We start from the raw sequence: 57,671 nt of genomic DNA, 5'->3' as shown, positions 1-57,671 counted from the left end.
AGTAAAACGAGTGCCTTCTACAAAGTTAACCACACTTACTGGCATCTCTTTAAATTTTTCGCAGGCTTTACGTGTGGTTTCTAAATCTTTGCCACGCAGCTTTGGATTCTTTTTTAATTGGCTTTTACTCGTGCGAGTCATAAACGGAAAATCAAGCGCCCACCAACACAAACCTAAAATAGGCACGTAAATAAGCTCTTTTTTCAAAAAGAAGTTTAAAAATGGAATTTTACGATTAAACACACGCTGTAATACTAAAATATCGACCCAGCTTTGGTGATTTGCAATTACTAGATACCAATCTTTTAGTTTAAGGTCTTCAAGGCCAGTTACATTTAGTCTAGTTGGCGTGAATAACGCTTGATTTAAGCTATTAAAGGTAACCCAAATAGTTGCAAATTGCTTAGCTGCCCAGCTCATAAGCTTTTGTAGAGGCTTAATAGGGATAAGCTTTATAAGCCCACAAACAAAAATAGGCACAAACCAAAAAAGTGTGTTTATTGTGTAAAAAATAATACTAAATACACTGCGAATAACTGACATTACTTCCATTCCTTTAAACATTGCGCAGCCACTAATACTGCGCATTCAGTTGCTTACAAATTAATCTTCAAAATAGGTATAGCCTTCAAGGCCTGCATTAAGCTCAGCTAAATAACCTTCTTTACACTGCGTCGATACATCAAGTTTATTAACTTGGTACGCAAAGTTGTCAGCTAAAATGGCGCTATCATAGTCAACAAACTTTAATACATCCTTAACGCTATCACCTTTTATAGCATTGGTTAACACGTAGCCATCGTCGTTAAGCTCTACGTGCACCGAATCAGTGTCACCAAATAGGTTATGTAAATCACCTAAAATCTCTTGATACGCGCCTACCATAAACATAGCGATGTGGTATTGCTCGCCATGCTTATATTCTGGTATTGGTAGGCTGGTTTCGATACCAGCGCCTTCAACGTATTCACGAATCTGCCCGTCAGAATCGCAGGTAATATCTTGAATAATTGCGCGCTGAGTAAGTGGCTGAGTTAAGTTTTCGATTGGCATAACAGGAAACAACTGCTGAATACCCCATACATCAGGCAACGACTGAAATAATGAAAAGTTAACAAAGAGTTTATCAGCAAGCTTTTCGTTTAAATCGTCGAGCACTTCACGGTGCGCGCGCGCGTTATTACTAAGTGATGCCCGCACACGATGTAAAATAGTAAAGTAAAGCTGCTCTATTTTCGCCCACTCTAGCATGCTTACTAAGCCATGCACGTACTGATCGTGCGCTTCGCTAAATAAGTGCATAGCGTCGTGATAAATCTCCAGTGCCATACGCGGGTTCAAACGCTGTAAACACTGCCACATTTCATCAAGCACTAATGCGCTATTTTCAAGCGGTGGCTCTGGATTTAAATGATTAGGCGCTTTTTCTACGTCAATTACATCGGTAATTAATACCGCATGGTGAGCAGTTAAAGCACGCCCCGACTCGGTGATAATGGCCGGATGCGTAAGGTTATGCTGATCGCACACTTCTGCAAATGCATTCACTACGTTACGCGCATACTCTTCTACGGTGTAATTCATTGAACACGCACTACGCGAGCCAGAGCCCTCGTAATCAACGCCTAAGCCGCCGCCCACATCAACGGTATTTAACGGTACGTTTAATTGTGTAAGCTCAGCAAAGTGGCGTGCACATTCACGTAAAGCACGGTGAATATCACGAATATTGGCAATTTGAGAACCAATATGAAAATGCACCATTTGCATTAAGTGCAGCTTATTATGCTTTTTAAGCACTTCAACAGCACTTAGTACTTGGCCTGCTGTTAAACCAAACTTGCCTTTTTCGCCGCCCGTGTTTTGCCACTTGCCTTTGCCTACTGAGTTTAGGCGAATGCGAATACCAATAGCCGGTTCAATGCCTAGGTTGTCTATTTCTTCAAGTAGTGTGGTCAGTTCTGAAAGCTTTTCTACCACAATTTTTACGCTGTGACCCATTGCTTGACCAATACACGCTAGGCGTAAAAACTCACTGTCTTTATAGCCGTTACACACTATTGTGATTGGCTCTTTTGCTACACCCAAAATAGCCATAAGTTCTGGCTTTGAGCCTGCTTCTAGGCCAACAAGCCCGCTTGGATGCGCTAATAGTTTACTTACTACAGAACGTTGCTGATTTACTTTAATTGGGTAAACACAGGTGTATTTACCGTTATATTCACGATTTGCTCGCGCTTGCGTAAACGCGTTAGTAAGGGTGTCTACACGATTTTTTAAAATATCGGTAAAGCGTACTAAAACCGGCAGCGTTAAACCTTGCTGCTTAAACTGCTCAGTTAATTGCGTTAAAGAAATGGCCGGTTTTGTTTGGTCGCCATCTGGGTAAGCCACCAGTTCGCCTTGTGCGTTAATATCAAAATAACCATCACTCCAATGAGCAACGTTATAAGTGGCGCGTGCTGTTTCTAAACCCCAGGTCATGGCAACTCTTCTTTAGTCAATTAGGTATAAAGGCGCATTTTAATACGTCACTATCCACTAGGCTAACAAAAATTGAACTTTCACTCACTCCTAACTAACTTTATTCGTCAAATCAGTTAAAATGTCATTGAGCAAAAAGCCAAGCACTGGCAGAATTGCCCCTTTTTCATACTCAACCTAAAAAGTGTAATAGTAACTATGGCAAATTTAGATCAAAGTAAGTGGTTTACTGAAATTAGCGACCGCGATGGCAGCGCATTTTCATTACGTATTAATAAAAAGTTAGATGAAAAACAGTCTCCTTTTCAAAAGGTAGAAATGTTTGAAACCACAGACTTTGGTAATTTAATGATCATCGACGGGTGTACTATGGTAACAACCCGCGAAAACTTCTTTTATCATGAGATGATCAGCCACCCTGCACTTTTAGCGCATCCAAACCCTAAAAACGTCGTTATTATTGGCGGCGGCGACTGCGGTACTTTACGCGAAGTATTAAAACACCCAGGCGTAGAAACTGTAACGCAAATAGATATCGACGAAGTAGTAACGCAAATGTCGTTAAAATACTTCCCAGAGCTTTGTGAATCTAATAACGACGCCCGTGCAACTGTTATGTTTGACGACGGTATTAAATACATGCGCGAAGCCGCTGGCGAATCTATCGACGTAGTGATTGTTGATGGCACAGATCCGGTAGGTCCAGGTGAGGGTTTATTTAACCATGCGTTTTACACAAGCTGTTTAGATGCACTGCGCCCAGGTGGTATTTTAGTACAACAAAGTGAATCACCACTTATGCACATGCCATTATTAGTTGAAATGCGCGAAGCAATGTTAAGCGTAGGCTTTAACGATTTACAAACATTACCATTTCCACAACCAATTTACCCAAGCGGTTTATGGTCAGTAACACTTGCACGTAAATCAGAGACATTTAACGGTTTCAGAGAAGACGGCGCAGCACAAATAGCTGAGCAAAGTGAATACTACAACAGCGGTATTCATCATGGTGCACTCGCTACACCTAACTACATGAAACGCGCTTTTGATAAAAAATAATCTATACCAATTTTATTAAACTAAAAAGGGAGCATTTAAATGCTCCCTTTTTTATACTTTTAAAAACGCCATTGCGCATTTAGCATTATTTGCTGCTGCGAGATTCGTTCATTAAATCCAATTGGCTCTCTATTTTTTGCAACACTTTTAAGTGCAGAACCTTCAACCCCTATTTGTAGTTTATTAGTAAGCTGGTAGCGCCATGTTGCTGTTAAGCCTTCCCCATTACTTGCATTAGGGTCAAACGCAGTGGTGTCGTTGTCAGTAACTTTAAAATAATCATAACGTACAGAAACTCGATGCTTGCCTTCTTTATGGCTCAGCATTAAATAATGGCTATAAAAAGCATTATCAATTAATGCGTTACTGCCCATTTCAGTTTTACCATTAAGTACCTGTGCTATTAAACGTGTTTTACTATTAAACTTATAAAGCCAAGCGGCGCTTGTAAAGCGAGTATCCCAAGCATACTGCCCTGTACTAATATTAAGTGTGGTTGGGTCGCCATTATTGTTGTAATAATAAATTCGAAATTGTGATTTTTTTAAGTAATCCCAATGTACGCCAGCGTAATAGCCAAAACGCCCATCTACTTCTTCAAACGGTAAAACCTGATTAGCCTGCCAACGTAATTCGTATGCATTTAATGCCGCTATAGGCGCAAATTTAATACTTTCGTTAAATGTAGTTTGCCTATCGTGTAATGCAAAACCACGCCACGCAAGTAAAGTACCGGCAGGATCATTGCCTTTAAATGTAGCACCTACAAAACTAAAGCTATGAGCGCTGTTGAAACGTTTTGCTGGGCGCTTAATAGTTACCTCTGCGCCAACAGTGCGTACTTCCTCGCCTATCCAGCTATTAATAGCTGAGTTTGTATAGTTATAAGGAGACGTCCACCCTATATCAGGATTTTCAAGCGACATAAGTGGGTAAAAGCCCCCCACGCGCATGTGCCATTTATAGTTGCTGTTAGATAGCGGCTGATACTTTATATAAGCCTGTGTAAAACCAAGGCCAACATCAGGATCTTGATTCGCATTTAACACCCCATGAGCCGACCAACTAGATGCTAAATCAACATTAAAATCTAAAATACCTTGGGATAAAATAAGTTCGTCGCTTTTAGTATCGTGCCGATATAGCCCAAGGCCGCCCTCTTGGAAGCTACGTATATCGTCCCCCTGCACGGCTCTAATTTGTATCAAGCCTTTTACTTGTGCATACAATGCATTACTAAAACATAAAGCACCGGCTAAAAATGCCAGCCTCATTAAGCGATTAATAGTCATCAAATTCATCCGTAGCAAAATCAATTTGCTCCGCAATTTCCTGCTTTACTTTATAAGTGATAGGGTTAGTAGCCACAGTAATAGTTTGAGATTCAACCTTACTAATATCACTAAACCCAGAATGCCAAACACTTAACGTGTATTCGCCTGCATTGGCATTTAAATCAACATTCCCGTTTTCATCAGTGATTGCAAAAATAGTGCTATCTACCACCACAATATAACCTAACATCCAATCATGAATATTACAGCCAAGCTCAACAACACCCGTTTGATCAAAAGTAATGGGCGCTTTTGGGTGCTCCTTATATAGCTTTAATTCGAACGTTTTGGCTTTAGAAAATGAATAAACATGATGCATGATTGAGTCCGCATTCGGAAACTCTACCTTTGCATTTTGTGGGACAACTAAAATACGCGGCTTAAATTCTCGATTTTTCTGGGTCATCGCATAAGGTGCTTCTGGAGGAATAACGCTAGAGGGGTCTCCTGCAGTTAGCCATACAACAGCATTAGGTAATGGGTCATTATTAGCATTTTTAATTGTAATATTTGCTGCAAAAACTCCAGTACTAACACTTAGTAAAAATACATAAAGTAAGCTTTTTATCATTTTCTTGTCGCTATTATCAATTTGTTTACATTATAGACCGATTAAGCCACCAAATTCTTTCTATTTTTTAAAACATTGAATACGTATGTAAGCAGTCGTATTAATCATCAACAGTCATTATCCTTAAATGTCACCACCGACTCATCTAAGGACACACCATGAGAATACCAGCACTTGTGCTTTTAGCCTTTGCTAGTAATAGCTACGGACAAACCGTAGAGCTAAAATCGCCAGACACACAAATAACAGTAAGCATCTCTGACGAAAACAACACGCCAAGCTACGCAATAAAATTTAAAAACAAAGCGGTTATAAACAAATCTTTACTGGGGTTTGAATTTAAAACACAAGCAGCTTTTAGCGACGGCTTTAAAATTAAAAGCATTGAACAACAATGCGTTAACTCGCAGTGGCAACAACCTTGGGGCGAACGCCAAAACGTTGTTGACGAATATAACGAAGTAGCCGTTACCTTTACAAAAAATGAGCCAAATAAAGGTACCTACACAATTCGATTTAAAGCATTTGATAGTGGTGTAGGTTTTCGATACGAAGTGCCACAACAAGCCGGCTTCGAACATACAGAAATAACCAAAGAGCTGACTGAATTTGCTATAAACAATAGCCATGATGCAACAGCATGGTGGATACCTGCTCGTGGCTGGAACCGCTACGAATATGTTTACAACACCACCCCACTTAACGAAGCTCCACTAGCTCACACACCATTTACGTTTAAAACAAGTGACGGTACTCATATTAGTATTCATGAAGCCGCACTTGTTGATTACGCAGGCATGGTGCTTAATCAACGCCGCTCTGGTACGTTTACTGCAGATTTAACGCCGTGGTCAGATGGTGTCGCCGTTAAAAAACAAGGTGCTTTTAAAACACCATGGCGCACCATTCAAATAGCCGACAGCGCTGTTGGCTTAGTTAATTCAGATATAATACTAAACCTAAACGAGCCTAATAAACTCGGTGACGTGTCGTGGGTTAAGCCTGGCAAATACGTGGGTATTTGGTGGGGTATGCATATAAACACGCAAACTTGGGGTAGCGGTAAAAAACACGGCGCCACTACGCAAACCACAAAATACTATATGGATTTTGCAGCGCAGTATGGTTTTGATGGCGTACTCGTTGAAGGCTGGAATATTGGTTGGGATGGCGATTGGTATTTTAATGGCGATGTATTTAACTTTACCAAACCGTACGACGACTTTGATATAGCAGCACTGACTCAATACGGCAAAGAAAAAGGCGTACAGCTCATTGGCCATCACGAAACATCAGGCAATGTAAGCAACTACCGTGACCAAATGGAAGATGCTTTTGCCCTTTACGAAAAATCAAACGTAAGCCAAGTAAAAACAGGTTATGTAGCCGATGGCGGAAATATAAAACGTATAGACAAAAACGGTATTGCTCGCCACGAATGGCATGACGGCCAGTTTATGGTTAACGAATACCTTTATAACGTAAAACTTGCAGCTAAACATAAAATTAGCATTAATACTCACGAGCCAATTAAAGATACAGGCCTGCGCCGTACTTATCCAAACTGGATTGCGCGCGAAGGCGCACGCGGACAAGAATACAATGCATGGGGTTCACCTCCTAATCCACCAGAGCATGTACCAATGCTTGCTTTTACCCGCATGCTTGCAGGACCAATGGACTTTACGCCAGGTATTTTTGATATGAGCTTTAATGGTTTAGGAGGCGATACAAACCGCCCACAAACTACACTTGCCAAACAACTTGCACTTTATGTTGTTTTGTATAGCCCAATTCAAATGGCTGCCGACTTACCTAAAAACTATTTGGCTAAGCCCGATGCGTTTCAATTCATTCAAGACGTACCAACAGATTGGCAGCAAAGTATTGCTATTGATGGTGAAGTAGGCGACTTTATTGTATTCGCTCGTAAAGAACGTAAAAGCACTAAATACTCAGGAAACGATTGGTACCTAGGTGCTGTTACTGACGAAAAAGCCAGAACAATTGAGGTAAAACTCGACTTTTTAGAGCAAGGCAAAAAGTTTGAAGCACAAATTTATAAAGATGGTAAAAGCGCAGAGTGGAAAAACAATCCGTACGATCTAGCTATCGAAAAACGTGTTGTAACTGCAAGCGATAAACTAACGCTTAAATTAGCCACTAGTGGCGGTACAGCTATTCGTTTTAAAGCACTTTAAAATAGAAATTAAAGGCCGCAGTAAAATATAGCGGCCTTTAATTTAGTTCTCTAAATTGCAACTAACTTCATCTTCGCGTCTGACAGCAGACAAGGCTGAAGCTACAATACCAGTGGGGACAGCTACGAGTCCAAGCCCAATCATTAAGATGAAAAAAGTAAAAAAACGTCCCCCAATAGTTATAGGGTAGATATCGCCATATCCAACTGTAGTTAATGTGGCAACTGACCACCAAAGGCTATCAAAAATTGATTTAAAAACCTCTGGCTGCGCAGTGTGCTCAAAATGATAAATACCTACAGCTGAAAGATATAATAAAACCAAACTCATCCCTGTAAAAATAACTAACTCTTCTTTTGCTAAGTAAATAGCCCTCGCAAATCGAAGTAAAGCAGTGTTATATCTTACTACCTTCAATACTCGAACTAATCTTAATAGCCTAATTAAGCGTAATGTCCTTAAATCTACAGCAAATGCTAGATAAAAAGGTAAAATAGCAACAAGATCCACAACTCCATAGAAGCTAAAAACAAAGTTTAGCCTGCGTTGCGATAAGGCAACCCTTGTTAAATATTCAAGAGTAAAAATTACAGCAATTAACAGTTCGGAGTACTTTAAAAATACTTTTGTTTCACTACTTAAGTCTGGTAATGTTTCAACTGAGAAACACAATACAGAAAATAAAATTAACCCGGAAATGACCCATACGAATATTGGTCTATCTAAAAATATTTTATCATCTTCCTTAACAACCACATTTATTCCTTGATATTAAAATTCAATAGTCTAAAAGCGCCTTTAGGTATTTTTTAAATTAATTCAAGACCTTTATTGGCAAATATACTTGTGCACTTAAACCGCCTTCTGGGCGGTTTTCTAGCTTTACTTTACCGTCGTGCATATCAACAATGCGTTTAATAATAGCAAGGCCTAAACCACTGCCTTCACTTCCGCGAGCTGCATCGCCTTGTTTAAAGGGCTCAAACACAGACTCTAGTTCGTTTTCAGGAATGCCGGGGCCATTATCGTTTACAGCGATAACTACATACTTTTTGTTTGAATTAAAGTAGCTAAGTACTTCAATATCGCCCTCAGAATAACGCAGTGCATTACCAATCATATTGGTAATTACACGCTTAATAGCCACAGAGCTTAACGGTATATTGCCTATATTTGGATTACTTTTAAACGTAATAGTACGTTGATGCTGAAGCTCAGAATTGACAACCTCGGCAACTAAAGCATTGATATCTTCGCAACTTAGTTCTTCACGTTTATGGTGGCGTAGATACTCAATAAACTGATCAATAATCCCGTTCATGTCTTCTATATCGTAAATAATACCTTCACGAAGATAATCATCTTCATCAACCATCATTTCGGTGGCTAAACGAATACGCGTAAGCGGCGTACGTAAATCATGAGATACACCGGCCATTAGTAAACGGCGGTCGTTTTCAAGTGCGGCAATTCCGCGCGACATTTGGTTAAACGCGCGCGTTACTTCTATTACTTCTGTTGAGCCTTGTTCTTCTAACTTGGTAGAAAAGTCGCCTTTACCCACTTTCACTGCAGCTTGTTGCAGTGCTTTTAATGGTCTATTAAGGTGTCTTGCAAACAACCACCCACCCAGCACACTTAAAAAGCCAATACTTGATAAGTAAAAAGTTAAAAACTCTAAGTTGTTCTCTTTAAAGCCTTTAAGCGGTACTTTTACCCAATAACCTGGCGCTTGCGGTGCTTCAACCCAATAAATCAACGGATCAGTTTGGCTAATACGTACACGAGAATAACCACCAAGTTGCTCAGTCATGCTGCGCGATAGCATAGAATATTCGCGGCTTTGCCCAAGCCCTTGGCGCATTGCTTCGCGCTGCGTCATGACTTCAATGCCGGTAATTTCAAAAAACTTTGCAGATACTTCGTCGTTTATTTCAACGCCATCTTCCCAGTCAATGAATACTGTTTTAATTTGCTTAGCAAGCATCAAGTTAACTTGCTCAATGGTTGGTTTTACAACATAAAAACTAACCGTAACATAAGACACTATTTGATTTATGAGCAGCAGAGCCGCCACTAAAAAAACAGTTTGTCCAAAAGCACTGCGCGGAAACATGCCCATAAATATTACTTTTCACCGTCGGGAACAAACACATACCCCAAACCCCAAACGGTTTGAATATATCGTGGATTGGCAGCATCTACTTCGATCATGCGGCGAAGTCTCGACACTTGCACATCAATGCTTCGCTCAAGCGCACTGTAATCGCGGCCACGCGCTAAGTTCATTAGCTTATCGCGGCTAAGTGGCTCACGTGGATGCGAAACAAGCGCTTTAAGCACTGCAAACTCACCACTGGTAAGCGATATTGTTTTATCCCCTTCACTCATTTCGCGCGTTGCTAAATTAAGCGTAAATTTACCAAAAGCGATTAAGTTTTCTTCAGCAGCAGGTGCGCCTGGCACTTCTTTTGCGCGGCGACGTAAAATGGCCTTTATGCGAGCAAGTAGCTCTCGTGGATTAAATGGTTTTGGAATGTAATCGTCAGCGCCAAGTTCAAGGCCAATAATGCGATCTACTTCGTCGCCCTTTGCAGTAAGCATAACAATAGGAATTTCATTTTCTTTTTGGCGTAGACGGCGGCAAATAGATAAGCCATCCTCGCCTGGGAGCATTAAATCGAGAACCATTAAGTGAAAGTTTTCTCGCTCTAGGAGTCTATCCATTTGCTCCGAGTTTCCTGCGGTTCTAACAATAAAGCCTTGCTCTACTAAATAACGTTCAAGCAAACTGCGTAAGCGCATATCGTCATCAACAACTAATACTTTTGTGGTTTCGTGTCCCATAATCTCTTTCTTATTTTTATATCCAATTACTAGTTAATATAAATGAAAAACTTAATAATCAAAAACTAATTACTTGCTTAGATTGTTACTGAACATTTCAAAGCTTACTTACTCGTACTTTATTACATTTTACGCTCGACAAGTTTTGGCAAATTTAATAACGTGCACACCATTAGAGCTAATAAAGAATTCACCATGAAAACAAATTTAGTTACCCGCGAAGGTTACTTACAATTACAACAAGAACACGACCAACTATGGAACGTTAAACGCCCAGAAGTAACAAAAATAGTAAGCTGGGCAGCCAGCCTCGGAGATCGCTCTGAGAACGCAGACTATCAGTACAACAAGCGTTTGCTACGCCAAATTGACCGTCGTGTACGCTATTTACGCAAACGCATACCTGATTTAAAAATCATCGACTACTCTCCCGTTCAAGATGGAAAAGTGTTTTTTGGTGCATGGGTCGAAATTGAAAACGAAGAAGGTGAAACTAAAAAATTCAGAATTGTCGGACCTGATGAAATTTACGACCGAAAAGACTACATATCGATAGACTCACCTATGGCGCGGGCGCTGATTAAAAAACAAGTAGATGACGATTTTGAGGTACCTACTCCTCAGGGTAAAAAACAGTGGTATGTAAACAGTATCGATTACCAAAAAAAGAAATAAAAAGTTTTGATTCAGATCATGTTAACTTTTGATTGTGTAAATTAAACCAATAAGCTATAACTGAATTATTCAAGTTGATTTGTTTAATTTGAAAGCAGTTAATTAAGGTCGTGGTTATGTCAAACATAGTACAGCGCATATTAAATAATGCCGTATTGTTTGCACTTTTAATGAGTGTAAGTTTGACGCTGCATGCCAGTAACACTGAAGTAAACCTTGATAACGCTAAACTATCTAATCACTTTATTGCTTGTGACATTCCTGACCAAGCAAACCTCGATTTTGACGTAGACTCTCACGTTAATACTATTACCTTTAGGTCGCCTCAACCACTTCCTAATGTCGTAGATTCTTTTTATAAGAGCACCAACCTAAACAGACCTTTTAGCACTGCGTACCAACGCGGACCACCTAGCTATTTAATTTAATTCATTATTTTACAACTTAATTAAATTTTATAACTACTAAGGTGACTACTATGTCTAACTTTAAAGAATTACGTACTCAAAATGTTTCTCACGGCGTTATTGCAAGCACATTTGCAGATGACCAACCATTGATTGATTTATCATCTCCAGCGCTAAAAATGGTAAATAACTTTACTCAAAAAACGCCTATTCGTGCAGAGCATACAACAACGATTACAGATGCACTTAAACAAGTTAGTGCACAACAATCTGATTTTGTCTTAGTAACCGACGAGAACCAAAAATTGATTGGTCTTGTTTCTAGCGCCGATTTACAAAGCTCTAAAATTACTATTATTGCAGAGCGTTTAAATACCCCACGAAGTGAAGTAAGCTTGCGCGATATTATGACGCCAATTAGCCGACTTACAGGTGTAAGCATGCAAAGTTTAAGCTATGCATGTATTGGTGATGCGCTGCAAACAATGGAGCATCAAGGTGTAATGTTTTTATTAGTAACAACAGCAAGTAGCGAAATTTGTGGTTTAATTTCAGCTCGCCAAATAGCTAAAACATTACATATTCCACTACATATTAGCCCTATTGCTCACTCTTTCAGTGAAGTATTAGAAAACATTGAGCATCCTCACTAGGGCGCTCTTTTAGTTGAATTGATTTACTCCCCTCCCAACCATCTTAAAGCAAGTGAAATAGCTTGCTTTAAGAGCTTTTTATTACTACCTCCTGTGATATTATTCAAGCAATTAACGGCGCCAGTAACACGCTTCTGGTCTTATTTTATTGTATAAAAAGGTTTTTGCATGAGCGATATCTCTGCACGTTTAGCCGGTGAGTTAAACGCACAGCAGCAACAGGTTGTTGCAGCTACAAAATTACTTGATGAAGGCGCAACTGTTCCTTTTATTGCCCGCTACAGAAAAGAAGTTACCGGCGGCCTAGACGACACCCAATTACGCCTTTTAGAGCAGCGTTTATCGTATTTACGTGAACTAGAAGAGCGCCGTAGTTTTATTTTATCGACCATCGAATCGCAAAATAAATTAACGCCAGAGCTAAGTGCAGATATAACTAATGCACAAAGTAAAACTGAACTTGAAGATTTATACCTACCTTACAAAGCTAAGCGCCGTACTAAAGGCCAAATAGCAATTGAAGCAGGTTTAGAGCCACTTGCAGATGCACTATTTAAAGATGCTAACCTTGACCCAGAGCAACAAGCAGATCAATTTGTAAGTGCTGAAAAAGGCTTTGCAGATACAAAAGCTGTACTCGAAGGCGCTAAATTTATCTTGATGGAGCGCTTTGCTGAAGACGCAAAATTACTTGCTAAATTTAGAAGCCACATAAGCCAAAACGGCGCAATTGAAAGCACTGTAATTAAAGGCCAAGAGCAAGCGGGTGCAAAATACCGTGACTACTTTGAGCATCAAGAACTTCTCAAAAAAGTACCTTCTCACCGCGCGCTTGCTATGCTTAGAGCCCGAAATGAAGGTGTACTTCAGTTAAATGTTAATCCAGAGCCTAGCGCTGAAAATTCAGCGCAACTATGTGCCAACATGATTGCTGACCATTACCGTTTAGATATTAAATATAAAGTGGCAAGTCCTTGGTTATTAAACGTTGTGCAATGGGCGTGGAAAATTAAGTTAGGATTACACCTAGAGAATGAATTTTTTGCAGCAATGCGCGAAAAAGCAGAAGCTGGTGCAATCGACGTATTTGCTAAAAACTTAAAAGATTTATTAATGGCAGCACCTGCAGGCCCTCGTACTACTTTAGGTCTTGATCCAGGCCTTCGTACTGGCTGTAAGATTGCCGTTGTTGATAGCACAGGTAAATTACTAGCTACACAAACTATTTTCCCTCATGCACCACAAAATCATTGGGATAAATCAGTGCGTACGTTAGAGCAACTTTGTCGTCAGCATAAAGTTGAGCTAATTGCGATTGGTAACGGTACTGCATCACGCGAATCAGATAAGTTGGTTGCTGAGCTTATGAAAGCAAACAGCGAACTTAAGCTTAGTAAAATTATGGTTAGCGAAGCGGGTGCATCGGTTTACTCAGCTTCTGAATTTGCAGCTAATGAATTCCCAGATTTAGATGTTTCTATACGAGGGGCTGTCTCTATCGCGCGCCGCCTTCAAGATCCTCTTGCTGAACTTGTTAAAATTGAGCCAAAATCAATTGGTGTTGGCCAATACCAACACGATGTATCGCAAAGCCAATTAGGCCAAAGTCTTATTTCAGTTGTTGAAGACTGTGTAAACTCAGTAGGCGTAGATTTAAACATGGCATCGGTACCGCTACTTACACGCGTATCTGGTTTGAACAAAACATTAGCGCAAAATATCGTTAATTATCGCGATGCTAACGGCACATTTACTAAACGTAGTGAGCTTAAAAAGGTTGAGCGTTTAGGGCCAAAAGCATTTGAACAAGCGGCTGGTTTTTTACGTATTAACAATGGTAGCGATCCTCTAGATAACTCATCAGTTCACCCTGAAGCTTACCCTGTTGTTAAACGTATTTGTGAACGCAATAGCGTAGATGTCAGTAACCTAATTGGTAACAGCGACTTTTTAACTAAACTTGCTGCTAACGATTACACTGACGAAAAGTTTGGCTTACCAACCGTTACCGACATTATTACTGAGCTTGATAAACCAGGTCGAGATCCTCGCCCTGAATTTAAAACAGCTGAGTTTAAAGCCGGTGTTGAAAAAATTAGTGACCTAAAACCAGGTATGATTTTAGAAGGCGTGGTTTCAAACGTTGCTAATTTTGGTGCGTTTGTTGATGTAGGTGTTCACCAAGATGGTTTAGTGCATATTTCAGCAATCACGAATAAATTTATATCAGATCCGCGTGAAGTTGTTAAAGCTGGTGATATTGTAAAGGTTAAAGTTGTTGAAGTAGACGCTGCACGTAAACGTATAAGCTTTACTATGCGCTTAGATGACGACATTGACACAAGTAATAAGTCAGCAGCGCCAGCTACGCAAAAACCACAAGCACGTGCTAATAATTCGCAACCTCGCGCTGCAAAGCCTAAACGTGACAACGGTAATGCGTTAATGGGTAATGCATTTGCCGATGCGTTCGCTAATGCTAAAGTGAAAAAATAATAGTTGTACAGCTAAGCTAAAACGAAAAAAACCGCGTAAGCGGTTTTTTTGTGGTTATGTTTTGCTAAATTATTAACTTAACGCTGAAAAACTACTTTGGCTCGCTGGCGATGTAGCCATTTGATAAAAGTTAGCAATACGCCCCGCCCGTGCCTCAACATCGGCATCACGTGTTTGCTCATCACTTTTAGCTGTTTTTGTATCGTTGCTTTCATCGCTAGAGAATGAAGCTTCAAGCTTACTTTTTGCGTCTTCGTCGTCTTCTTTTTCAGGTTGTGCAAGCTCAGCTTGAGCCGCTGCTAGCTTTTGCGTAGCATCTGCGGCAATAGAGCGATCAGCTCCCGAAGGCTCTGCAGGCGCTAATGCGGCAGCGCGTACCGTTTGCATTTTGTCTATAGTCGCTTGCGGGTCACCCGGAATTTCTGACACATCTATTTGTACTTCTCCGCCAACTGCGTAGTTAGTACCATCTGGGCCACGTTGATACTCATAGCTTGGCGAGCCAGCATGTTGCCCACCTACAGAAGCGTGCGCTTGCTCGTGTATTCGTACTTCAGTATCTCGTGCTTTTAGCTCTGTAATTTGTTGTTGTTCTTGTTCTAATTGCAGCTCTTCTTGCTCAGATTCTTTTTTCTCAATTGCTTCACTTTCTTCCTCAGAGCCCTCAGGGTTTTCTGAGTTTCCATCGCGCTGCTGAACTGACTTTTCGTCTGCTATTTTTCCCGTTGCGTTATACGTCGCACCATCGCTACTGCCTGGTAATTTTGCTTTTTCAGAATCACTTTGCGCTTTGGTTTCTGTATTGCTTGCGCTACTAGATGCGGGAGCAGGAATAACTTCGCGTAGTTGGTTGTCACGCCGTGCAGTTTCCGTATAAACATTTGCAGTGTTTATATTGATAGAAGGAAATGGCGTGACAATATTCATAATACTAAACTTTAATATCGATTAACGTGCCAAGTACATCATCGGCCGTTTGAATTGATTGCGTATTTGCCTTGGCATTAAACTCTTCAACTTTTAAGTTAACAAGTGCTTCATCAACACGAGCAGGCTGTGCTACAGGTGCAGTAATAGCTTCTTCAGGGCGTGCTGCTGTAAGCTGACGTTGCTGCGCTAATTGCGCGTCATCTTGCTGTTCTATACTGGCACGGTTAATCTCAGCACTGGCTTTTTCAATACCTTGGCTAGCTCGATTAAACCCTTCTACACCACTATTAAATACAGATCCGATTGGCATATTAAAACCTCCACCAAATAAACATTGTTTAATTATCGCTCAGGTTCTGCTCAAAATAAAGCTTTAAACAGCGCTATTCTTAGCTCTATTTTAAAGCATTGATTTAACGACAGATAAAAACTCACTTTTATGAGAAATAAACGGCGCGTGCGACGCTTTATCTAGCACTTCGTATTCAAACTCAGTATTTAGTACTGACATTTCACTAATTGCTTTATAAGGCACTAAGGCATCAAGTCGGCCAAATACTCCTTTGATAGGTACTGGGCAATGAGCAAATAAATCACGTAAATCGTCGTTTTGTAAAATATCTAAACCAGCGCTCAGGGCGTCGCTTTGTGGTGCGCTGTACTGATTTAGTAATTGTTTAAGCAGCTTTATATCATCACGCGCCGACTCGCTACCCATCGCTTGAATAGCTAAGAAGCGCTCTATTGTTTTTTCTCGATGATTAACTAACTGCTCTTTAAACTGCGCCAATACATTCGCTTTTATTCCGGGCCAATTATCTGCCTCCGCAAAAAAAGGAGTCGATGCAATTAAAATAACTTTTGATACTTTTTCAGGCCAATGCTTAGCAATATAAAGTGCAAATAATCCACCTAACGACCACCCCATTAAAATGGTCTTCGGCTTTAACTGCTTACTTAAAGTTTCTGCTGCATCATGCAAAGTATAAGGGCTTGGGCAAACATGGCTATTACCAAACCCAGGTAGGTCAAGGCTACGTACACTTCCTGAATATAAAAACTCAAGTTCTGGCTGTACTAACTGCCATACGCCCTGATTCATTCCCCAACCATGTAATAACACTAACTCATTTTGCATATTTGCCTAACCTTTACCAAACTTAGGCTCATCATAACGTTTAAAAAGGCGATTGCAATGCAAGGAGCGAGTCAGTGAAACAAGCCATTTTAAATTGGTTATTTCCCTCTTATTGCGTGCAATGTCAAAATACGATTACGACCTCTTTAGGGCTTTGTGATTATTGCCTTGAAGATTTACCATTGTTTGACTTTAGTAAGCATAAGAATTTACTGTATCGACCCGATATTGTTGAGATGTTTCCTAATTGCGAGTTTGATAAATTATTTGCCTGTGCTTTTTATCAACCTCCCTTTGAACATTGGCTTAAAAGGCTAAAATTTAATAATCAAATTCATTATAAAAAGGCATTGCAGCAAGTTATACAAAAACAATTAACGCAGTTTTTTGAGCAAAGCCCTACTTTGCCAGATACCTTTATTATTTTACCTCTTCATAAAAGCCGATTCATTACTCGCGGGTTTAATCAGGTAAGCCAAGTTTGGCAACCATGTTTAACTAATTACGCATCAGTGAGTAACGTACTTATTCGCAATAAAAACACACAAGCTCAGTCGGAGCTATCTAAAGCAAAGCGTATTAAAAACTTAAAAAATGCCTTTATTTGTACACAGGATATGGGCGGTAAAACAGTCGCTATTGTTGATGATGTGATGACGACAGGGGCAACATTAAACGCAGCTACTAGTGCACTAAAACAAGCAGGCGCTAAACAAGTGTGGGCTTTTACAACTTGCTTAACGCCTATTTAATTATTAAAAAGTATTATACCAATCCGCAATAATACTTAATCATTTTACGGGGCTAAACGTGTCGCTACCTGAGTTAAAAAATTTTCATTTACGACTGCATGGATGCAGAAGGTAGAGCAATGCAGGAGCAATTGCCGAGAACAACTAAATAGCGAATTTTTTGCCTAGCTATCAACACGTTTTTCCATCCTCAAAATAGATCACTTAATTTAAGCGAATTGGTATTATTCGCCATTTGCACGAAACGTATGGCCAAAAAATAAAGCGTTGCTTAGTAGTCGACTAGTCCCATACCAGTAACCTCTAAATACAGGGTCGTCGGTCATGCCTATTACTGTACCTCGTCCGTATGAGTGAGCAATTAAGCCTGCGCCGCCAGCAACTTGCTCAACATTAACGGCATCGGTAAAGCCTGCCAATAATGGATTTTTAGTGTAGGTAAGTACATTTACGAACGGAGCATCGGAAGCTTCTAGCAACCAAGTACTGTTTTTGAATACGGGCAATGTATTACGCTTAAGTGAAAATGTAAGCGGATGAGTTAAGTCTACATTAGTATTAAAAATAGCACCTGCAATGCGTTGACGTCCTGCTAAATGATCTTTATCGCCATAACTTAAACCTGTCGTTTTAAATGCACTTGCTACATCTTGTCGTGATAGATAGCTTGCTTTGAGTAATTGCTGATCAGCTAAAAATTTAGCGCCGCCTTTGTGACCCCAAATAACGCCGCCTTTTCTTACCCAGCTTTTAATAGCCACTTTGTCGGCATCAGATAAGCTATTGTAATTGCCATGAGCAAGCACAATATGGCTGTATTCACTTAACTCGAGTGAACTAAAGCGGTTCATTTCAACAATTGTTGGTGCAACACCTACAAATCGATCTAGGTAATACCACACTTCACCGACTTCGTACTGGCTTGCGCCTTGCCCGCCAATAAGCAGTACTTTTGGAGCACTAACAACCGCCATTGATCGCGACCCTAAATCGGCTCCTTTGCTTGTTAAACCTGATGTAATAGGTTTGATTGCAATACCAAACTCATTTTGTGCTTTATTTAGCAAGGTAATCCAATCTGTATTTGTTTGTAGTCCAGCCGGTATAATAATACTTCCAGGTTTAAAATTAATTTCTCCTGATGTTGATTTAGCCGTTAATGCTTTTAGCGCTACACGTGCTTTTATACCTTGCTGTAATAAGCTATTTAACATTTTAGGTGCTAAATAATCATCCCACGAAAAACCAAATGCGTAACCTTCGGTGAGTGAAGAAAATGATGGGGTTGCTACTTTTTCCCATGCTTTATCAGCAACTTTTAATCCCCAACTACTTTTAACTTTAGAAAATGGCAAATTAAACGCATGCGCTAATGTCCAGCCAGATACATCGTAAAAAGTATTATCGGCAAAGTTTTTTTGCTCACTAAAAATCGCTTTTACTAAACGATATTGTGGTTGTGCTAATGGTACAAAATAGCTATGTGTACTGAAATTCTTACCATCTGCTTTTAATGATTTAGTAAGTGGGTAAGCGTTAATTTGATGCTGCTTTAACAATTCTAAAAAGTGCATAATACGGGTGTTGTCGCTTGCACCTTCAACAACATAACCTTCAAAGCTTTCATCGCTGGCTAAATCTGTAGCTTGATTGTAAAACTTAGCCTGGTAATCAAGTAATGCTTGGCGGTTATCAACTGCTGCCTTAAAGGTAGATAAACTCGTTAACAGTTGATTTTTAATAGTGAAAGGAAAGCTCAAAGGTCCATTTATGGTGTCTTGAATATGTCCGCGAGAACTTGCTTGTTCAAATAAAATGCCTATGCCGCCATTTACATCGGGATAGGTTGAACCTTTACCGTAATAGAAGTCATCAAAGCTTTCTTCAGTAAAATAAAGTGCGTTGTTTTCATCTAACGTTTTTGCGTGATAGTTAGCAATCGCTTTAGTTAACGTTACATTTTCATCAGGTGTTATTGGGTGTTTACGGCTTGGAATACCTGGTTGAAAAAAGTAACTGCTATTAGGCCCCATTTCATGAAAATCGGTTAAGACATTTGGTTTCCACTGATGAAATTTAGCAATACGCGCGCGCGATTCAGGATGCTGTAGTAATAACCAGTCACGATTTAAATCAAACCAGTAGTGATTGGTACGACTACTTGGCCAGTTTTCAACATGTTCACGGGTTTTAGGGTCACTTGATAAGTTCATGCCTCGGTTACTGTTTGCCCAATTAGCAAAACGAGCAAGCCCGTCAGGATTAAGTGAAGGGTCGAGTAAAATAACCGTGTTATTTAATAGCTCATCTATTTCAGTACCTTGTGCAGCAGCTAAGTAATATGCCACCAGCAAAGATGAGTTACTACCTGATGACTCATTACCATGCACACTGTATCCCATCCATACAACAGCAGGGTCGCCTTGTGCTTTACCACTGTTATTACTTAAGCGTGCTAAGTGAGCTTGGCGTGTCTGCTCTATGCTTGATAACTTATCAGCAGCAGTAATTGTTAGCATTACTAACGGGCGTTGTTCATGCGTGCGGCCAATCACCTCAAAATTTATACGGTCGCTTTTATCAGCAAGTATTTCCATATAACGTACGAGCTGATCGTGTCTCACGTGCCACTCTCCTACTTCGTAACCGAGTACTTGCTCAGGAGTAGGAATTGAAGGGTCAAATTTTACATCTTGTTCAAAATAATACGAAAGTGGCTTAGCTACACTTGAAAAGCTAAGCAACACCACCATTAATGTTAATACCAAACGCATATAAATCACTCAAAAAATGTTCGTTGTTTGCACGCTACCATTGCTTAAAATAGATGCCAACTTTTTACGCTCAACACTAGCCGCAACACGATGAGCGGAGTATGATACGCAGTATCCGAGTAATTTAGTCAAGTATAGATGGTTTTATGATTTCTATTTCCGAAACAGCGCAAGCGCATTTTGCTAAACTATTAGCAGATCAATCACAACAAACCAATATTCGTGTGTTTGTTGTAAACCCTGGTTCATCACAAGCGGAATGTGGTGTGTCTTATTGTCCAGAAGACGCTGTAGAAGCGAGCGATATTCGCCTAAACTTTAACGGTTTTGATGCCGTTGTAGATGCTGAAAGTGCTCCATTTTTAGAAGAAGCTGAAATCGATTTTGTTACCGACAAAATGGGTACTCAGTTAACGCTAAAAGCACCAAATGCAAAGGCGCGTAAAATAGGTAACGATGCATCGTTAAACGAACGTGTACAGCACATGCTAGAAACCGAAGTAAATCCACAACTTGCTAACCACGGTGGTCAAGTAAGCCTTGTTGAAATTACAGCTGCAGGTATAGCTATACTTCAGTTTGGTGGTGGTTGTAACGGTTGTTCTATGATCGATGTAACGCTAAAAGAAGGCATTGAAAAAGAAATGATAGCTAAGTTTGAAGAAATCACCGGTGTTGCTGATATAACAGAGCACGAAGCGGGCGATCACTCTTACTATTAGGCCCTCTAAATGCTAAAGCAGCTTATTTATCGCTTAGGGAGCAACCCTAAGCTGAGCTTAAAGCGCTTTTTTCGCGGCTTAGCACTGTTTGTGCTAGCCGTGATATTCGTATCTATTGGGTATTACACTCACTACAGCTTACAAATAATTGGCGTTATAATTCTACTCCCCGCATTATTTTTTGCCGGTTGGGGCTACTGCGGTATTTTTGCTAATCGTTTTTCACAAGTTTTAAAAGATATGGGCCCTAAACACCACGACCCCGATCTCTGGAAATAAACCATTTATTTAGTTTAATCTAATAGCTGATTATTTATTTTTAAGTGGTGATATTTAATTATTAATGTAACCCCGCGCATTAACATAAAACAGCTCATAGCCAGCCATAACCCGTTATTTTGCAAGTCTATAAACACCCAAAACACACCAAAAAAGCCAACTCCAGCTGAAAGTATCATACTGTTACGCATGTTCTTTGCTCGCGTAAGCCCTACAAAAACACCATCAAACAAAAAGCAACTCATGGCCAAAATAGGCAACACTATTAGCCATGGTAAATAGTGTGTTGCCTCTTGAATAACCTCTGGCACATTGGTTAAAAGCTTGATTATACCGCTGCCGAATAATGCAAAAAAAGCGCTATATAAGACGCCAAAAAGCATGCCCCAAAATACACTTACTTTAACCCAAAGCTCTATATTTTTAACGCTTCCTTGGCCTTTAGCTTGCCCTACTTTTGCCTCAGACGCGTAAGCAACGCCATCAAGAGCAAAACTCACCAACATTAGAAAGTTAAGTAAAACAGCATTAGCAGCTAATGTGGTTTCGCCTATACGCGCTGCGTAAAACGTCATAAAACTAAAGCATAATTGCAGTATTAAAGAGCGAATAAATATATCTCTATTCAAACTCAATAATTCAGCCATTTTGCTAATACTCAACCAATTCGGTACATTTAGATCAATGTCTTGTTTTTTAGCTAGTTTAACCACTAAAAACAGTGCAAATACTAAAGCCGTATAATCAGCAATAAGTGAAGCCCACGCAGCGCCTGCAACTGCCCAATCTAAATAAACAACAAAATAAATATCGAGTACTATATTAACGATATTAGTGACGAGTAATAAATAAAATGGACCTCGACCATAATGCACACCAAGCATCCACCCCAGTAACACTAAATTACATAATGCTGCTGGAGCACTAAAAATACGAATGCTAAAATACTGATACGCTTGGGTAAGTACGTCGCTATTGGCGGCGGAGAGGTAAGCTATAGCGTGCTTTATTAATGGGGATAACACAATTAATAGCACGGCCACTGCGCTTGCAAGCAATAGGCTTCGTTTAAGTAAAGCGGCAAGTTGGGTTAAATCGTTTTTTCCGTATGCTTGTGCCACGAGTCCCGTGGTGCTCATTCTTAAAAAACCAGCAAGCCAAAATAAAATAGATATAACTGCAGAGCCAAGGGCAATACCCGCTAAGTAATGAGCGCTTCCTAAGTGCCCAATTACAGCAGTATCAACAATTCCTAACAACGGCACTGTGATATTTGATAGTATCATCGGACCCGCTAACAACAGCAAGCTTTTATGGTGTGCCTTATTATGTATAAGAAATTGTTTCATTTAGTATTATTTATCCTCATTAGTATATCTGTGCGGGCTCAAGCAGCCGTTATTTTACAGTATCATCATGTTAGTGAAACCCTACCCGCTGTAACAAGCGTTAGCGCCAATACATTCACTAAACATTTGAGCTATTTAAAAGAGCACAACTTTAACGTTATTCCTCTTAATGACTTAATAAACGCACTTCAGCAAGGTGAAACCTTACCTGATAAAACTGTCGCCATCACCTTTGATGATGGTTATAACAATAACTATGAACAAGCCGCGCCTATTTTAGAAAAGTTTGGCTACCCGTACACTATCTTTGTAAATCCTAAATTAATAGACGAGGGCATGAGCTACGTAATGGGGTGGGATAAGCTCAAAGAATTATCTAAAAAAGGGGCATTAATAGCCAATCATAGCGGACAACATGATTACTTACACCTTAAGCTTGAAAACGAAACCGATGCACAATGGCAATCACGTATTAAGCAAGATATTATTAGCTCTCAAAAGCGTATAAAAGAAGAAATAGGCCACGACTATAAATACTTAGCATACCCGTATGGTGAGTTTAATAACGAGCTGCAAGCACTTGTGACAGAGCTTGGTTTTGTGGGTATTGGTCAGCACTCCGGCGCTGTAAATAAAGACTCTAATTTTAGCCGCTTACCACGTTTTCCTGCATCAGGCTTTTACAGCAAACTAGAAACTCTTATTACTAAGCTTAACTCACGCGCGTTTAATATCACCAATTTAACTTATCAAGATAGCGTTACACAACAAAACCCACCCACGCTCACAATTGAATTTAAAATGGGTGACTTTCATAAAAGCCAATTTGCCTGTTACGTATCAAGCGTAGGCCAAGCAGATTTAAAGTGGGTAAATAAAAATACAGTCGAAATAACCTCACCAAAGGTGCTTAATAAAGGGCGATCTCGTTTTAATTGTACGGCCCCTTCTATTTCTAGCCCTGGTGATTATTTTTGGTTTTCGCAGCCTTGGGTAATTGAAGCGCCTAAACCTTAACTGCCTGATGTAATAGTCGCTGGGTTATTTTATCCAGCGCAACTATCTCGTCCGCTGCATTTAACTCAGCGGCAGCCTTAGGCATACCCCATACCACCGATGAGTACTCATCTTGAGCCAAGGTATACGCACCGTTTTGTTTTAGTGCAAGTAACCCTTTTGCGCCATCACTCCCCATCCCTGTTAGTATGGCTGCAACTACGTTTTTAGCTCCTGTCTCAACTAATGAGTTAAACAGCACATCTACCGCAGGTTTATGTCTGTTGACCGGCTCGCCATCATCAAGCTGGCAATACAAGCTAACACCTCGCTTTTTAATACTTAAATGAAAACCACCTGGTGCTATATAAGCCCAGCCAGTGCTAAGCTTATCGCCATGTTCAGCCTCTTTCACATTTATCGTGCATGTACGATTCATTCGCTCAGCAAATGAGGCGCTAAACACAGGAGGAATATGCTGAGTAATTACAATGGGCGGGCAATTTTGTGGCATTTTAATAAGTACTTCTTTGATAGCCTCAGTACCACCCGTTGAAGCACCTATCGCAATTACTTTATTAAGTGAAAATTGAGAATGGGTATTAATAGGCTCATTTGTGACGACCGTTTTTTTATAGCTTCTTACTCTTGCTCCAGCAGCTATTCGCACCTTTTGTTGAACAAGTGATGCATATTGGCTCAATTGCTCTCTTACGTTATTAGTAGGCTTAGCTATAAAATCAACAGCCCCTAATTCGAGTGCCTCGAGTGTAATAGGAGAGCCTTTTTGGGTCAGTGTTGAAATCATCACTACTGGCATTGGTCTTAATCGCATTAAGTTTTTTAAAAAACTAATGCCATCCATTTTTGGCATTTCTACGTCGAGCGTTAATATATCAGGATTTAACTTTTTTATCATTTCGCGAGCTTCGTAGGGATCCTCAGCGCTCCCCACTACCGTAATATCTTTAGCTTGCTGTAATATTTCAGTGAGTAAACGCCTAATTAAGGGGGAGTCGTCAATTATTAATACTTTAATCATGCATACTCCTAAAACAGCTCTATATCAGTTACTACTTCTTGCTTTTTAAGGTTTTGTAAGTAACGGACTTCGCGTTTTTCAATCGTATTATTATGTAGGTTTTTAAGTTTTTTCATATGAACTTTACCGGTGTTCGGATGAAAAAATATTTTTCGTGGCCATGGTCCACCCATATCGTGGGCAACTAGATTTAATGCCTCTTCTTTAATATACGCCGCTGCAAAACTAATATTACCCAGCCCTATATCAGTCATCGCACTAATAATTTTCCCCCCACCAAAAAGTTTTACTTTTAGGTTACGGCGAGACGCACCATTTTTTAAAACTTCGTTTATAAGATACTCCATAGCCCAATTGCCATACCGACAACTTAAACTATGCGCATTCTTAAGTTCTACTCCCTTTTGAATTGGTAACATAAAGTGATTCATGCCCCCAATCCCTAGTACTTCATCGTAAACACAAGCCGCAATACACGAACCCAGAACTGTAGAGATCAGCTCATTATTTTTAGAAACATAAAACTCACCCGGAAGCACTTTAGCAACAACGCTACCTCGGCCCGAGTCCCAATATCGTTTAATATGTTCAAAGTTAGGTAATACCGGCCTAAACTCTGCGTGCATTTTGTCCCTTTTGGTACATAGTTTTCCCTAAATTTTTAAATTGCGTATGCTCTTTTCCCATACTTTCTGAGTGACCTAAAAACAAATAACCTTGTTCATTTAATATATTGGCGTAACGCTTAAAAAGCTGATCTTTTGTTTCTTTATCAAAGTAAATAACAACATTACGACATAAAATAAGATCAAATGATCCTTTCATTGGCCAATCTTGCAATAAGTTTAAACGCTTGAATGAAATAGACTCTTTTAGCCTATCTTTAACTTTATAGTTTTCACCGTCTTTACTTTTTAAAAACCAACGCTTAAGTTGCACGTCATCTAAGCCGTTAACATTCGCTGCGGTGTAAATACCCTTTTGTGCTTTTGCCAATACATTAGAATCTAAATCGGTTGCTAGTATTTTTACATCCCAATTGCTCGGAAATGCATTATTTAAAGTCATCGCCAAACTGTAGGGTTCTTCTCCTGTTGAGCAACCTGCAGACCAGATTCTTACTCGCTTACTATTTTTATTTGCCTTTAAGAGAGCAGGTACAAGCTCAGATTTTATAAATTCAAAGTGGTGTATTTCACGAAAAAAAGACGTTAAGTTAGTTGTTATTGCATTAATAAAGGCATCAAACTCCTGATCTTTATGGCTATTTAAATACTCTAAATAGGCTTTAAAGTCAGTTAGTTTTCGCTCTCTAATACGTCTTGCTAAGCGTGAATAAACCATCTCTCGCTTATGCTCACCTAATACAATTCCACATGCGCTATAAACTAAACTGGCAATTTCTTTAAAGTCGCGGTCGGTACACAAAAACTCTTTCATTGTTCGCTCTCAATTTAGCCTGCCAAATAATACCTCGCTGTGATTATGTATTCAGCGAGGTATATAAGAAGATTGGTTGTTAAAATTCTTCCCATTCATCAGCAGAGTCTACAAAGTTATCGCCTCTGGGTTTATTACTTACAAAACTGCTTTGCGACTTATGAGATAATTTAGGTGTGCGCATAGTCGGCGAAATCATCGCCATCTCTTGCTGACCTATTGAGAAAAAGTTGAGTAGTTGGCGCATCTCATTAGCTTGCTCAGCCATAGACTCGCCAGCGGCAGAGGCTTGCTCTACTAAGGCGGCATTTTGTTGCGTCATTTCGTCCATTTGTGAGATAGCGGTATTAACTTGTTCAATACCCGCACTTTGTTCTTCAGATGCCTCTGTAATATCAGAAATCATTTGCGTCACTCTTTGTACCGATACAACAATCTCTTTAAGTGTAGCGCCCGACTCATTAACTAATTGAGAGCCATCAGCTACTTTGCCTACACTATCTCTTATTAACTCTTTAATTTCTTTCGCTGCGCCTGCAGAGCGCTGTGCTAAATTACGCACTTCACCTGCAACAACCGCAAAGCCTCGACCTTGTTCACCAGCCCTTGCAGCCTCTACTGCAGCATTAAGCGCTAATAAGTTAGTTTGAAATGCTATTTCGTCAATGACACCAATAATATCTGCAATTTTCTTGCTCGACTCATTAATTGCCGACATGCTCGTAACTGCTCTATTTACAACCTCACCACCTTGAATCGCCTTTTCGCATGTTTCTTCTGCTAAATCGTTTGCCACTTTTGCGTTATCAGCATTTTGGCGAACGGTGCTAGTCATCTCTTCCATGCTCGACGCTGTTTCTTCAAGTGACGAGGCTTGCTCTTCTGTACGTTGGCTTAAATCAGCATTACCTTGAGAGATTTCCTCTGCACCACTGGCTACAAGCGTTGCCGATGAATTAATGCGATTAATCACTTCCGTTAACTTATCTGCCGTAGCATTAGCATCGCGTTTGAGTTTATCAAATGAGCCTTTATATTCTTTTTCAACTCGTTTTGATAAATCACCATTTGCCATCGCATCGAGCATACTGCCCGTGTCAGCAACTGCATCATCAACTATTTTAACTAAGCTATTTAGCCCTTGAGCCAAACGTAAAAAGAATCCTTCCTTGCCTTCTTCCGCGACTCTTGTATCTAATTCGCCATTACCTGCAGCGCTAATAAGTTCGGCTATTTCTTTTTCAAGCGCAACCTCATTGGTCCTATCTTCCCACTCAACAATGGTGCCTAAATGCTTTCCATCTTGGCTAATCCAAGGTGAAGCAATTAAGGTGAAAGTGACACCTGCTAAAAGTAATTCGGCTTTATGAGGCTTATCGAGATTTTTTAATAAATCGCGCTGATGATTAGGGTGCTTATGAAAATCATCAACACAGGTGCCAATTAAATTATCAACAGAAAAGCTTGGTAATACAGTTTGTAATTCTTTTTCGCGGACTTTTAGCATTTGCTGAACACGATCGTTCACAAATACTATATTAAGGTCTTCATCAGCAATCATTACGTTCGCTTGGCAAACTTTAAGCGCATTTGCTAAATCGGCTGCTTTACGAGATGCTTTTTCAAGCTCTTTTTGTTCAGTAATATCAGATGCGTATTTAATCACTTTAAACGGCTTGCCGTTCATATCATAAATTGGGTTATAAGATGCTTGAATCCAAACCTCCTGACCCTGCTTCCCTATTCTTAAATATTCCCCTGAATCAAATTCACCGCGACCTAGTTTGGCCCAAAACTCTTTATATTCGATACTATTTGCATGTTCGGGTTCAATAAAAAGCCTATGGTGCTGACCTTTGATCTCGCTAAGTTGATAACCAAGTGCATTTAAAAAGTTATCATTGGCATCAATAATAGTGCCATCTAAATTAAACTCGATAACCGCTTGAGATTTACTTATAGCACTAATTTGCCCTGAAGCTTCTGCTGCTATTAACTTTTGCTCGGTCACGTCGGTGGCAAACTTAACTACTTTTAATACTTGCCCTTGCTCATCAACAATTGGGTTATAAGTTGCTTGGATCCATACCTCAGCTCCACCTTTTGCATTACGCTTAAACTCATCTGAGATAAACTCGCCATTACGCAGGCGTTGCCAAAAGTTCTTATAATCGTTGCCCTGAGCTTCATCTGGGTCAACAAACATAGAGTGATGCTGGCCTTGAACCTCTTCAAGGCGATAGTCCATCGCGTTTAGAAAATTCATATTTGCAGTAATTATTTTTCCGTTAGGTTCAAACTCAATCACCGCTAATGATTTATTCAATGCGTCTACAATTAAATCATTACTTGATTTTGACTGCTTTGGATTACTAAACCATCCCATGCTCATCACCACCTTTAAGTTTATTATTCATTTAGTTTCTGTTTGCTAAATATTCATTGTTTTTTGCAGGTCAATTAGCGCTACCATTTTTTCACCAACATTCACCAACCCAGCTACATATTCACAATTATTCGATTCAGATAAACTAGGAACCGCTTTCGCATCTTGCTCCGCAATACTGTAAACATCAGAAACGGCATCAACAGCAACACCTATAATTTTACTACCTAGTTCAAATTCTATTTTGACAACGATAACCACCGTTAATGGCCCATAGTCGACACTTGGTAATCCAAAGCGCAACCGTAAATCAATAATTGGCACTATTGTTCCACGTAAATTAATAACGCCTTTTACAAATTCAGGCGCATTGGGCAATACTGTAATTTCTTCCCAACTGCGAATTTCTTGTACTGTTAAAATATCAACGCCGTATTCTTCATCAGCCATAATAAAAGTTAAAAACTGTTTTACACCTTGCTGTTGCTGAAGATTTAATTGATTACTTAACTGGCTTTGCTCTGAGCTCATAACGCCTCCAAAGTGGCTTGCGTTTCAATAGTTAGTTCTTGGCTACCTGGTTTTTTTAAACCTGAGAGCTTTATTAAGCCGCTAATGTCCACAATCAGCGATACACGCCCATCGCCTAAGATAGTGGCTCCCGATACGCCATCAACTTTATGATAGTTAGCCTCTAAACTTTTAATAACAACCTGTTGTTGAGACAGTAAATCATCAACTAATAAACCCACCTTTTGGTTATCTGTTTCTACAACAACAAGCAGCGTTTTATCGAGTGATTCAATGGCATTTTTATGATTAAAAATATCGTAGAGCCTTAAAATAGGAATGTATTCGTCCCGAAGCCTCAATACATCAAGGTTTTTACCCACTCGACTCACTTTAGCAATATCAATTTGCAGTGACTCCACAATAGAAATGAGCGGGATAATATAAGTATGCTGAGCCACCTTAACTAATTGCCCATCTAAAATAGCGAGAGTAAGTGGTAATCTAATAGTAAACGTAGAACCAACACCGGGCGCTGAGGTTACTTCCACTGAGCCATTTAATGATTGAATATTTCGCTTAACTACATCCATCCCAACTCCACGACCAGATAAGTCACTTACCTCATCCACTGTCGAAAAGCCGGGCATAAAAATAAGCTCATTTATTTCATCGTCACTGAGATGGTTATCAGCTGAGATTAATTCGTTAGCGATGGCTTTTTCTTTTATTTTTTTTGTATTTAACCCCTGCCCATCATCCATTATTTCAATAACAATGTTTCCACCCTGATGAAACGCATTTAAGGTTACTGTGCCAACGGGATCTTTACCTGCCGCCAGTCTTTGCTCAACAGTCTCTAATCCATGATCAAGTGAGTTCCTCACTAAATGCACCATAGGATCGGATATTTTTTCCATTACTGTTTTATCAAGCTCGGTTTGCTCTCCAATCAGCTTTAGCTCAACTTGCTTATTTAGTTTTTGCGCTATATCTCGCACTAATCGAGGAAAACGACTAAATACAAAGTTTATTGGCAGCATACGAATGCGCATCACATTTTCTTGTAAATCACGCGTATTATGGGCAAGTTGCGCTAGGCCTTCCTGTAGTAAAGTAATTGTGGCTGGTGTGATTTCTTGTTCGCTGAGTTGATTTAGCATAGCTTGTGTAATAACAAGTTCGCCAACCATGTTTATTAACGAATCAACTTTATCAATACCAACTCGAATGGAGGTAGACTCTGGTGTACTTGCAGGTTTTTTATCTTTATTAGCAGCGGGTTGCTTTGGCTTACTAGGTAGCTCAGCTACTTTTATTAAATCGGATGTTTCAAGCTCAACAGCTTTAGATATCTCACCTTGATTAGGTTGTATTTGCTCATCATTGCCAAATAAGCCTCCGCATAATTCAATTTTTATGTCGGCATCGTCTTCTACCCATTCAAATACTTCTTTTATGGCTTTTTCATCATGGCTAGTATCTAAAAAAAAGCGCCAATGTAAAAAGCATTCATCACTGCTCAAATCTGTAATTTCTGGAACTTCATCGTAAAATACTGTGGTTTCTAACTCACCTAGCTCTTCAAGCTCACTGATCATATACAGTGGCTCGTTTCCTGTTTTAAATAAATGATGATGAGGTTTAAAGTCTATTTGATAGGTGTTACTACTTGTTTGCTCGTCAAAGCTTTGAGGTTTATTTCCTTGTGTTTCGTTTTTCATTCCAAGTACACGTTCAAATTGTACTTTTAACGAATCTGCCTCGGTTAAATCTGGCTCTTGCTCACCTTGAAGTGCAGCAAGTAAAGCACGCAAGCAATCCACAGCTTTGAGTAATAAATTGACATGCTCGGTACTAAGCTCTCGTTCACCTTGGCGAATTTGATCCAGTAGTGTTTCAAGTACATGAGTAAAGTCAGCAACGGAGCTAAAGCCAAAAGTGCCACTGCCTCCTTTTATTGAGTGAGCAGCTCTAAAAATAGTGTTGATAGTTTCTAAATCTTCCTCACCTGGCACTAAGTTTAATAGCTCAGCCTCCATGGTATCTAGGCCTTCAAAACTCTCTTCAAAGAAAACTTCAAAAAATTGACTTAAATCTATACTCACACTGCGCTCCTTAGCGAATAACTTTTTTAATTACCGCTAGTAGCTGATCGGGATTAAATGGTTTTACAATCCAGCCTGTTGCACCAGCAGCTTTACCCTCTATCTTTTTTTCTAAGCCCGACTCTGTAGTAAGCATTAGTAATGGTGTAAATTTATAACTCGGTAAAGTACGCAGCTCTCGTATTAATGTAATTCCATCCATTATTGGCATGTTTACATCTGAGATCACGGCATCAAAATCTTGTTGCTTGGCAATAGCGAGAGCTTCACTGCCATCTTTAGCTTCGGTTACATCAAACCCGGCCGTTTTTAATGTAAAGCTCACCATTTGACGCATCGATGCTGAATCATCAACCGCTAAAATTCTTTTCATATATACCCCTAACTTTTACTTTCGGTTGTTAAGTATTGGCTTAAGCCAAGTTTATTAATTGTATGCGTTAAGGCCTCGCTACTGCCTACCCATATTATTTTGTGCTGTATAGTAAGTAGGTGTTTTTGTAAGGCGCATAAAAGTTGAATTGAGGCAGTATCAGCAGAAATCACATCGTTAATATCAAGACAGATATCATCGTTGCTATTGAGTTCGTGTAGTAAGTCTTGATGTAGTGTTTCAACTTGCGTAATAGCAAGTTCGCTCGGAAATTTTAGCATTTAGTAAGTGCATTCCCTGTCAATTCAATTCATAACAAAAGCTTAGCCCTAGTTATTAAAATTGCCATAAAATGCTTAATTAAATTTAACCTGTCGTTAAAATACAAAAAAAGGAGCCTAAAGCTCCTTTAAAATTGGTAAAAAGTAAAAAACTAGTTTTTATAGTAATCAGCTATTTTTTTAAACTCTTGCGTTAAAGTCGCCGCATTAATTAATGGCACACTACCTTGTTTAAATTCTGGTTTAAAAATAGCTCTAACGGCTCCATTTTGATCAACCATAGCGACCGAGGCACTATGATCAACAGCATATTCTGATTCACTACTATCGCTAATGGCGTAAATTAAACCAAGCTCTCGAACAACAGGAAAAAGGTGTTTATGTTCCCCTGATACAGCTAAAAAGTCTGGGTTAAAGTAATCTATATATTGCTTTCGTTTAGCTGGTGTATCGCGTTTTGGATCAACCGATAAAAACCAAATTTGCAGCGGATAATCTGCTTGTAAGTTTTTATAAACAGCATTTAACTTAGCAAGTGTTAATGGACAAATATCTGGACAGCTTGTATAGCCTAAAAATACTAAATTCCACTGTCCTACAAATTGTTGCTTAGTCACTAATTCACCGCGCTGATCGTTTAGCGTAAAATCAGACAGTGGCTTTGCATTTTCGTAAACTAATGCATCGACATCTGGTGGACTATTTTCATTTGAACATGCTGATAAAAACGAAACTAAAATAACAATTAATCCAAGCCATAACTGCTTCATAAAGGGAGCCATTTATCTATAAATAAGATTACAAAGAGTACCATTAAATGAATAATCGAAAAACGAAATAAGTCCATTGCAGTCTCATCATTTCCAGCAATTTTTAAATTGACCGCCTTATATATAAACACGGCATTTAATACACATGCACCTATCAAATAGATTAATCCAGACATACCGATTAAATAAGGTAATACGCAAACAACAGCGAGTAAAACAGAGTAAGCAACGACGCACGTTTTACAAAAATCGATACCATGGGTTACTGGTAACATAGGGATTTTAGCGCGTTCATAATCACTTTTTCGTGCTATAGCCAGCGCCCAAAAGTGTGGTGGGGTCCAGGTAAATATTATCATTACGAGTAACCAAGGGGCTGCTGCCATTTGGTTTGTTTCTGACACCCAACCTAATAATGGAGGCATTGCGCCAGCCAACCCACCTATAACAATATTTTGCGGCGTTGCACGCTTTAAAAATGATGTATAAACAAATGCATAACCTACCAATGCAAATAACGTTAATATAGCGGTTAAGGTATTAGCCCACACCATCAGCATAATAAAACCCGCAACCCCAATAACAGCTGCAAAACTAAGCGCATGTGTTTTACTTAAACGCCCTTTAGCCACAGGGCGATGACGAGTCCGCGCCATTTTTGAGTCTATCTCGCTATCAACCACATGATTAATAACCGCTGCAGCAGCAGAAAGTAGCCCTATACCTAACAAGCTAATAAACTGTACGACCATACCGCGCCCTACATCGGGAGCCAGCGCTAAACCAACCCAAGCTGTTAGCACCAGCATAGCTACCACTTTAAATTTACTAATTGCTAAGTAGTCTTGCAGCAAACTATGTGTACGCGAAATTAGCGATTGAGTATTAACGGGTAGCAGTATTTTTTTATCAATTATAAGTGCCATCATATTTCCCCTTTATGTGCGTAATTTTAGGTAATAACACAACCTAACCATGCTTAATAACAGTATGGCTGCCATCAAGTTATGCGCCAGTGCAACTCCCAACGGAATATGCCAATGTACTAAAATAAGCCCTAAGCTAATTTGGCAAAGCAGAACAAGTAATACACTCACAACGCAATTTTTAATTTTTTTAGAGTACGCTTGGCTGTATATTTTCCACATAATTAACGCCAGAACAATGCAAGTAACGAGTGCCCAAATGCGATGTAATAAATGAATAGACATACGCGCTTGCTGCGATAACACACCAAACTCATAATTACTGTGCTCAAGTGGTAATTGAAATACGCTACTCAATGAAAACGGTTGTGCGTAATTACACAATGGCAAACCACTACAATGTGGAGCGGCGTAATTTGCAGCCAGCCAACCACCAAGTGCAATTTGGATAATTAATACACTGAGCGCTACTAAACTTAAACCGAAATAGCGTTTTGCGCCGCTATCGCCACCCATAATAGGTTTTGCGGTTAGCCGTAAATATAAAAGCGTTATAAGTGACAAAATACTAAAGCCACCTAATAAGTGGCCCATTACAATAAGCGGCTGAAGGTTCATGGTTACTGTCCACATACCAAGAGCAGCCTGAAACACCACTAGTAGAAGTAAAGCCAAAGGCAATTTAACTGGCGTAGTTGGATATTGGCGTTTTAAAAAAGCCAACACAAATAAACCTAAAATAAGTAAGCCTAAAGCACCTGCAAAGTAGCGATGAATCATTTCTTTCCACGCTTTTGCGGTTTCGAACATCATATCGGGGTAGCTTTGAGTTGCTAAGGCTATGTCAGCCTCATGCTTAGGTACCGTTAAAAAGCCATAACAACCAGGCCAATCGGGGCACCCTAAACCTGCATCACTTAAGCGGGTGTACGCACCTAAAGCAACTACAATCAAAGCGAGTAATCCTGTTATTAATACTAAGTTTTTATAATTTTTATACATCAGATACTCCAACTTAAGCTCAACTTAGTTAGCTAGAACGAGAATAGTTAAGTAATTTTTTTAGATCTTTTAATAACCCTTTTTGTACTAAACGGTTTTCTTGTGGCTCGACCTTAAAGGGATATTCAAGTACCACTAACCCCATATGATCAATTAAATACAAACTTGCAGGATTTAAACTCTGTTGCTCGGTAATAATTTTCCATGGTAGGTTTTTATTGTCGGGACTTCCCATTACAGCCATATCAACCTTGCCTTGGTTTTTACCAAGTGCCACATATAAATTATTAAGTGCATTGAGTTGTTCGCTGCATGGGGTGTTACATTCGTTTGAATAATTAAGTGCGATAGTCCATTGCTTGGGATTATTTTGCGGCCAATTTTTAAGTTTTATTTCTTGGCTTAAAAACTCGCCATTATTAGTAATTGCAGTAGGCAACCAATCAAACTTTAATGCGCCATATGCCAAAATTAATGGGATAGCGCAGCAGCCCACAAACAACACAAGGGGATTATTTTTCATTAAGTGTCCTTTTTTTACTCGCAAAAATAGCCACAACAGCACATGCAACAGCAATTAAAAACCATTGCACAGCGTAGGCATTATGCTTTTGAGGGCTCATAACAACTGCCTCATAATGAGGTGTTGCAATCTCATCACCAGTACCTTGTCTGTAAGCCATAAAATTAATTAATGATTGCTGGCCTTGAGTGCTCAGCATATTCAAGTCGATAGATTGGATTCTTGTAGGTAAGTCATTATTTGTAGTTTTATCTTCAAGCGTAAAGCTACTTAAGTTATTTTCTTTTATTTGCGCTTTAAGAATAAAAACACCTGTAGGCAGAGTAACCTTTGGCAGTGTATCTCTAGATATAGGCGCTTTTACCCATCCTAAATTAACTAAAATCACTTTTTCTTCGCTGTCTGGCTTTAGTAAAGCAAGTAAATCGTACCCTACTTGCCCGTTATAAACTTGATTATCTAAAAGCCAATATTGGCTTTGTACAAACCGCCCTTTTAACTCAACCAATACACCTGTTTTGTTCCAGCTATCAGGCAGGTTAAGTAATTGAGACCAGCTCACCACACCCCGATTCTGTTGCTTAGCAATAGCGGTTAGTTGCTGCTGTTTTTGCTCACCCCGCTCCAACTGCCAAAATCCTAATCGCACACACACAAGTACAACAACCACAACCATACAAAGTGTGATTAGTGAACTAAGCTTTTGTTTGTGCCATAAAACTAACTGCATAAAGGGTCAACTCAGTGATTATTAAAATTATTATCGTACTGTTGTTAATATTTATACTTTTTAACTTATTTAGAGCATTGTTTATTATGGTGTCAGGGAAAACAGGGGGACGACCTATGTCTCACTTTTTAGGTCGTCGCGTATTGTTTTCGGTCGTTGTTTTAGTTGTTGTTATTGCAGCGCTTAAACTTGGTTTTATTAAAGCAAATAATTCGCCAATAAACGCTACAGCACATATACAAATACAAACAAACACAGCCACACCACATCAACAAAGTGCCAATACCAAGCAGCTGCTTGAAAAGCAAAGTGCTTATCTTTAGTAAAGTGCCCTTTTAATATCCGTAAAAATATTACAAATAAAAGTACGGTTCCTAACGTTACATGCATGCCATGAAAACCAGTCAATAAAAAGAACGTATTACCGTAAATGCCCGCATCTAGCGTTAGGTTAAGGTCATTATATGCATGCATGTACTCCTCAACTTGCAGCCCTAAAAAGCAAACGCCCAATAAAATAGTAGCGCCTAAAAAAACTTTAAGTGGAGTTCGTTTATTGTTTTCCATCGCTACATGGGCAAAATGTAAAGTAACTGAGGAAGTAAGCAGTATTAAGGTATTTATAAGCGGTAAGCCTTGCCAGCCCATAGCTTGAGTAGTTTCGCCAGCAGGTGTTGAAACTAGCGGCCAAACAGCTTCAAAAGTAGGCCATAATACCTCGTTAGTCATTGCATTATTGCCTGCGCCTCCAAGCCAAGGTACCGACAATACGCGTGCATAAAAAAGCGCACCAAAAAAGGCCATAAAAAACATAACTTCAGAAAAAATAAACCAGCTCATACCTTGTCTAAAAGAGCGATCCATTTGTGCTGAGTACAAACCTTGGTCCGATTCACTAATTACATTTTTAAACCAGCTAAACAACATATACACAAGTACAGCAATACCGGCATAAAGCAGATAAACCCCGCTACCACCTTCTTTACCTACACTCATAACAGTCAAGCCTGCCCCTACTGCAATAAAAAACAATGCAACAGCACCTACAATAGGCCATGGGCTTTGCTCAGGTACGTAATAATGCTCATATTCTTGATTCATTTTATTTACTCCTAGTTTCACACTAGTTTAAAAAGCTAGTTGTTACTTGCCACCAGCTGTTCACTAATATCAAATACGGTATAAGATAAAGTTAATTCTTCAATATCGCTCGGCAGTGCGGTATCAACATAAAAAAGTAATTTAAATTCAAGTTCTTCCCCTGCTTTTAGAGGTTGCTGATCAAAGCAAAAACAGGCTATTTTGTGTAAATACTTTGCCGCTTTACCTGGCGAGACTGATGGTACAGCCTGCATTACTTTATCTAGGTTGCTGTTATTTTTAGCACTAAACATTACTTCACGCATTGCACCGGGTTTTACCACTACACTGTATTCTTTTGATTTAACTTCAAACGGTGCACCACTTTGTGCGTGAGTAGTAAAGCTAACGCCGACTTCTCGGTTTTGTACTATTTGTGTACTTTGCTCTGCTTGCTCAAGCGAAGGTTTTCCATTAAGCCCTGTTACATCACAAAACACGTCATACAAAGGTACTAAAGCAAAGGCAAAGGCAAACATGCCTATGCAAATAAGTACCAAACGTTTGAGTAGCGGTGCGTGTGTCATTACTTAATTACCGGCGGCGTAGAAAAAGTATGATATGGCGCTGGAGAGTCAACTTCCCACTCAAGCCCTTCTGCCCCTTCCCATACTTTTGCAGGCACTTTATCACCGCCACGCGCGCATTTAATTACCACAGCTACAAACAACAATTGCGATAAACCAAAGGCAAATCCACCAATACTTATGATTGCGTTAAAGTCGGCAAATTGAAGTGCATAATCGGGAATTCGACGCGGCATACCGGCAAGCCCTACAAAATGCATAGGAAAAAACAATACGTTCACACTCACCAGCGATAGCCAAAAATGCCATTTAGCTAGCGTGATATTAAACATATTGCCCGTCCACTTGGGCAGCCAGTAATAAGCCCCTGCCATTATCGAAAATACAGCCCCTGTTACTAATACATAATGAAAATGCGCCACTACAAAATAAGTATCGTGGTACTGAAAGTCAGCAGGTGTAATTGCCAGCATCAAACCCGAAAAGCCACCTAAGGTAAACAGCACAATAAACGCAATACTAAAAAGCATTGGCACTTCAAAAGTTATTGAGCCTTTCCACATTGTGGCAACCCAATTAAATACTTTTACTCCTGTAGGTACCGATATAAGCATGGTCGCGTACATAAAAAACAACTCGCCAGCGACCGGCATCCCAGTGGTAAACATATGATGAGCCCATACAATAAAGCTCAATAGTGCTATGGAGGATGTGGCGTATACCATTGAGGCATAGCCAAAAAGTTTTTTACGAGAAAAGGTAGGTACTATTGTAGATATAATGCCAAAGGCAGGAAGAATCATTATGTATACTTCGGGATGACCAAAAAACCAAAAAATGTGTTGGAACATCACCGGGTCGCCACCGCCTGCGGCATCAAAAAAGCTGGTCGCAAAATACTTATCGGTAAGTACCATAGTGACAGCCCCTGCAAGCACTGGCATTACCGCTATTAATAAAAAGGCAGTAATTAACCACGTCCATACAAATAAGGGCAACTTCATCCATGTCATGCCTGGGGCACGTAAGTTCACTATGGTTACAATCACATTGATTGCGCCCATTATTGAACTAATCCCCATAATATGTACGGCAAATACAAACAATGCAGTATTATCATTACTGTATGTTGTAGACAGTGGTGCATAAAAAGTCCAACCAAATGCAGGACCCCCACCAGGCATAAATAACGATGCCAATAGGATTAAAAACGCAAACGGTAAAATCCAAAAGCTCCAGTTATTCATTCTTGGCAATGCCATATCTGGCGCGCCAATCATGAGTGGTATCATCCAGTTAGCAAGGCCTGTAAAGGCCGGCATAACCGCACCAAACACCATAATTAAACCATGCACTGTGGTCATTTGATTAAAAAAGTGAGGATCGACCAACTGTAAACCTGGTTGAAATAATTCAGCTCTGATCACCATGGCCATTCCACCACCAATTAAGAACATGGTCAGCGAAAAAATTAAATATAAACTACCTATATCTTTATGATTAGTTGTGTAAAGCCAGCGTTTAAAACCCTTAGCTGGGTGATGAGCATGATGAGCTTCATTGGCGTTAGGTTGTTCTACTATGCTACTCATTAGTTCGCCTCCACTTTGGCATCAAGTGCTGCCTGTATTTGACTCGGTTGAATAACATCACCCGTATCATTACCCCACGCATTACGCTTATAAGTAATAACCGCAGCTAATTGCTTTATAGATAACTGCTTGGCAAAAGCTTGCATTGCCGTACCAGGTCGTCCATGGATAACTACATCAATGTGATCTTTTATATCGCCAAGCACTATAGGGCTGCCTTTAAGTGCAGGAAATACACCCGGTAATCCCATGCCAGTAGGTTGATGACATGCAGCACAATTAGCCATATATACTTGTTCTCCTAAAGTCATTAACTCTTCTTTTGGGAGGGTTTTATCAAGTAATGCGGCATCTGCTAATGCTGCTTTTTGTTTAGCCTGCTTTGCATCTGCAAGCCATGTTTTAAAATCAGCCTCAGATTTAGCGACCACCACAACGGGCATAAAGCCATGATCTTTACCACACAACTCAGCACATTGGCCTCGGTAAGTACCTTCTTCGTTTATGTTCGTCCATGTTTCGTTTATAAAGCCGGGATTCGCATCTTTTTTAACTGCAAAATCAGGTACCCACCAAGAGTGAATAACATCATCAGAAGTCATTAAAAATCGTACTTTTTGATTTATTGGCAGTACGAGAGGTTTATCAACCTCAAGTAAGTAGTTAGGATTTTTATCTGCAAGATTCGCTATTTCATCTTGCGGGGTAGATAAAATAGAGTAAAACTCTACATCTTCACCCATATATTCATAATGCCATTTCCATTGCGAGCCTGTAATTTTAATAGTGAGATCAGCTTTGCTGGCATCTTCCATTGCAATTAGGGTTTTAGTGGCTGGTACTGCCATAGCAATTAAAATAACAAACGGGATTGCAGTCCAAAGTATTTCTACTTTAGTGCTTTCGTGAAATTGGGCAGGTACAGCCCCTTTAGATTTGCGGTGATGAATAAGTGCCCAAAACATAATTGCGAACACTATCACCCCAATCACACAACATATTATAAATATGGTCATGTGCAGCTGATATACATTATTGCTTATATCGGTTACGCCTTTGCGCATATTGTATTGGCTGTTAGCCAAAACTGGGTGCGAAAAAACACATAATATAAGCCACAAGGTAGAGGTCAGTTTACCCATGTGACGGCTCCTTTGATGCTATTGCGAATGCAAAGCGAAGAGGCATACGGCTTAAACGCCAATTCGTTATTTTTATTTTTTTAGTCAATCTCATTTAATATTGATTGGTTTTGCTGCGCCAACAACGTGTTTGTGTATATTGTGTGTTCTCAAAACTAAAAAGCTGTGAGTTATTATTAGCTCAGCACATTAATAATTAGCTAAAAAATGAACAACAAGCAAGTTTTAGTATAAAAAACAATCAGGTGATATTGAGTAATTAATAAAAAATCAGTAACCAACTAGGTAATAGGAAGTTCAAAAGATGAGCAAAACAAAGGGGTTTAACGCATTCGGAGGGGGAAAATATAAGTGCAAAAAAGTTTACAGCTTAAATTGTCAGTGAGCTATTTATGCCCTATTTTTAGTGCGAATTTAAAACAGAAAATGCGTACTAATTAGTACGCATTTATAAAACTGCTTGTTTAAAAGCTATTTTTAAAGTCACATCCAATCAGCGTTTCTTATAACGCCAACGGCTAAGCCTTCAATATTAAAAGACTCATTCTCAAGATCTACTTCAATAGATTCAAAATCGTCGTTTTCAGCATGAAGTAATACTTTACGACCCGCTTTCTCAAGACGTTTTACAGTTACGTCTTCGTCTAGGCGGGCAACAACAACTTGCCCGTTTTCAGCGGTTTGAGTACGATGTACAGCAAGTAAATCACCATCCATAATACCAATATCTTTCATGCTCATACCGTTAACGCGTAGTAAAAAATCTGCAGCCGGTTTAAACATTAATGGATCGATTTTGCAGTGACTTTCAACGTGCTCTTGCGCCAAAATAGGTGAACCAGCAGCAACACGCCCTATAAGCGGTAAACCTAATTGTTCTGGCTCTTCTTCTTCAATTAACTGAATACCACGGCTTGCACCTGGTTTCATTTTAATTGCGCCTTTTTTAGCAAGTGCTTTTAAATGTTCTTCAGCAGCATTGGCACTTTTAAAACCTAATGTTTGCGCTATTTCAGCACGTGTAGGAGGCATACCAGTGTCTTTAATAAAAACTTTAATTAGTTCGAGTATTTGAGCTTGGCGGTTCGTTAATGGTCGCATACAACTGGTTTTCCATACAGTACATTTAACTGTGAGTATATACAGTTAAATAAAAATCGCAAATTTAAATTAAGCCTTAAAATAGCCAAAGTAATTTCACTTGTGTACATTTTAGGGATATAACTAAAGCTAGGTTTATAAATGATTAAAAAAGCAAAGGAGTCATTATGAGTATTTGGTACCAGCCCATCACTTTAGAGCTGTGCAAGCAGTTAGAACAAGGCATTGATGGCCAAGGAACATTAATGAAAACCATGGGAATAGAAGTCACTGAAATTGGTGATGATTACTTAGTAGCCACTATGCCGGCAATTCCTGAGCATCATAACCCAATGGGAATGGTTCACGGCGGTGCTAACGTTGTACTTGCCGAAACAGTTGCCAGCTATGCAGCTAACTTTGTTGTCGATTTTACAAAATTTTACTGCGTGGGGCAGGAAATTAGCGCAAGTCATTTAAAAGCATCTCGCAACGGCACTTTAACAGCAACGGCAAGAGCGTTTCATATTGGCAAACGTAGTTCAGTGTGGGAAATAAAAATTACAAATAGCCGCAATGAGCTGTGCTGCGTATCAAAAATGACCGCAGCAGTCGTAGAGCGAAGGTAGTTACTTTTCGATTGGGTAAATTGTAATTTCCATACCCGCACCAATCGCAGATATACGTAGTAATGTATCTGCATCTAAGGCTTGATTAAAGCACTTAGGGGAAGTGCCTGATTCAAAACCAATATCAAACGTTCTACGTGAACAGCTTAACCATTGCTTTAGCGCGTTACGCGAACACGATTCAATAAGCTCACATATATGGTTTATTGCTTTGTCAGGCGTGTTTACTACACCTGTTGCTTCAATACGCGCTAATTGACGGTATTCGTCTTTGTCATAATGTAAAATCGTCGCGACTTTTTTCAAGTCTGCCACTAGCAAACTAATATCTTGCTTTGATTCAAGCTCAAGATCTACATTTAAAAATTGAATTTCCGACATCGTTTCGTATTTATCCTCTAATAATTTCATTGCAAACTTTAACGCAGTTTTACCGTTATACCAAATCAACTATGCTCTATTAACCACTTTATATGGATATTTCGCAGCTTTTAAGTATTTTTTAGCGTTTAAAGCTAGCTGGATATCAAACACTCAGCTCAATTAAACAAATAAGTCATGTTAGCAATTTAAGTGTAATCTTTTTTATTTTTAAATGATTACAGTAAGCTATAGTTTAAACTGCGACAAAATGTCGCAGTAACTAATCCCATTAATGTAATAAACTAGCCTCTAAAAATAATAAGACTAAAACATGAATAAAAAAATATTTAAGTATGCTCGCAAGTTACATAAATGGCTCGGTTATTTGCTCACATTACAAATTTTAGCTTGGCTATTAGGCGGTTTAGTCATGAGCGCTATTCCTCTTGATAAAGTTCATGGGGAGCATCTTGCAACACGTACTCTTAATAACCCATTTACGCAGGCTGATTATGTTGCCTCCCTTAACGATATTGCATCTCAGGTGGTTAATCCAACACAAATAATTTTTGAGAACTTTTTAACCACACCTATAATTACAGTAATAAATAAAGATGAACAGCAAAGCTTTAACGGTATAACAGGCCGGCCTTTTGAGCCGCCAACTAAAATACAAATTACCGCAAATGCTAAAGCACACTTACTTATTGATGCTCAAGTGACAAGCGCTGTACTGCTAAAGCAAGGTATGCGAGAAGTTGGATATAAAACCAATGTTTGGCAGGTACAATTTGACGACACATTTAACACAACACTGTATTTGTCAGAAAATAACGGCAGAGTTGTCACCGTTCGCAGCACACTATGGCGAATTTTCGACTTTTTTTGGATGTTACATATTATGGATTACGATGAGCGAGAGGATTTTAATAATCCGCTGCTTATTAGTTTTGCAGCAACCAGCGTACTTTTTTGCCTAAGTGGAATATTACTACTTATGCAAAACATACGACTAAAACGATTTATCCGAATTAAAAGTAAGAATAAATCAAAGTAGTCATATTGGTTTTTAAGAACTAGCGCACTTTCACCAAAGAGTAAATAAGCCCTAGGAAGTACCCAAGGGCAGATTTTATTCCAAGTGTTTAAATCGACTCAAATGTCGCTTTAACATTTCGTTTTCGAAAATCAACTCATCACGCTCATCCAGCAATTGTAAAACTAAAGCTATTGCCGACCAATCTAACGAAAAGTCATGTTGAATACGGGCCGCTTTTTTAACTAAGGTCACTGCAGATACCGTAAATTGCCACTGCGTAACATGCTTCCCCTCAATTGGAACCGCAATATTGTGCTCAACTAGCTCATATAAAATTGCTTCGCTAATATCACTACTCAAACATAGCTCTTTGCTAGTAAGTAAATCATCTTTTTGTGTCACGATAATTTGCATTATGGCTTGCTCCAGTTATTACGGGGATCAAAGTGAGCTTTTTCGGCTAATTCTTCCCAAAGTTTTTTACTGGTATCATCAACAGATGTTGGATTAACAATTTTAAGCACAGCAAATAAATCACCTTTGGCTTTTTTACTCATTAATCCCTTACCTTTAATACGCAAGCGTTGACCAGACTGACTATTAGATGGAATAGTTAATTGGATTTTGCCTGCCAACGTAGGTAAATTTATTTTTGTACCAAGAGCCGCTTCCCATGGTGCAAGAGGGACGACTATATTTAGGTTATGACCTTCAACATCAAATAATGGGTGGGGCACTAAACTAATTTGTAAGTACAAGTCGCCATTTTGCCCGTTCGCTGACCCTAATCCGCCTTGCCCTTTTAGTCGAATTCGTTCGCCATTTACTGAGCCTGCGGGAATTTTCACTTTAAGTGATTTTTTAATTTCAGAGACACGACCACTACTATCTCGCTGCGGTAACATAAACTCAACAGGCTTAACGGTATCAACTAAAGTCTCTTCAAGAAAAATCGGGAACTCTATTTCCACATCTTGTCCTTTTTGCGCGCGAGCGGCGTTACTTCTGCTCTGCCCGGAACGATTGAATCCACCGGCGCCGCCAAACATTGAATTAACAAAATCAGAAAACTCTTGATCGGTTTGAGGATCGCTTTGCTGATAATTACTTTGCGATGAGGCATTGTTACCACCATAATTACCTTGCTGTTGACGAGCACGATTTTGTTGATGACGACGTAACTCGTCGTATTTAGTGCGTTCTTCTTTGTTATGAATGACTTCGTAAGCTTCTGCTATTTCTTTAAACTTATCTTCTGCTTGAGGCTCTTTGCTTACATCTGGGTGATATTTTCTGGCTAACTTTTTATAAGCTACTTTAACCGCTTTATCGTCTGCATCAGGCGATATTCCAAGCACTGCATAATAATCAACAAATTTCATTTGCAATCCAAATCCCCATATTGAGTAAGCTTTAAGCATACTCCTTAACGTATAATCTTGTGTGGTTAAAATACGATAAATAGTAAGAAATAAATGAATAGTGAAAATAACTTTGAATAAAAAATTAATCGGACACTTTTTAGTAATATAAGTGCAGGCCTTAAGTTAACTTTATCTTTTATCTTCAAGGCTTTAAACTGCCTGTTCCTGTAGTTCACATTTGTGATGGATATGACTCGATTTATTCTGGCCTTACTGGCTTGTTGTGTGTGCGTTTCGGTATCAGCCGAACAATTTACCCGTTTTTCAACGGCTAAAAGACATTTAATTAAAACCCTCCCTGACAACGCCAAAAGTATTTACTGCGGTTGTGATATTAAAAAAGAAGGCAAAAAACTCATTCCTGATCCTTCTAACTGTGGTTACATTCCTCGAAATACACTTACCCGCTCAGGCAAAGTAAATGTGCGAGCACTACGCATTGAGTGGGAACATATTGTTCCGGCGTGGGAATTTGGTCATCAGCTACAATGTTGGCAAGATGGCGGACGTAAAAACTGCCGTAAAGTAAGTGCTAAATTTAGAAAAATGGAAGCTGATATAAATAACTTAGCGCCAGCTATTGGCGAAATTAATGCCGATCGCTCTAATTATCGTTTTGGTATGCTTAGCGAAAACGCCACACAGTATGGTCGTTGCGAAGTAAAAGTAAACTTTAAGCAACGTGTAGTTGAACCGCCTGTCTATGCACGTAAACGTATAGCCGACACTTACGCTTACATGCAAAAAACATACGGTTTAAAAATCTCTGATAAACAGCAAAAGTTATTTAATGCGTGGAAAAAGCAAGCATTTGCAGATACAAGTAGTGCGAGCAAGCTCTAAGCTTTAACACTCATTTACATAAATCAAAGTTATAAATGTTGAATAAACGAGCGAGTGCTGTAACATTTTAAACAACTTATTTACAGGAAGTTCTTAACTATGTTTAAAAATAATAAAACCTCGCTTGCTATTTTTGCAGTGCTTTCGGGCTTTGCTTTAACAGGTTGTGGCGGCGGAGGCGGTATCGACTCAGCTCCTGTAGTTACAACACCTGTTAATAGCAGCCCAACATGGACAGCGGGGGTATTTGAACCCTCTAACGATTTAAAAAACTTTTGCGAAACCCCTCGTACGGGTAACGATCCCTTTAATAACAACAACCCCTACCCAGATCAAGCGGGTTCTGCCCTTTATGAAAAGCTTTGGCTTCGCTCTTGGAGCGACGAAACATACCTTTGGTATGATGAGATTGCCGATAACGACCCTGAAAGCTTTACAACAGTAGCCGATTACTTCGCTCAATTAAAAACAGAGCAGCTTACCGACTCAGGTGCAAAAAAAGATAACTTTCATTTTTCAGAACCTACTGAAGATTACTTTCAAGAAGCGCAATCGGGCGTTACTTCTGGTTACGGTATAAATTGGGCGTTTATTGGCGATACAGCCGATCGTATTTTACGCGTTGCTTATCTTGAAGATGATTCGCCTGCAAGCCAAATAGGCTTTCAACGTGGTGATACCGTACTTTCAGTTGACGGTGTTAGCATTAATACCAATACAGAGTCGGGTGTAGATACGCTTAACGAAGGTTTATTTAGTCCTACTAACGGCGACTCACATACTATTGTTGTACGCAGTAACGATGGCGCCGAAAAAACATTTAATGTAACCGCTGGTAATATTGAACAAACACCTGTTCAAAATGTTAAAACGATTACAACCGCAAATGGTTCAAGCGTGGGTTACATGCAATTTAATAGCCATATAAGCATTGCCCAAGAAGGGCTTATTGATGCGGTAAATAAGTTTAAAACCGATGGTATTGATGAGCTTGTAATCGACTTTAGATATAACGGTGGTGGTTTATTAGCACTGTCGGCACAATTAGCTTATATGGTTGCCGGTAATGCCAACGTTAACAACCGCTTTTATTATCAAACTCAACAAAACGATAAACAACCCGTTGATTCGCCCTTCCCATTTATTGATGAAGAAATAGATTACTCTACTTTTTTTAGCACAGGTGAAAACCTACCTGATTTAAACCTATCAAAGGTTTATGTATTAAGCACATCAGGCACCTGTTCGGCATCAGAAGCTTTTATTAATGGTTTAAAAGGTATAGACGCAGAAGTTATTTTAATTGGCGACACAACCTGCGGTAAGCCCTATGGCTTTACCCCAACTCATAACTGCGCAACAACCTATTACACTATTCAGTTTAGTGGCGTAAATAGCAAAGGATTTGGCGAATACGCTGCGGGTTTTACACCAACCCCTACTCCACAATTTGATGCTGATGTTCAAGGTTGTGAAATTGAGGACGACTTTGATCATCAGTTAGGTGACAGTGACGAGGCCGTTTTAGCCACCGCATTATTTCATGTTGAGAATGGCAGTTGTCCAGTTAGAACGGCTGCTGCAAAAGCAGAACCAGCTAATTTTTCAAGCTCTCGTGAATCTCTCATTCCTTTAAATATGCCGGTACAATTTACCCAGCGTAATATGGACTTAACTTGGCCAACGCTGGGTGAGGAAAGGTAATGGCTAAATTATTACTCCCATTAGCCACCTTACTCGCTTTAGGCGGATGCCAAAGTGTAGATAGTGAGCCTGCTAAACCCGCTATATTAACGAGCGTTAATCCCAGCGTTATTACAACACTACAACAGGCAATTCAACAAGTTAAGGGAGGCACATTAGTAACACTTGCCGATTCGGTATTTACTAAACGTAGCGAACTGCTAATTGATCATGCAATGAGTAAAGGGTCTGATGGCAGAGTAATTATGGGCGCGCATAATATAAAATCTGAGAAGTTTATTTTGCAACTACGTAATAACCAATGCGAGCTTTACTATCCTAAAAAAGAGCTTACTACAGTACTTGAAGGTGTTACCTGTAAAGAGTTATAAGGCACTTTATTAATGTTTATAAATTAATAAAAAAGGCGCGCAGCATATCGCTGCGCGCCTTTTTCTATTTTAAAGCGTTATTACAAGTCTTGATGCGGACCAAACACTTCATAATGAATCTGCTCGTTTTTAACACCTAACTCAAGTAACTGGTTTTTTATAAATGCCATAAAACCGGCAGGACCACATAAGTAAAAGTCACCACTACTCAATGGTAGCTGTGCTTGTACTGCGTTTAGGTTCATTAACCCAGTAAAGTCAGCGCCCTCTGTCGCTTGGTTAAACCACGTCATTGTTTGTAAGCGGTTATAAACTGCATTTAACTCATTTAAATATTTTGAAAACGAATGCTGCTGAGTATTTTCGCAGGCATGTAAATACATAATCTCTTGATTAGAGTTGTCACTTAATAACGTTTCAAGCATAGCCAGCATTGGCGTTTGCCCAACACCTGCTGAAATGAGTACCGCTGGACTTGTATTATTACGTAAAAAGAAGTCTCCTGCCGGCGGGTATAGCTCAACAATAGTGCCTTGCTCTAATGAGTGTAAATGATTAGACACCATGCCAGGCTTTGGCTGTAGCTCTTTTTTAACACTAATACGGTAGTTTTTAGCGTTACTTTTTTGCGAAATAGAATATTGGCGAATTTCTTCATATTCAGCGCCCTCTGGCTTAACTTTAATACCTAAATACTGCCCTGGTTTATGTGTAATAACAGCTTCGCCATCAACTGGCGTAAGTGTAAAGCTCGTTACTAGTTCTGATTCAGCCTGTTTGTTGGTTATTTCAAATTGGCGAGTTCCCGCCCAACCACCGTGTTTATTTTTACTGTGCTCATACAAAGCAGCTTCTTCGGTTATACAAATATCAGCAAGTACGCCGTAAGCTTCGCGCCAGGCGTATTCAACATCGGGAGTAAATTGATCAGGAAGAAGCTCTTTAAGCGTACCAATTAAGTGTGCACCTACAATAGGGTAATGCTCAGGTAAAATATTCAAGCTTGTATGCTTATGATTAATACGTGTTAGCGCTTCTTTTAATACGGCTAAATTATCAATATTTTGTGCATACGCAGCCAATGCATTAAAAAGTGCAAATTGCTGACGACCTGTATCTTGATTCGCCATATTAAAAATATTTTTAAGCTCAGGATTATGGCTAAATAAACGCTTATAAAAATGATCGGTAACAACCGTACCCGCCTGCGCTAATAACGGAACTGTGCTTTTTACAATCTCAATGGTTTTATCAGATAACATATGTGTTTCCTATGGATGAACTAACCACGACGCCCATCAACACGACGCCGCGTTAATATAGGTGTGCAGTGAATTAAAAATAATGAAAAAGCCACTAACCACAGCACAGCACTTATTTGCCAAGCAAGGTGAGGCCCAATAATAAAAGGGAGTAATGAACGAGTAATAGCGGCCACAAGCAAAAACGCAAAAGCAACAGCCATGTAATGAGGAATAGCGAGTGTACGCCCTGTATGACCATGTGATACACGCGTCATCATTGCTAAAATCATCATACCTATTGTGCCAATAGTGATTAAGTGCAGCGCATCTTTAAATTGTATTGCACTGCTATAAAAGCTAGATGCAACCATCATTAACCCTACGCCTAACGCTAAGTAGGAAAAATGTAAAGACCATAACAACGGCACTCTCAATACCTTGCTATCCCACCAAAAACCAGCCCTGACCAGGTGAAGCGCAGCAACAGTTGCAACAACTAACGCAGGATTAATCGTGTTCAAAAACAACTTGTTGATGAAAAATAAAGTGATAGCCAAAATAGATAAATACATCACCGCTTTATCTATTTTAGGAGTGCGAACTTGTGCGGTTAAACCTAGACCTTTAGCGGTAAAAAATGGTAAAACGCGACCCGCAACAATGCCAACTAGTAAAGTAATTACCAGTACTGCGGTATCAACCACACCAAGTGCAAGCTGCATGTTTTGTTTTAAAACAAGTATTAAATACAATACATTGAGCCCACAAAGCACAGCTAAAATAGCTAAAAACGGATAGTTACTTTTGCTATTGGCTTTTAATAACATATTAGCCAGTACTGCTATGGCGCCTAGCCACCAAATAACTTGTAATGTAAGTGCAGCATATAAATTAAAATGAGCAATATCAGGCAATATCACAAAAAAGGCTAAGCGCGCTGCAAGCCATATAAACGTAAGCCACATAAGGGCTTTGCCACTTATGCTCGGTACGCCTGTCCACGTCTGTGCAGCGGTAAGTAAAAAGCCAACAGCTACAACTCCTGCAAAGCCAAACAGCATTTCGTGCGCGTGCCATAATGTCGCAGGTATCGATAAGTGCCAACTTGCATGGCCTGTTAGAATAAGTAGCCAATACCCCACTGACAAAAATGCCAATAAGCCACCGCCCAAAAAGAAAGGTCTAAAAGCGAGCATCCATAACGGCCATTGAGATACTTGATGAATAGCAACGCGTGCTGGCATTGGCTCAGTTAAGTTTATAGGGCGCATTATCGTACCTCCTGCCCTAAACCATGTTGTGCAACACAGCGCAGCACGTAACTTACTTTTAAAATAGCAGCAATAACAATAGTGCCAATATGAGCTGATACTTGCACCGCCATGGAAAAGTACTCAGCAAACGGGTAGCTAATTAAAATACTTGCCGTAATACACACTAAACTCACAGCTAATGCAGTATTGGCAGCAAATAATACTGTTTCGTATAGTGAACTAAACTGTGTTTGATTATTTAAATTATTCAGCATTAGTGTGTTCATGGCGATCTCTGTAACTAACTACGTTACTTAGCTATTACACATACTGTGCCAACAAATTTATTCAATTAAATTCAACAAGTTAAATTAAACCACTTTACACTATGAGTCTTTATGACCTACTATAAATTGACTCATAAAAACTCGAATAGGTCATTTTGACATGAATCAGCAATTCAACCTTACACAAGTTGCTCTAGAGCTTGCTCAAAGTACACTACACGAGCATAGCTTTGATCAATTACTAGCAACGGTTGAGCGGGTGATTCCTAGTGATGCAAGTGCGTTATTAGTGCTTCAGGGCGAGCAATTAAAACCACTGGCAATTAAAGGGTTAATGTCCGACAGCCTTGGCAGACGATTTAAAATAGTAGAACACCCTCGCCTAGAAGCTATTTGCAAAAGCACACTCGCGCTTCAATTTGCGCACGACTGCCCACTACCCGATCCATACGATGGATTGCTATTAGCTAAAACCGGCGACATACCGGTACATGCATGTTTAGGTTTACCTCTTTATGATAAAAACGCGCTACTTGGCGTACTTACGTTTGATAGCCTTAACGCTAATGCATTTAACAGCATAAGCGCTGATACACTCAATACTTTACAAACGCTGTGTAGTGCGCACTTTAAAACGGCCTTAGAACTTGCCCACTACAAACAGCATGCACAGCACTCAAGTGCATTAGTACAAGAACTAAATCGTGAAGCATTAACACGTGACGGCGGTGAAATTATTGGTCAAAGCCCGTTAATGCAAACACTTAAAAACGACATTAAACTCGTTGCAGCATCTAACTTTAGCGTGCTTATATTAGGTGAAACAGGGGTAGGGAAAGAACTTGTTGCGCGTAATATTCACTTAAATTCAGCTCGTAAAGATCAACCGCTTATTCACTTAAATTGCGCCTCACTTCCCGAAAGCCTTGCTGAAAGTGAATTTTTTGGTCATGCGAAAGGGGCTTTTACAGGCGCACAAAATTCGCGCCAAGGTAAATTTCAATTAGCTGATGGCGGTACATTATTTTTAGATGAAATTGGCGAACTGCCCCTTGCCATGCAAAGTAAACTATTACGAGTGCTACAAAGCGGCGAAATACAAACGGTAGGAGAAGACACGCCAAAATACGTAGATGTACGCGTCGTTGCTGCAACCAACAGAAATTTAAAAGAAGAAGTAGCTCAAGGTCGCTTTAGAGCCGATTTATACCATCGCCTCAGTGTCTACCCTATTACTGTGCCACCACTTAGTAAACGCGAGCACGACATAACACTCTTAGCTGGTTATTTTATTGAGCAAACAGCCCGTAAATTAGGGATAAAACAATTAAAACTAAGCCCCGAAGCGCAAGCATTGCTTAATCAGTACAACTGGCCAGGTAACGTTCGCGAGCTTGAACATGTCATTAGCCGCAGCGCCCTAAAAGCAAAACAAAGCCAATGGCAAAATCCAATAATAACCATTACAAGCGAGCACTGTGACTTAACACCGAGTGCGCTGCAACCCCCTATAGCAGAGAGCCGAAGTACAGCGAACGCCTTAATCAACCAACCTTTAAAACAAGCTGTAGAATCGTTGCAATACAACATAATTACCGAGCAATTAAAACAGCATAACTACAACTGGTCGGCAGTAGCAAGAGTACTTGAATTAGATAGAGCAAACTTAGTACGCTTGGCTAAACGCCTAGGAATAGAAGTAAAAAAAACACTATAATCATTTAAAACACAGCTAAAATGCTGCTAAAGCTATTGATTAGCAGCTAACTTACTAAAATGTGTTTTTAACAACCCTGCAAAAGCTTGCACTTTAGCAGTGCGATGCACTAAGTGATGCGTGACTAACCATACATCGGTAGGCCAGCTTAACTCACTGTGCAATATAGGCACTAAATCAGGATATTGCGCCGCTACGTCATGCTGTAATCCGCCAATGCCTAGCCCTTTAATGATTGCACGAGTCGCTTCTGCGGTTTCAGATACTCGCAGCTTAATTTGCGATGCAGGAATATGTTCATCAGCCCATGAAAAATAAGGCACGCGGGCATTAAAACCTACCACGCCCGATACAAAATTATGTTGTTGTAAATCACTTAATAATTTAGGCATACCGTACTTATTAATGTAACGTTTATTAGCGTATAAACCCGATGAAAGCTGCGCCAAATGCTGAGCAATATAATCGCCTTCATCAGGTCTTGGGCCTGCACGCACTGCAATGTGTGCTTGTCCGTGATCGAGCCTTAGCCTTTTTTGTTCTAAAATGACCTCAAGCTGCACTTGTGGATGTAGCGCCTGAAATTGCTCACAGACATCACCAAGTATATCCATAAAGCCACTTACTGTCGTTAGCAACAAACTACCTCTAAGGGTGCTATCGGCTGCTACTATATCGTTATGTAACTGCTCTAAGGAGCTATGGATTGTTTGTGCTGTTGCAAATAACTTGGTGCCAATTTCAGTAACCTTGTAGCCACGAGCATGGCGATGAAAAAGCCGTGCATTTAAGTTTTCTTCAAGATTATTAATGCGTCTAAGCACTGTGCTGTGGTGCACATTAAGCTCCTCGGCCGCTGCTGTCAGCGTGCCTAACCGTGCTACTTCAAACGCAACTTTAACATCTTGCCAATCTTCAAATTTTATCGCCATGCTGCCTACCTTTTACTTATGTGCATATACGCACATAAGTGTTGCGTTTATTAGGGTTTTCTACAAGTGAAATTTTGCTACATTAGTCATGTAACTTAAAACATTAAAAGGCCACTACCATGTCAGCACCAAAAATTATCGCCCTAGCTGGAAGCCTTCGCCAAGAAAGCTTTAATCAAAAAATTATTAATGAGGCAGCACGTTTTGCTCTACAAACAGGTGCTGAAGTAGAAGTAATAAAACTAAACGAATTAAACATCCCACTATTTAACGAAGATATTGAAGCGCAAGGTACACCTAGCGATGTACAGCTTTTAAAAGATAAGCTACGTACAGCCGACGGTATTTTACTAGCAAGCCCAGAGTACAACGGCTCTATTACCGCAGCACTAAAAAATGCGATTGATTGGGCATCGCGTACAGAGCAAGGTGCTGTTCCTGCTTTTCGTAATAAAGTGGTTGCTTTGTTTGCAGCATCGCCTGGTGGGCTTGGCGGCTTACGCGGTTTAAATCATGTGCGTGATATATTAAGCGGCATTGGATCGTTAGTACTTGCCGATCAACTTGCAGTACCCGCTGTGCACACACTGTTTAATGAGAATGGGCAAATAAATGAACCTGTAACGGCTGAAAAAGTATCAGCCCTCGCTCATCAGTTAGTAAGCGTTGCAAGTAAGTTAAGATAACTTGCACGCCTAAATAACTAATTACTTTGTCGCTGCTATTTTGGCGGCGATAAAGTCGGTATGCGTTACATATAAAAGCCCTGCTACTTTACGTATAACGTAGTCTTCTTGGGGATCTATTTCTCCATCGGCATACGCTAAGCGCCATAATAATTCTATTATTTCTATTCGCTGCGCCGCACTACAGTGCTCATTAATCTGTTTTGAAAACTGAAAGTAATCTATCGAATCATCTAAGCTACTTGCCGCATTATTAGTAAGCTCATTAACCTCAGTGTCTGTTAAATTAAAGTACTTTTTTAAGGTTACAGTCAGGGTTCGTTGTTCATCATGTTCAAGCTTGGTATCTGCGCGCATAACTTCAATTAATAATGCAGCAACCGCTGTTTTTAAATCGTGCTCTTGCATACTTGGCTGCTGTTCATCGAATACAGCAAAAAGTTGTTTTATTTGTTTGAACATCACACTTTCCCTTTTTGGGTGTTAGACTAATACGTAAAGAAATCGACCTTATTACTCTTATTAATGGGTATAAAGTTCGCAAATTAAAGGATACATTTTATGAAAGGAATAAACGCACCACGCTTATTTATAGGCGCTACACTGGTGGCCCTTTCAAGTGCAAATACTGCACTTGCTGAAAAAGCCGAAACAGAGAAGCTCTACGACTTTGACAACAAAGTGCATTACTACCAAACCAAAATTGGCGAAGACAACTATAAAATAGAAATCCAGTCAGACGATTACAAACACTTTACCAATCAAAGTGTATTTTTATTACGCCATGCGGACCGTCTATGCCGCGGCAATACCTTTATGTTGAAAATACTTGAAGGCGTGCAAGAGTACGAGCGCTTTCCAACAAAACCACGCGCTTACCAACCAGATTTAAGTGTTTTACTCCAATGCGAAACTAAAGAAGATACAAGTAAGGGTAAGTAACCTTAGTCTTTATAACCCCAAGGTGCTGATGGTGGAGTAATCGGTTTAGTTAAATCAAAATCCACCTTAAACTCACGTCCTTGGCGAATTAATCGATAAGTAAATACTTCTGGGTAAATATACATTTGCCATGTATTACCTACAGACTGCGCAAGACCTTGTTTTACAAATAACTCTTTAGAGTATTGGTCTGCTGGAAACGACTGTATCTGCGCAGACCCTGCATCAAGCGTATGGCCACCATACATAGTTGATGCGTCGTCTGTTCCATCTTTATGACGATGATCGTGCTTTAAACTCAAGCCGCTACCCGTTTTAGTTATGATCCACGTACGTGATGCATCGTCTCCTACATGAAACGGTACTTGTAACTCAGTCTCACTACATTTACGTACATGCATAACCAGTTTTTTATCTGTAAATGAGCTTGGGCCTTTCGCGTTATCTACCGCTACTTCACCTTCAAAAGCTTTACCGCAATGCGCTGCAATACTATTAAAAAAGGCATCATGAGTAGGAATAGACACTAACGGTGCAGGGCGTGCAAAAGCTGTCGATGAAGCAACTATTAAAGTTGCTGCAGTTAATAATTTCATTTGTTTCTCGTTATAGTTATTTTAAAACACCTGTAATAGTACAGTTTTCTTAAGTACTTTATTAGAAGTATCTATATAAAACTGAGAACAGGACAACTAGATAAAATTTTAAGTAATGCTTAACGACTAAATATCTCTGCACTCATTAACAATCCTACTTTTATAAATATTAATTGCACACTCCTAGATGTGATTTTAACGTCGGGAGTCGCTACGCTCGAACGACCTACGTGATGGGTGTTGGTATGAGTATGTGTTAACTGCGCACATTTCACTTTTCTGGAGATGTAAAAAAGCCCGACTATTTCTAGTCGGGCCCTCTACAATTTGAAGTCGGTGCGCTACGCAGTAGGATGTCGTAGTGACCACAGCGGTGGAGAGCCACAGTGAAATGCTACACTCTCTTTGTGTCAGGGCGGCCTTCAATGGGTCTCGCCTTCGAGCTGTTTCGTTTCACTACTGAGTTCGGCATGGGCTCTTGGCTATTTACTAAATCCCAGACAGCAAAAAACCCGTCACATTTCTGTAACGGGTTTCTTTAATTTGAAGCCTGGTAATGTCGTAGTGCCCACAGCGGTAGAAAGTCACATAGCAAATGCTACACTATCGTTGGCCGGGGCTCGCCTTCGAGCTGTTTGGTTCACTACTTAGTTCGGCATGGGCTATTGGCTATTTATTAAATCCCAGACAGCAAAAAACCCGTCACATTGCTGTAACGGGTTTCTTTAATTTGAAGCCTGGTAATGTCCTACTTTCACATAGCAAATGCTACACTATCATCGGCGCTGTTTCGTTTCACTACTGAGTTCGGCATGGAATCAGGTGGGTCCAAAACGCTATTGTCACCAAGCAAATTTGGGCGTTAATTCGTATCGCTACGCACTAACTGAATTTGGAAAATATCTGATAATATTTTTTAAGTCTTTCTTAAGTAATATCTACTTTAGTCATATTAACTTCTTCGCTTGTTTCACTATCACATAAAACGCGTTTGGCGTTGTATGGTTAAGCCTCACGGGTAATTAGTACAAGTTAGCTTAATGGCTCACACCACTTCCACATCTTGCCTATCAACGTTGTAGTCTTCAACGGCCCTTCAGAGACTTTAAAAGTCTAGTGAGAACTCATCTCGAGGCCTGCTTCGCGCTTAGATGCTTTCAGCGCTTATCAGTTCCGAACGTAGCTACCGGGCAATGCCATTGGCATGACAACCCGAACACCAGCGGTTCGTTCACTCCGGTCCTCTCGTACTAGGAGCAACCCCTCTCAATTCTCAAACGCCCACGGCAGATAGGGACCGAACTGTCTCACGACGTTCTAAACCCAGCTCGCGTACCACTTTAAATGGCGAACAGCCATACCCTTGGGACCGACTTCAGCCCCAGGATGTGATGAGCCGACATCGAGGTGCCAAACACCGCCGTCGATATGAACTCTTGGGCGGTATCAGCCTGTTATCCCCGGAGTACCTTTTATCCGTTGAGCGATGGCCCTTCCATTCAGAACCACCGGATCACTATGACCTACTTTCGTACCTGCTCGACGTGTCTGTCTCGCAGTTAAGCTGGCTTCTACCATTACACTAACCGTACGATGTCCGACCGTACTTAGCCAACCTTCGTGCTCCTCCGTTACTCTTTAGGAGGAGACCGCCCCAGTCAAACTACCCACCAGGCACTGTCCGTAACCCCGATTCAGGGGCCAACGTTAGAACATCAAAACTACAAGGGTGGTATTTCAAGGTTGACTCCACAACAACTAGCGTCGCTGCTTCAAAGTCTCCCACCTATCCTACACATGTAGGTTCAATGTTCAGTGCCAAGCTGTAGTAAAGGTTCACGGGGTCTTTCCGTCTAGCCGCGGGTACACAGCATCTTCACTGCGATTTCAATTTCACTGAGTCTCGGGTGGAGACAGCGTGGCCATGGTTACACCATTCGTGCAGGTCGGAACTTACCCGACAAGGAATTTCGCTACCTTAGGACCGTTATAGTTACGGCCGCCGTTTACCGGGGCTTCGATCAAGAGCTTCTCCCTAAGGATAACCCCATCAATTAACCTTCCGGCACCGGGCAGGTGTCACACCGTATACGTCATCTTGCGATTTTGCACAGTGCTGTGTTTTTAATAAACAGTCCCAGCCACCTGGTCACTGCGGCTCCCGTCCGCTTAGAGAGCAAGTCTCATCACAGATAGGAGCGTACCTTCTCCCGAAGTTACGGTACGATTTTGCCTAGTTCCTTCACCCGAGTTCTCTCAAGCGCCTTAGTATTCTCTACCTGACCACCTGTGTCGGTTTGGGGTACGATTCCATATAATCTGAAGCTTAGAGGCTTTTCCTGGAAGTATGGCATCAGCAACTTCATCACCGTAGTGACTCGTCTCGTGTCTCAGGTTTA

Annotated in this window: 58 protein-coding genes and 2 rRNA genes (1 of these 60 running past the window's edge); 19 read left to right on the top strand and 41 right to left on the bottom strand. The window is 40.0% G+C overall.

What is annotated here, in order from left to right:
* On the bottom strand, positions 1-543 hold the 5' portion of the coding sequence (locus GQR45_RS17415; protein ID WP_165726611.1) for an acyltransferase. It extends 336 nt beyond the left edge of the window; the window shows 543 of its 879 coding nt (coding positions 1-543); its start codon is at positions 541-543; its stop codon lies off the left edge, out of view.
* A gap of 60 nt (positions 544-603) precedes the next feature.
* A complete protein-coding gene (gene speA, locus GQR45_RS17410; protein WP_007584591.1) occupies positions 604-2,484 on the bottom strand; it encodes a biosynthetic arginine decarboxylase in 1,881 nt (626 codons plus the stop codon).
* Positions 2,485-2,682: 198 nt separating this feature from the next.
* Between speA and speE the strand changes: the two genes are divergently transcribed.
* On the top strand, positions 2,683-3,546 hold the full coding sequence (speE, locus tag GQR45_RS17405; RefSeq protein WP_165726600.1) for a polyamine aminopropyltransferase: 864 nt from the start codon (positions 2,683-2,685) through the stop codon (positions 3,544-3,546).
* A 59-nt stretch (positions 3,547-3,605) separates the two neighbouring features.
* On the opposite strand, the gene GQR45_RS17400 is transcribed toward speE, so the two are convergent.
* The gene (locus GQR45_RS17400; protein WP_007584984.1) at positions 3,606-4,838 is read right to left on the bottom strand and encodes a hypothetical protein; all 1,233 of its coding nucleotides are present in this window, start codon (positions 4,836-4,838) and stop codon (positions 3,606-3,608) included.
* Positions 4,828-5,451, bottom strand: a complete 624-nt coding sequence (locus GQR45_RS17395) for a methylamine utilization protein (RefSeq protein ID WP_165726599.1) — start codon at positions 5,449-5,451, stop codon at positions 4,828-4,830. The genes GQR45_RS17400 and GQR45_RS17395 overlap by 11 nt, the downstream gene beginning before the upstream one ends.
* A gap of 158 nt (positions 5,452-5,609) precedes the next feature.
* Here GQR45_RS17395 and GQR45_RS17390 point away from each other — a divergent pair, with 158 nt between their 5' ends.
* Complete coding sequence (locus tag GQR45_RS17390; RefSeq protein WP_165726598.1) at positions 5,610-7,652, top strand: glycoside hydrolase family 97 protein; 2,043 nt, start codon at positions 5,610-5,612, stop codon at positions 7,650-7,652.
* Positions 7,653-7,694: 42 nt separating this feature from the next.
* On the opposite strand, the gene GQR45_RS17385 is transcribed toward GQR45_RS17390, so the two are convergent.
* The 3 genes from GQR45_RS17385 to ompR are packed head-to-tail and all read right to left on the bottom strand — an operon-like array spanning position 7,695 to position 10,499.
* Positions 7,695-8,408 (bottom strand): ion transporter, encoded by a 714-nt coding sequence (locus GQR45_RS17385; RefSeq protein WP_024594282.1) that lies wholly within the window; start codon positions 8,406-8,408, stop codon positions 7,695-7,697.
* 58 nt (positions 8,409-8,466) lie between these two features.
* Complete coding sequence (gene envZ, locus GQR45_RS17380; protein WP_024594283.1) at positions 8,467-9,774, bottom strand: two-component system sensor histidine kinase EnvZ; 1,308 nt, start codon at positions 9,772-9,774, stop codon at positions 8,467-8,469.
* A gap of 5 nt (positions 9,775-9,779) precedes the next feature.
* Positions 9,780-10,499 (bottom strand): two-component system response regulator OmpR, encoded by a 720-nt coding sequence (gene ompR, locus GQR45_RS17375; protein WP_002959552.1) that lies wholly within the window; start codon positions 10,497-10,499, stop codon positions 9,780-9,782.
* Between the two features lie 195 nt (positions 10,500-10,694).
* Here ompR and greB point away from each other — a divergent pair, with 195 nt between their 5' ends.
* The 4 genes from greB to GQR45_RS17355 all read left to right on the top strand — a co-directional run bounded on the left by greB (position 10,695) and on the right by GQR45_RS17355 (position 14,730).
* On the top strand, positions 10,695-11,174 hold the full coding sequence (greB, locus tag GQR45_RS17370) for a transcription elongation factor GreB (RefSeq protein ID WP_007584978.1): 480 nt from the start codon (positions 10,695-10,697) through the stop codon (positions 11,172-11,174).
* 116 nt (positions 11,175-11,290) lie between these two features.
* A complete protein-coding gene (locus GQR45_RS17365; protein ID WP_007584977.1) occupies positions 11,291-11,602 on the top strand; it encodes a hypothetical protein in 312 nt (103 codons plus the stop codon).
* 50 nt (positions 11,603-11,652) lie between these two features.
* Complete coding sequence (locus tag GQR45_RS17360; protein ID WP_024594284.1) at positions 11,653-12,234, top strand: CBS domain-containing protein; 582 nt, start codon at positions 11,653-11,655, stop codon at positions 12,232-12,234.
* A gap of 168 nt (positions 12,235-12,402) precedes the next feature.
* A complete protein-coding gene (locus GQR45_RS17355) occupies positions 12,403-14,730 on the top strand; it encodes a Tex family protein (RefSeq protein WP_165726597.1) in 2,328 nt (775 codons plus the stop codon).
* A 72-nt stretch (positions 14,731-14,802) separates the two neighbouring features.
* Here GQR45_RS17355 and GQR45_RS17350 read toward each other — a convergent pair whose 3' ends face one another.
* From GQR45_RS17350 to bioH, 3 genes are all read right to left on the bottom strand, one after another.
* Positions 14,803-15,657, bottom strand: a complete 855-nt coding sequence (locus tag GQR45_RS17350) for a putative metalloprotease CJM1_0395 family protein (RefSeq protein ID WP_007584974.1) — start codon at positions 15,655-15,657, stop codon at positions 14,803-14,805.
* 4 nt (positions 15,658-15,661) lie between these two features.
* Complete coding sequence (locus tag GQR45_RS17345) at positions 15,662-15,970, bottom strand: hypothetical protein (RefSeq protein ID WP_007584971.1); 309 nt, start codon at positions 15,968-15,970, stop codon at positions 15,662-15,664.
* Between the two features lie 90 nt (positions 15,971-16,060).
* Positions 16,061-16,798: a pimeloyl-ACP methyl ester esterase BioH gene (bioH, locus tag GQR45_RS17340; protein ID WP_010554945.1), complete on the bottom strand. Its 738-nt coding sequence runs from the start codon at positions 16,796-16,798 to the stop codon at positions 16,061-16,063.
* A 74-nt stretch (positions 16,799-16,872) separates the two neighbouring features.
* Here bioH and GQR45_RS17335 point away from each other — a divergent pair, with 74 nt between their 5' ends.
* Entirely contained in the window at positions 16,873-17,550 is a 678-nt protein-coding gene (locus tag GQR45_RS17335) for a ComF family protein (protein ID WP_165726596.1), read from the top strand.
* Positions 17,551-17,774: 224 nt separating this feature from the next.
* Here GQR45_RS17335 and GQR45_RS17330 read toward each other — a convergent pair whose 3' ends face one another.
* Complete coding sequence (locus GQR45_RS17330; protein WP_165726595.1) at positions 17,775-20,324, bottom strand: M14 family zinc carboxypeptidase; 2,550 nt, start codon at positions 20,322-20,324, stop codon at positions 17,775-17,777.
* A 146-nt stretch (positions 20,325-20,470) separates the two neighbouring features.
* Here GQR45_RS17330 and nfuA point away from each other — a divergent pair, with 146 nt between their 5' ends.
* Together nfuA and GQR45_RS17320 are read left to right on the top strand one after the other, a co-directional pair.
* Positions 20,471-21,046 carry a Fe-S biogenesis protein NfuA gene (nfuA, locus tag GQR45_RS17325; RefSeq protein ID WP_007584966.1) on the top strand — a complete coding sequence of 192 codons (576 nt, stop codon included), beginning with the start codon at positions 20,471-20,473 and terminating at the stop codon, positions 21,044-21,046.
* A gap of 9 nt (positions 21,047-21,055) precedes the next feature.
* Positions 21,056-21,325 (top strand): hypothetical protein, encoded by a 270-nt coding sequence (locus GQR45_RS17320; protein WP_165726594.1) that lies wholly within the window; start codon positions 21,056-21,058, stop codon positions 21,323-21,325.
* Between the two features lie 14 nt (positions 21,326-21,339).
* Here the strand turns inward: GQR45_RS17320 and GQR45_RS17315 are convergent, their stop codons facing one another.
* Complete coding sequence (locus GQR45_RS17315) at positions 21,340-22,611, bottom strand: MATE family efflux transporter (protein WP_165726593.1); 1,272 nt, start codon at positions 22,609-22,611, stop codon at positions 21,340-21,342.
* 42 nt (positions 22,612-22,653) lie between these two features.
* On the opposite strand from GQR45_RS17315, the gene GQR45_RS17310 reads away from it, so the two are divergent.
* Positions 22,654-23,691, top strand: a complete 1,038-nt coding sequence (locus tag GQR45_RS17310; RefSeq protein WP_165726592.1) for a polysaccharide deacetylase family protein — start codon at positions 22,654-22,656, stop codon at positions 23,689-23,691.
* Here the strand turns inward: GQR45_RS17310 and GQR45_RS17305 are convergent.
* The 13 genes from GQR45_RS17305 to GQR45_RS17245 all read right to left on the bottom strand — a co-directional run bounded on the left by GQR45_RS17305 (position 23,681) and on the right by GQR45_RS17245 (position 35,761).
* Positions 23,681-24,712, bottom strand: coding sequence for a chemotaxis response regulator protein-glutamate methylesterase (locus tag GQR45_RS17305; protein WP_165726591.1), 1,032 nt, complete (start codon positions 24,710-24,712; stop codon positions 23,681-23,683). The two genes, GQR45_RS17310 and GQR45_RS17305, sit on opposite strands and share 11 nt — an antisense overlap.
* Positions 24,713-24,720: 8 nt before the next feature.
* On the bottom strand, positions 24,721-25,338 hold the full coding sequence (gene cheD, locus GQR45_RS17300) for a chemoreceptor glutamine deamidase CheD (RefSeq protein ID WP_007584962.1): 618 nt from the start codon (positions 25,336-25,338) through the stop codon (positions 24,721-24,723).
* Entirely contained in the window at positions 25,322-26,152 is an 831-nt protein-coding gene (locus GQR45_RS17295) for a protein-glutamate O-methyltransferase CheR (RefSeq protein ID WP_024591684.1), read from the bottom strand. The genes cheD and GQR45_RS17295 overlap by 17 nt, the downstream gene beginning before the upstream one ends.
* A gap of 79 nt (positions 26,153-26,231) precedes the next feature.
* Positions 26,232-28,538, bottom strand: a complete 2,307-nt coding sequence (locus GQR45_RS17290) for a methyl-accepting chemotaxis protein (RefSeq protein WP_165726590.1) — start codon at positions 28,536-28,538, stop codon at positions 26,232-26,234.
* A 45-nt stretch (positions 28,539-28,583) separates the two neighbouring features.
* A complete protein-coding gene (locus GQR45_RS17285) occupies positions 28,584-29,069 on the bottom strand; it encodes a chemotaxis protein CheW (RefSeq protein ID WP_007584959.1) in 486 nt (161 codons plus the stop codon).
* The gene (locus GQR45_RS17280; protein ID WP_165726589.1) at positions 29,066-31,156 is read right to left on the bottom strand and encodes a chemotaxis protein CheA; all 2,091 of its coding nucleotides are present in this window, start codon (positions 31,154-31,156) and stop codon (positions 29,066-29,068) included. Before GQR45_RS17280 ends, GQR45_RS17285 begins: the two co-directional genes overlap by 4 nt.
* A gap of 10 nt (positions 31,157-31,166) precedes the next feature.
* Complete coding sequence (locus tag GQR45_RS17275; protein ID WP_007584956.1) at positions 31,167-31,529, bottom strand: response regulator; 363 nt, start codon at positions 31,527-31,529, stop codon at positions 31,167-31,169.
* Positions 31,530-31,537: 8 nt separating this feature from the next.
* A complete protein-coding gene (locus tag GQR45_RS17270; protein ID WP_165726588.1) occupies positions 31,538-31,810 on the bottom strand; it encodes an STAS domain-containing protein in 273 nt (90 codons plus the stop codon).
* 152 nt (positions 31,811-31,962) lie between these two features.
* On the bottom strand, positions 31,963-32,580 hold the full coding sequence (locus tag GQR45_RS17265; protein WP_165726587.1) for an SCO family protein: 618 nt from the start codon (positions 32,578-32,580) through the stop codon (positions 31,963-31,965).
* Positions 32,577-33,506, bottom strand: a complete 930-nt coding sequence (gene cyoE, locus GQR45_RS17260; RefSeq protein WP_002959598.1) for a heme o synthase — start codon at positions 33,504-33,506, stop codon at positions 32,577-32,579. The genes GQR45_RS17265 and cyoE overlap by 4 nt, the downstream gene beginning before the upstream one ends.
* 12 nt (positions 33,507-33,518) lie before the next feature.
* Positions 33,519-34,508 (bottom strand): COX15/CtaA family protein, encoded by a 990-nt coding sequence (locus GQR45_RS17255; RefSeq protein ID WP_165726586.1) that lies wholly within the window; start codon positions 34,506-34,508, stop codon positions 33,519-33,521.
* 28 nt (positions 34,509-34,536) lie between these two features.
* Positions 34,537-35,031 (bottom strand): hypothetical protein, encoded by a 495-nt coding sequence (locus GQR45_RS17250; protein ID WP_007584950.1) that lies wholly within the window; start codon positions 35,029-35,031, stop codon positions 34,537-34,539.
* Complete coding sequence (locus GQR45_RS17245) at positions 35,021-35,761, bottom strand: SURF1 family protein (protein WP_165726585.1); 741 nt, start codon at positions 35,759-35,761, stop codon at positions 35,021-35,023. Before GQR45_RS17245 ends, GQR45_RS17250 begins: the two co-directional genes overlap by 11 nt.
* Before the next feature lie 14 nt (positions 35,762-35,775).
* On the opposite strand from GQR45_RS17245, the gene GQR45_RS21590 reads away from it, so the two are divergent.
* Positions 35,776-36,084 (top strand): DUF2909 family protein, encoded by a 309-nt coding sequence (locus GQR45_RS21590; protein WP_076915320.1) that lies wholly within the window; start codon positions 35,776-35,778, stop codon positions 36,082-36,084.
* On the opposite strand, the gene GQR45_RS17235 is transcribed toward GQR45_RS21590, so the two are convergent.
* The 5 genes from GQR45_RS17235 to lexA form a co-directional block, all read right to left on the bottom strand.
* On the bottom strand, positions 35,987-36,862 hold the full coding sequence (locus GQR45_RS17235) for a cytochrome c oxidase subunit 3 (RefSeq protein WP_002959610.1): 876 nt from the start codon (positions 36,860-36,862) through the stop codon (positions 35,987-35,989). The two genes, GQR45_RS21590 and GQR45_RS17235, sit on opposite strands and share 98 nt — an antisense overlap.
* A 35-nt stretch (positions 36,863-36,897) precedes the next feature.
* Positions 36,898-37,428 carry a cytochrome c oxidase assembly protein gene (locus GQR45_RS17230; RefSeq protein WP_002959612.1) on the bottom strand — a complete coding sequence of 177 codons (531 nt, stop codon included), beginning with the start codon at positions 37,426-37,428 and terminating at the stop codon, positions 36,898-36,900.
* A complete protein-coding gene (ctaD, locus tag GQR45_RS17225; protein ID WP_007584944.1) occupies positions 37,428-39,020 on the bottom strand; it encodes a cytochrome c oxidase subunit I in 1,593 nt (530 codons plus the stop codon). Before ctaD ends, GQR45_RS17230 begins: the two co-directional genes overlap by 1 nt.
* Positions 39,020-40,162 (bottom strand): cytochrome c oxidase subunit II, encoded by a 1,143-nt coding sequence (gene coxB, locus GQR45_RS17220; protein WP_024594300.1) that lies wholly within the window; start codon positions 40,160-40,162, stop codon positions 39,020-39,022. Before coxB ends, ctaD begins: the two co-directional genes overlap by 1 nt.
* A 483-nt stretch (positions 40,163-40,645) precedes the next feature.
* Positions 40,646-41,263, bottom strand: coding sequence for a transcriptional repressor LexA (lexA, locus tag GQR45_RS17215; protein ID WP_007584941.1), 618 nt, complete (start codon positions 41,261-41,263; stop codon positions 40,646-40,648).
* A 167-nt stretch (positions 41,264-41,430) separates the two neighbouring features.
* Here lexA and GQR45_RS17210 point away from each other — a divergent pair, with 167 nt between their 5' ends.
* Positions 41,431-41,871 (top strand): PaaI family thioesterase, encoded by a 441-nt coding sequence (locus GQR45_RS17210; protein ID WP_007584940.1) that lies wholly within the window; start codon positions 41,431-41,433, stop codon positions 41,869-41,871.
* Here the strand turns inward: GQR45_RS17210 and GQR45_RS17205 are convergent, their stop codons facing one another.
* Complete coding sequence (locus GQR45_RS17205; protein ID WP_008138697.1) at positions 41,872-42,252, bottom strand: hypothetical protein; 381 nt, start codon at positions 42,250-42,252, stop codon at positions 41,872-41,874. It lies immediately after the preceding gene.
* A 313-nt stretch (positions 42,253-42,565) separates the two neighbouring features.
* Here GQR45_RS17205 and GQR45_RS17200 point away from each other — a divergent pair, with 313 nt between their 5' ends.
* Positions 42,566-43,291, top strand: a complete 726-nt coding sequence (locus GQR45_RS17200) for a membrane protein (RefSeq protein WP_024591693.1) — start codon at positions 42,566-42,568, stop codon at positions 43,289-43,291.
* A 75-nt stretch (positions 43,292-43,366) separates the two neighbouring features.
* On the opposite strand, the gene GQR45_RS17195 is transcribed toward GQR45_RS17200, so the two are convergent.
* Together GQR45_RS17195 and GQR45_RS17190 are read right to left on the bottom strand one after the other, a co-directional pair.
* Positions 43,367-43,687, bottom strand: coding sequence for a chaperone modulator CbpM (locus tag GQR45_RS17195; RefSeq protein ID WP_007584937.1), 321 nt, complete (start codon positions 43,685-43,687; stop codon positions 43,367-43,369).
* Positions 43,687-44,655 carry a DnaJ C-terminal domain-containing protein gene (locus tag GQR45_RS17190; RefSeq protein WP_007584935.1) on the bottom strand — a complete coding sequence of 323 codons (969 nt, stop codon included), beginning with the start codon at positions 44,653-44,655 and terminating at the stop codon, positions 43,687-43,689. Before GQR45_RS17190 ends, GQR45_RS17195 begins: the two co-directional genes overlap by 1 nt.
* 231 nt (positions 44,656-44,886) lie before the next feature.
* Here GQR45_RS17190 and GQR45_RS17185 point away from each other — a divergent pair, with 231 nt between their 5' ends.
* The 3 genes from GQR45_RS17185 to GQR45_RS17175 all read left to right on the top strand — a co-directional run bounded on the left by GQR45_RS17185 (position 44,887) and on the right by GQR45_RS17175 (position 47,615).
* On the top strand, positions 44,887-45,540 hold the full coding sequence (locus tag GQR45_RS17185) for an endonuclease (RefSeq protein WP_033012759.1): 654 nt from the start codon (positions 44,887-44,889) through the stop codon (positions 45,538-45,540).
* Positions 45,541-45,639: 99 nt separating this feature from the next.
* Positions 45,640-47,244, top strand: a complete 1,605-nt coding sequence (locus tag GQR45_RS17180; protein WP_165726584.1) for a S41 family peptidase — start codon at positions 45,640-45,642, stop codon at positions 47,242-47,244.
* Positions 47,244-47,615, top strand: coding sequence for a hypothetical protein (locus GQR45_RS17175; RefSeq protein WP_165726583.1), 372 nt, complete (start codon positions 47,244-47,246; stop codon positions 47,613-47,615). Before GQR45_RS17180 ends, GQR45_RS17175 begins: the two co-directional genes overlap by 1 nt.
* A gap of 80 nt (positions 47,616-47,695) precedes the next feature.
* Here the strand turns inward: GQR45_RS17175 and hmpA are convergent, their stop codons facing one another.
* Genes hmpA through GQR45_RS17160 form a run of 3 tightly spaced genes read right to left on the bottom strand, consistent with a single transcriptional unit; the run spans position 47,696 to position 50,399 of the window.
* A complete protein-coding gene (gene hmpA / locus GQR45_RS17170; protein ID WP_165726582.1) occupies positions 47,696-48,877 on the bottom strand; it encodes an NO-inducible flavohemoprotein in 1,182 nt (393 codons plus the stop codon).
* Positions 48,878-48,897: 20 nt separating this feature from the next.
* Positions 48,898-50,130, bottom strand: a complete 1,233-nt coding sequence (locus GQR45_RS17165; RefSeq protein WP_165726581.1) for an NnrS family protein — start codon at positions 50,128-50,130, stop codon at positions 48,898-48,900.
* Positions 50,130-50,399 carry a hypothetical protein gene (locus tag GQR45_RS17160; RefSeq protein ID WP_007584928.1) on the bottom strand — a complete coding sequence of 90 codons (270 nt, stop codon included), beginning with the start codon at positions 50,397-50,399 and terminating at the stop codon, positions 50,130-50,132. Before GQR45_RS17160 ends, GQR45_RS17165 begins: the two co-directional genes overlap by 1 nt.
* Before the next feature lie 160 nt (positions 50,400-50,559).
* Here GQR45_RS17160 and norR point away from each other — a divergent pair, with 160 nt between their 5' ends.
* Complete coding sequence (gene norR / locus GQR45_RS17155) at positions 50,560-52,116, top strand: nitric oxide reductase transcriptional regulator NorR (RefSeq protein ID WP_165726580.1); 1,557 nt, start codon at positions 50,560-50,562, stop codon at positions 52,114-52,116.
* Between the two features lie 32 nt (positions 52,117-52,148).
* On the opposite strand, the gene GQR45_RS17150 is transcribed toward norR, so the two are convergent.
* Entirely contained in the window at positions 52,149-53,048 is a 900-nt protein-coding gene (locus GQR45_RS17150; RefSeq protein WP_165726579.1) for a LysR family transcriptional regulator, read from the bottom strand.
* A gap of 119 nt (positions 53,049-53,167) precedes the next feature.
* Here GQR45_RS17150 and GQR45_RS17145 point away from each other — a divergent pair, with 119 nt between their 5' ends.
* Positions 53,168-53,734 carry an NAD(P)H-dependent oxidoreductase gene (locus GQR45_RS17145; protein WP_008138682.1) on the top strand — a complete coding sequence of 189 codons (567 nt, stop codon included), beginning with the start codon at positions 53,168-53,170 and terminating at the stop codon, positions 53,732-53,734.
* Between the two features lie 21 nt (positions 53,735-53,755).
* Here the strand turns inward: GQR45_RS17145 and GQR45_RS17140 are convergent, their stop codons facing one another.
* Positions 53,756-54,196 carry a TerB family tellurite resistance protein gene (locus tag GQR45_RS17140; protein ID WP_002959645.1) on the bottom strand — a complete coding sequence of 147 codons (441 nt, stop codon included), beginning with the start codon at positions 54,194-54,196 and terminating at the stop codon, positions 53,756-53,758.
* Between the two features lie 99 nt (positions 54,197-54,295).
* Here GQR45_RS17140 and GQR45_RS17135 point away from each other — a divergent pair, with 99 nt between their 5' ends.
* Positions 54,296-54,676: a hypothetical protein gene (locus tag GQR45_RS17135; protein WP_165726578.1), complete on the top strand. Its 381-nt coding sequence runs from the start codon at positions 54,296-54,298 to the stop codon at positions 54,674-54,676.
* A 2-nt stretch (positions 54,677-54,678) separates the two neighbouring features.
* Here the strand turns inward: GQR45_RS17135 and GQR45_RS17130 are convergent, their stop codons facing one another.
* The 3 genes from GQR45_RS17130 to GQR45_RS17120 all read right to left on the bottom strand — a co-directional run.
* Positions 54,679-55,272: a hypothetical protein gene (locus GQR45_RS17130; RefSeq protein WP_024594707.1), complete on the bottom strand. Its 594-nt coding sequence runs from the start codon at positions 55,270-55,272 to the stop codon at positions 54,679-54,681.
* A 735-nt stretch (positions 55,273-56,007) separates the two neighbouring features.
* Positions 56,008-56,122, bottom strand: a 5S ribosomal RNA gene (rrf, locus tag GQR45_RS17125).
* 151 nt (positions 56,123-56,273) lie between these two features.
* Positions 56,274-57,671 (bottom strand): 23S ribosomal RNA (locus GQR45_RS17120); the annotation flags it as partial.

The organism is Pseudoalteromonas sp. SA25, from assembly GCF_011378705.1.
Classification (GTDB): domain Bacteria; phylum Pseudomonadota; class Gammaproteobacteria; order Enterobacterales; family Alteromonadaceae; genus Pseudoalteromonas; species Pseudoalteromonas arctica.
This window is presented reverse-complemented; position numbering and strand designations above follow the sequence as displayed.

Bases quoted from the DNA above. Each gene is read 5' to 3' on its own strand.
- GQR45_RS17365 (WP_007584977.1), top strand. From the start codon at position 11,291: ATGTCAAACATAGTACAGCGCATATTAAATAATGCCGTATTGTTTGCA.
- GQR45_RS17200 (WP_024591693.1), top strand. From the start codon at position 42,566: ATGAATAAAAAAATATTTAAGTATGCTCGCAAGTTACATAAATGGCTC.
- GQR45_RS17210 (WP_007584940.1), top strand. From the start codon at position 41,431: ATGAGTATTTGGTACCAGCCCATCACTTTAGAGCTGTGCAAGCAGTTA.
- GQR45_RS17265 (WP_165726587.1), bottom strand. From the start codon at position 32,580: ATGAAGCAGTTATGGCTTGGATTAATTGTTATTTTAGTTTCGTTTTTA.
- GQR45_RS17230 (WP_002959612.1), bottom strand. From the start codon at position 37,428: ATGACACACGCACCGCTACTCAAACGTTTGGTACTTATTTGCATAGGC.
- speA (WP_007584591.1), bottom strand. From the start codon at position 2,484: ATGACCTGGGGTTTAGAAACAGCACGCGCCACTTATAACGTTGCTCAT.
- nfuA (WP_007584966.1), top strand. From the start codon at position 20,471: ATGATTTCTATTTCCGAAACAGCGCAAGCGCATTTTGCTAAACTATTA.
- ompR (WP_002959552.1), bottom strand. From the start codon at position 10,499: ATGGGACACGAAACCACAAAAGTATTAGTTGTTGATGACGATATGCGC.
- bioH (WP_010554945.1), bottom strand. From the start codon at position 16,798: ATGCAAAATGAGTTAGTGTTATTACATGGTTGGGGAATGAATCAGGGC.
- norR (WP_165726580.1), top strand. From the start codon at position 50,560: ATGAATCAGCAATTCAACCTTACACAAGTTGCTCTAGAGCTTGCTCAA.
- GQR45_RS17195 (WP_007584937.1), bottom strand. From the start codon at position 43,687: ATGCAAATTATCGTGACACAAAAAGATGATTTACTTACTAGCAAAGAG.
- GQR45_RS17255 (WP_165726586.1), bottom strand. From the start codon at position 34,508: ATGTATAAAAATTATAAAAACTTAGTATTAATAACAGGATTACTCGCT.
- GQR45_RS17310 (WP_165726592.1), top strand. From the start codon at position 22,654: ATGTATAAGAAATTGTTTCATTTAGTATTATTTATCCTCATTAGTATA.
- GQR45_RS17290 (WP_165726590.1), bottom strand. From the start codon at position 28,538: ATGGGATGGTTTAGTAATCCAAAGCAGTCAAAATCAAGTAATGATTTA.
- GQR45_RS17150 (WP_165726579.1), bottom strand. From the start codon at position 53,048: ATGGCGATAAAATTTGAAGATTGGCAAGATGTTAAAGTTGCGTTTGAA.
- ctaD (WP_007584944.1), bottom strand. From the start codon at position 39,020: ATGAGTAGCATAGTAGAACAACCTAACGCCAATGAAGCTCATCATGCT.
- GQR45_RS17245 (WP_165726585.1), bottom strand. From the start codon at position 35,761: ATGCAGTTAGTTTTATGGCACAAACAAAAGCTTAGTTCACTAATCACA.
- lexA (WP_007584941.1), bottom strand. From the start codon at position 41,263: ATGCGACCATTAACGAACCGCCAAGCTCAAATACTCGAACTAATTAAA.
- envZ (WP_024594283.1), bottom strand. From the start codon at position 9,774: ATGGGCATGTTTCCGCGCAGTGCTTTTGGACAAACTGTTTTTTTAGTG.
- GQR45_RS17285 (WP_007584959.1), bottom strand. From the start codon at position 29,069: ATGAGCTCAGAGCAAAGCCAGTTAAGTAATCAATTAAATCTTCAGCAA.
- speE (WP_165726600.1), top strand. From the start codon at position 2,683: ATGGCAAATTTAGATCAAAGTAAGTGGTTTACTGAAATTAGCGACCGC.
- GQR45_RS17400 (WP_007584984.1), bottom strand. From the start codon at position 4,838: ATGACTATTAATCGCTTAATGAGGCTGGCATTTTTAGCCGGTGCTTTA.
- GQR45_RS17235 (WP_002959610.1), bottom strand. From the start codon at position 36,862: ATGAATCAAGAATATGAGCATTATTACGTACCTGAGCAAAGCCCATGG.
- cyoE (WP_002959598.1), bottom strand. From the start codon at position 33,506: ATGGCACTTATAATTGATAAAAAAATACTGCTACCCGTTAATACTCAA.
- greB (WP_007584978.1), top strand. From the start codon at position 10,695: ATGAAAACAAATTTAGTTACCCGCGAAGGTTACTTACAATTACAACAA.
- GQR45_RS17165 (WP_165726581.1), bottom strand. From the start codon at position 50,130: ATGCGCCCTATAAACTTAACTGAGCCAATGCCAGCACGCGTTGCTATT.
- hmpA (WP_165726582.1), bottom strand. From the start codon at position 48,877: ATGTTATCTGATAAAACCATTGAGATTGTAAAAAGCACAGTTCCGTTA.
- GQR45_RS17315 (WP_165726593.1), bottom strand. From the start codon at position 22,611: ATGATACTATCAAATATCACAGTGCCGTTGTTAGGAATTGTTGATACT.
- GQR45_RS17185 (WP_033012759.1), top strand. From the start codon at position 44,887: ATGACTCGATTTATTCTGGCCTTACTGGCTTGTTGTGTGTGCGTTTCG.
- GQR45_RS17395 (WP_165726599.1), bottom strand. From the start codon at position 5,451: ATGATAAAAAGCTTACTTTATGTATTTTTACTAAGTGTTAGTACTGGA.
- GQR45_RS17275 (WP_007584956.1), bottom strand. From the start codon at position 31,529: ATGAAAAGAATTTTAGCGGTTGATGATTCAGCATCGATGCGTCAAATG.
- GQR45_RS17390 (WP_165726598.1), top strand. From the start codon at position 5,610: ATGAGAATACCAGCACTTGTGCTTTTAGCCTTTGCTAGTAATAGCTAC.
- coxB (WP_024594300.1), bottom strand. From the start codon at position 40,162: ATGGGTAAACTGACCTCTACCTTGTGGCTTATATTATGTGTTTTTTCG.
- GQR45_RS17135 (WP_165726578.1), top strand. From the start codon at position 54,296: ATGAAAGGAATAAACGCACCACGCTTATTTATAGGCGCTACACTGGTG.
- GQR45_RS17330 (WP_165726595.1), bottom strand. From the start codon at position 20,324: ATGCGTTTGGTATTAACATTAATGGTGGTGTTGCTTAGCTTTTCAAGT.
- GQR45_RS17190 (WP_007584935.1), bottom strand. From the start codon at position 44,655: ATGAAATTTGTTGATTATTATGCAGTGCTTGGAATATCGCCTGATGCA.
- GQR45_RS17320 (WP_165726594.1), top strand. From the start codon at position 21,056: ATGCTAAAGCAGCTTATTTATCGCTTAGGGAGCAACCCTAAGCTGAGC.
- GQR45_RS17295 (WP_024591684.1), bottom strand. From the start codon at position 26,152: ATGAAAGAGTTTTTGTGTACCGACCGCGACTTTAAAGAAATTGCCAGT.
- GQR45_RS17130 (WP_024594707.1), bottom strand. From the start codon at position 55,272: ATGAAATTATTAACTGCAGCAACTTTAATAGTTGCTTCATCGACAGCT.
- GQR45_RS17345 (WP_007584971.1), bottom strand. From the start codon at position 15,970: ATGCCAATCGGATCTGTATTTAATAGTGGTGTAGAAGGGTTTAATCGA.
- cheD (WP_007584962.1), bottom strand. From the start codon at position 25,338: ATGCACGCAGAGTTTAGGCCGGTATTACCTAACTTTGAACATATTAAA.
- GQR45_RS17350 (WP_007584974.1), bottom strand. From the start codon at position 15,657: ATGAATATTGTCACGCCATTTCCTTCTATCAATATAAACACTGCAAAT.
- GQR45_RS17145 (WP_008138682.1), top strand. From the start codon at position 53,168: ATGTCAGCACCAAAAATTATCGCCCTAGCTGGAAGCCTTCGCCAAGAA.
- GQR45_RS17270 (WP_165726588.1), bottom strand. From the start codon at position 31,810: ATGCTAAAATTTCCGAGCGAACTTGCTATTACGCAAGTTGAAACACTA.
- GQR45_RS17180 (WP_165726584.1), top strand. From the start codon at position 45,640: ATGTTTAAAAATAATAAAACCTCGCTTGCTATTTTTGCAGTGCTTTCG.
- GQR45_RS17140 (WP_002959645.1), bottom strand. From the start codon at position 54,196: ATGTTCAAACAAATAAAACAACTTTTTGCTGTATTCGATGAACAGCAG.
- GQR45_RS17250 (WP_007584950.1), bottom strand. From the start codon at position 35,031: ATGAAAAATAATCCCCTTGTGTTGTTTGTGGGCTGCTGCGCTATCCCA.
- GQR45_RS17355 (WP_165726597.1), top strand. From the start codon at position 12,403: ATGAGCGATATCTCTGCACGTTTAGCCGGTGAGTTAAACGCACAGCAG.
- GQR45_RS17175 (WP_165726583.1), top strand. From the start codon at position 47,244: ATGGCTAAATTATTACTCCCATTAGCCACCTTACTCGCTTTAGGCGGA.
- GQR45_RS17205 (WP_008138697.1), bottom strand. From the start codon at position 42,252: ATGTCGGAAATTCAATTTTTAAATGTAGATCTTGAGCTTGAATCAAAG.
- GQR45_RS17160 (WP_007584928.1), bottom strand. From the start codon at position 50,399: ATGAACACACTAATGCTGAATAATTTAAATAATCAAACACAGTTTAGT.
- GQR45_RS17305 (WP_165726591.1), bottom strand. From the start codon at position 24,712: ATGATTAAAGTATTAATAATTGACGACTCCCCCTTAATTAGGCGTTTA.
- GQR45_RS17360 (WP_024594284.1), top strand. From the start codon at position 11,653: ATGTCTAACTTTAAAGAATTACGTACTCAAAATGTTTCTCACGGCGTT.